The organism is Microbacterium sp. JC 701 (genome assembly GCF_021026215.1).
GTDB classification, from domain to species: domain Bacteria; phylum Actinomycetota; class Actinomycetes; order Actinomycetales; family Microbacteriaceae; genus Microbacterium; species Microbacterium algihabitans.
On record NZ_JAJNCV010000001.1, the window covers coordinates 395,647 to 451,269 of the forward strand.

A 55,623-nucleotide genomic window follows, 5' to 3' on the forward strand; every position below is an offset into this window, starting at 1 on the left:
TCGACAGGCTCAGGGACCTCCCTTCGACAGGCTCAGGGACCTCCCTTCGACAGGCTCAGGGACCTCCCTTCGACAGGCTCAGGGACCTCCCTTCGACAGGCTCAGGGACCTCCCTTCGACAAGCTCAGGGACCTCCCTTCGACAGGCTCAGGGACCTCCCTTCGACAGGCTGGGGGACCTCCCATCGGGGTGGCTGAGCTTGTCGAAGCCCGCCTCACGGCCCCACGTACTGGCCGCGGGGGCGCAGGCGCATCGCGGGCTCGGCGTACTCGGCGGCGATGTGTGCGGTCCACCCCGCGATCCGCCCGAGCACGAAGATCGTGCTCGCGGCGTCGTCGGGCAGGCGCGCGGCCGACACCAGGGCCGCCAGCGCGAGGTCGACGTTGGGCCGGAGCCCCGTGCGGTCGGTGACGACGGCCGAGAGGCGCTCGACGGCATCCATCGCCGAGGCCCCGTCGGGGAGCGCGGCGATCAGCGGGAACAGCGCGTCGGCTCGGTCGTCGCCGTCGCGGTAGAGCGGGTGGCCGAAGCCCGGGATGCCGCTGCCCTCGCGCAGCGTTTCCGCGAGGGCGCGCTCGGGTTCCTGTCCGCGCCGCACGCGGGTGAGCAGGCGGGCGGTGCGCGTCGCCGCCGAGATGTGCAGCGGGGAATCCGCCGCTCCGAGGGCCGCGCTGAGCGCGGCGTACGCGTCGGCGCGCGCCGAGGCCGCAACTCGCGCGGCGAACGTCGACACGGCAAGGTCGTGGTCCATGAGCAGTACGAGCGCGGCGTTGACGGCGCCCAGCGTCGCGGCATCCGCCGATCCCCTCCAGCCGCTGACGAGCGAGCGCGCGAGCTCGACGTCGGGGGTGCCTCCCAGGGCGACGGGGAGGCCGGTGATCAGCGTCCAGCCGATGCGGTGGGCGGTCGCCGCCGACGCGTCGTAACGCAGCGGGTCGTCGGCCGCGAAGCCCGTCACCGCGGCGCGGAGGCGGTCCATGGCCCCGGCGTGCAGGGGGAGGGCCTCGACCATCGCGCGGGCGCTACCGATCGCGGTATCCGGCGCATCCACCCGCTCCGCGCCCCACAACCACGCGACGGCCTCGGCGAACGGGGTGCCGATCAGGTCGCGGGCACGGCGACCGCCGTACAACAGCTCGCCGTCTTCGATGTCGGCGATCTGCGTCTGCACCACCCCCAGCGGCATGCCGGTCGTGGGGTGCGTCGGCGTGCGGGCGGGCGTGCGTCGGCGGGCGGCGGCGAAGGCCTCGATCTCGAGGGCGTCGAAACTCGAGCCGTGCGCGTCGCGCTCGCGGGTCAGCAGTCCGCGTGAAACGTAGGCGTAGACGGTCTCGGGTTTGACGCCGAGGCGGGCGGCGACCTGCGCGGCGGTCAGGCGGGGGAGGGTCATATTGATCCGATCAACGTTGACGCTGTGACCGTCAGGTTCGCACACTGAGCCCATGAGCGACCTGATCGATGTGCCCCGCGGCCTGAACGGCGTTGTCGCGGCCGAGACGACCATCAGCGACGTCAACGGCGAGGCGGGCTGGTACCACTACCGCGGTCACGCGGCCGTCGACCTTGCGCGGTCGCACTCGTTCGAAGACGTCTGGCATCTGCTGGTGGTCGGAGAGCTTCCGGATGCCACGGCCCGAGCCTCCTTCGCCGCCCGCGTGACCGCGGCGCAGGGCGATCCCCGCCTCCCCGAGCTGATCACCGCCGTCGCCGCGCGCACCGGCCAGCCGCTCGCGGCGCTACGCGCGGTGTGGACGCTCGCGGCATCCGCCCGCTCGTCGACGCCGCTGTACGACCTCGACCCCGCCGCCCGGCTCGACGAGGCGATCGCGTTCGCGGCCATGGCGCCGCTCGCCCTCGCCCCGGGCGACGCATCGACCGGGCGCGGGATCGTCGCGGACTACCTCGCGCGGGTCACCGGGCACGACCCCGACGAGCGGCACGTGCGCGCCCTGTCGGCCTACTTGATCGCGGCGATGGACCACGGCTTCAACGCCTCGACCTTCACGGCCCGGGTCATCGCGTCGACCGGGGCCGACATGGCGTCGTGCCTCACCGGCGCCCTCGGCGCCCTGTCGGGGCCGCTGCACGGGGGAGCCCCGGCCCGCGCGCTCGACGGCCTCGACCGTGCCGGCGACGACCCGGCGGAGTGGATCGCGGGGGAGCTGCAGGCCGGGCGGCGTCTGATGGGCTTCGGGCACGCGGTGTACCGCACGAGCGACCCGCGGTCCGAGCTGCTGCACGGCGTCGCCGAGCAGTTCGGCGGCCCGCGCGTCGCGCAGGCTCTCGCGTTCCAGGTCGAGGCGGAGCGGCAGCTCGCGGCACGGCATCCGGAACGCCCTCTACACGCCAACGTCGAGTTCTATGCGGCGGTGGTGATGGAAGAGTGCGGGATTCCGCGCGAGATGTTCACGCCCACCTTCGCGCTGGCCCGCACGATCGGCTGGAGCGCGCACGTGCTCGAGCAGGCGGCCGACCCGAAGATCATCCGCCCCGCCGCGCGGTACGTCGGGCGGCCGTTCGCGGGGTGATCCGGGGCCGTCGGCCGCCGCCCGGTGCCGTCGTGCGGATGCCGCGGGCGACGCGCCGCGAGAACGGGCGGGCGGGACGGCGTGTCGAGGTCGGGATCCGCAGGACGGCGGCGGGGACCGGCCGCCCGGACGATCGGTCGGATGCCGCGGACGAACGGTCGGGCGCCCGCTCCCGCGCCGGACCAACATCGGAGCATGACCACCACCGCCCCCGTTCCCACCCCCGTCGCGGGGGTCCCCGTGATGCGTTACGGCGGGCTCGTCGTCGTGATGCTGCTGAGCTTCCTGCTCGTCACGGCCGAGTTCCTCCCCAACGGCGTGCTGACCGAGATGGCCGCCGCCCTCGGCGTGACACCGGGGCAGGCGGGCCAGACCGTCACCGTCACCGCTCTCGCCGGACTCCTGTTCGCCCCGACCGTGGGGCTGTTGCTGCCGCGGCTCGATCGCCGCTCGCTCCTGGTCGCCGCGGCGGCGTCGGCCGCGATCTCGAGCCTCGTGGTGGCGATCGCCCCGAGCCTCCCCGCGATCCTGATCGCACGGTTCTTGCTGGGTGCCGCCATCAGCGCGTTCTGGTCCATGTCGATCACCGTCGCCGCGCGCCTGTCGAGCCCCGACCGCATCGGTCGGGCGATGATGTTCGGCTCGGCAGGCCTGTCGCTGGCCACGGTGGTGGGCGTGCCGATCGGAGTCGCCCTCAGCGAGGCGCTCGACTGGCGGCTCGCGTTCCTGCTCATCGCCGTCGCCACCGCTCTCGTCGGCGTCGCCGTGCGGATCGTGCTGCCGCCCGTGCCGCCGGCCGCCGCGTCGAGCCTGCGCATCCTGGGCGACACCCTGCGCCGCCCCGGCGTCTTGGGCGCAATGGCAGGTCACGTGCTCGTCGTGCTCGGCCACTTCCTCGCCTACACGTACGTGCGCCTCTCGCTCGAGCGCATCCCCGACGTCACCGCCGGCACGATCGTGCTGCTGCTCGCCCTCTTCGGTGTCGGCGGGTTCGTCGGTAACATCGCCGTCGGCATGGTCGTCGACCGAGCGTTCGCCCGCCTCGCGGTCATCGGGCCCCTGGCCATCGCGCTGGCGATCGCGGCGGTCGCCCTTCTGCCCGGAGCCTTCGCCGCGGTGGCCGCGGCCGTGCTGGTGTGGGGCTTCTTCTTCTCGTCGTGGCTGATCATCGTGAACACCTGGGTGGGGCACTTCATGCCCGACCGTCTGGAGGCGGGCGGAAGCCTCGTCGTCACCGGTTTCCAGCTGGCGATCACCATCGCGGCGGGGGCCGGCGGCATCCTCGTCGACGCCGCAGGGGTGTTCGCGGCGGATGCCATCGGCATCGCGCTCCTCATCATCGGGGCCGTGCTGTTCGGGCTCTCCCTGCGCTCGCGCCGACCCGCGCGCGTCTGAACAGAGGCGAGCGGCTCAGCGCACCTCCCCGCGGAGGCTGTCGATGGGCCGCTCGTCCCCTTGCGCGAAGGGGTCGTCGCCGCGACCGACGGGACCGCGTCAGACGGTCAGCGGTCGCCCGGCGGTACGCCAGGCCGAGGGGGCGACACCGGTGTGGCGGCGGAACGCGCGCCGGAAGCCTTCATCCGAGCCGTAGCCGAGCGATCGCGACGTCTCCGACACCGAGGTGCCGGCGTCGAGGAGCTCCTTAGCCCGGCGCATGCGCACCTCGGTCACGTATGAGGCGGGCGAGGTGCCGAACACCTCGCGGAAGCGCGCGGCGAACACCGACCGCGACATCGCACCGAGCGCTGCGAGCTGGTCGAGGGTCCACTCGTGCCCGGGATCGTCGGCGACGGCCGCGACCACGCGGGTGAGGAACGGATCGTCGCTGAGCGGCGGCCACGACGCCTCGCGCTGGGTCGAGGCCCACGTGCGTAGCGCCGACAGCAGCACGGTCGTGACCATGAGTCGGCAGATCGTCTCATCGCCCTGGCGACCGGTGCCCGGCTTCGGCAGACCCAGGTGGGCGGCGAGTCCGGCGGCGGCCGGTTCGGCACCGGCGAAACCGCCGACGAAGATCAGGGGTGGAAGAGCGCGCGTGTCGAGAGTGGGGACGACCTCGAGCGGCACCACCGTCACCTCGGCGCCCGACTGCGACGACACGGCGACGGCGTGGCAGCCGAGCGAGATCAGCGCGTCTCCGGCGAGGAGGGTGCGGCCCCCGTCGAGGGTGGCCGCCTCACCGGAGGCGGCATCGACGGTGCAGGCGGAACGCGCGCCGGTGCGTCCGGTGATCTCGCCTTCGCGCAGGTAGACGATCGCCGCCTCGCCGCGTTTCAGCGACAGGGTGCCGCCCGCGGCGAGCGATTGCCGCCAGGCGTGGCCCGGCCGCACGTCGATGCTCGACAGGGCACGTTCCAGAGCGGCATCCGGCGTCATGAGGGCGAGAACCGCCGCGCGACGGGCGGTATTCCGCTCAGCTCAGCAGCTCGAGTCCGCTGAAGAACCCGATCGAGATCGACAACAGCCCCGCGGCGACCCCCGCGATGAAGCCCGCCGCGGCGAGTTCGCGCGCCATGCGCGCATTCAGGCTCAGGATGCCGCAGACGAACGACACCAGCGCGAGCACCCACATGCCGATCTGGATCCACGCCACGTTCTCGAGGTGGGCGATCGCGCTCGCCGTCACGAGGAACAGATACCAGGCGATCACGATCACGCCGGTGACGAGCGCGATGATCGATACGACCCGCAGATCGCCCTTGGGTGTCGGCGGAGCAGGGGGCTCGTCGCGCGGCGGAACGTGGATCGCCGGTTCGAGCGAATCGGGGAGGTCCTCGTCTGCCATGTGCTGATCCTCCCAGGTCGCGGGCCGATTCAGCGGCGTCTTGACGGGCGCCTACGCGCGGACGACCTCGATGCCGGTGGCCGCGATAGCTTCGGCGGCGCTGTCGGGCAGTGCTGCGTCGGTGATCACCTCGGCCACCTCGGCGAGACGAAGGGCGCGGTATTTGGCGAACCGGCCGTATTTCGAGCTGTCGGCGACCAGCACTGCGCGCTCGGCGGCCTCGACCGCCGCCCGCTTCGCCTCGATCTTGGCCTCGACGGGAGTCGTGACTCCGTGGCCGAGGTCCCAGGAGCTCGACGAGATGAAGGCGAGGTCGAGCGAGAGCTCGGCGAGGGTGAGGCGGGTCAGGCGCCCGATCGTCGACAGGTTCGTGCGATCCACCCGGCCGCCGACCGAGATGAGGTCGGCCGAGGGGTGGTCGAGAAAGGTCTGCACGGTGGCGATGTCGTTCGTCACCACCGTGAGATCGCGCACATGCTCGAGGAACGGACGCATGGCCTGCGCCGTGGTGCCGGCGTCGAGGTAGATCGTCATGGTGTCGCGCACGCGGGTCGCCGCGGCGCGCGCGATGGCCGTCTTCTCGGCGATCTCGCTCGTGGCCTTCTCGGCGCGCGAGGGCTCGAGCACGAGCCGGCTGACGAGCTTCGCTCCACCGGTGGTGGCCTGCACGAGACCCTGCTCCTCGAGCACGGCGACGTCGCGGCGCACGGTCATCTGGCTCACGCCCACCAGATCGCTCAACTGGCGGAAGCTGAGGACGCGTTCGCGATGCAGGGCCTGGACGATGCTCTCCCGGCGCTGATCGGGGATCATCGGAGCGGCTTCGGTCATCGTCGTCCTTCGGTCCCGCTCAGCTTACTGAAGCGGTCGCGGTCCACGGGGTCCCCCAGCGGGCGGTGATCTCGGCCACTCGCTCCGGGGCGATGAGGCGTCGCTGTCGACCGTCCGTGAGCAGGGTGATGCGGCAGGCCTCTTCGAGCTCGATCGTGCTGTCGACCGCCGCCGCGGCCTCCGCTGCGCTCACGACGGCGCCGTGGTTGGCGAGCAGGGCGGCGCGGAAGGGCACGGGGCAGTCCGTGATCAGGGCTCCCATCGCGGGGTCGCCCGGGGGCACGAAGTCGAGCAGCGGCACCTGGCCCACGCGCATGAGCGAGTACGGCGTCAGCGGGGGAACGGCGGAGTGGGGCGCCCAGGGCTCGAGGCACGACACGGCCACGGTCGAGGGGGAGTGCACGTGCACGACGGCACGGTGCTCGGGATTGCGCGCGTACATCGCGACGTGCAGCGGCACCTCCTTCGAGGGGCGGGCGCCGCCGACGATCTCGCCGGCGAGGGTGAGGACGGCGATGTCCTCGGGGGTCAGGGCACCCAGGCGGGTTCCGGTGCCCGACATGAGCAGCCGGTCGCCGTCGCGCACGCTGACGTTGCCCGAGGTGCCGGGGCTGAGGCCAGCGTCGACCAGGGCGCGGCCGGCGGCGATGAGGTCATCGAGGGCGCTCATGCGATGGCCTCCCAGGCAGCGGTGAACAGATCGGTCCCGCCGAAGTTGCCGCTCTTGAGGACGAGGGCGACGGTGTCTCCGGATGCCGCCTGGCCGGCGCTCCAGCACACTCCGGGCGCGAGTTGTGGGCCGATCTCGAGACTCGAGACGCCCAGCGCCTGCACGACGGCACCGCTGGTCTCGCCTCCGGCGACGACGACCCGGTGGATGTCGCCCGTCGAGACCAGATCGGCCACGACGGCCGAGAGTACGTGCTCGACGGCGTCGGCGGTCGCGGAGGCGTCTCGGCGGATGTCGGCGAGCTCGGTGACCGAGCAGATGAGCGGCAACTCCGTCGGCGGGAGGTCCCGCACCCAGGCGACGAGGGCTGCGATCTCGGCGTCGGGGTCGGACGCCGCGGCATCCAGATCCACGCGCCGCATCGTGGCGCCCTGCCCGACGGCGGCGGCGATCTGCGCGCGCGTCGCCGCAGAGGCGGAGCCGCACACCACGAGCCTGCCTCGTCCGACGACCGGGAACAGCATGGCGGCGGCGTCGGCGGGGGCGTCGAGGTGCGCCGCGAGGGCCGCGCCTCCGGAAAGCACGCGCAGATGGCGAGATGCCGCGGCGATCACGGCGAGGTCGTCGTCGGTCTCGGCGTCGACGATCAGATATCCCGGCTCCGCTTCGTCGATCGCGGCGCGGAGGGCGTCGGTTCCCGCGCGCACGGTGTCGCGGCCGATCTCGGTCAGCGTCGCGGCGGTCTGTGGGGCGAGGATGTCGCGCAGGCGCGACTTCGTCATCGGCGTCAGCGGGTGGTGGCGCATCGAGGAGTGCTCGAGCAGCGTGCCATTCACGTACAGGCTCCCGTCGCGCACGGTGCGTCCGTTCGCGGGGAAGGACGGGACGACGATGGTGCGGTCGGCGCCGGCCATCGAGACAACCGCGTCGAGCACGGGGCCGATGTTGCCCTCGTCGGTGGAGTCGAACGTGGAGCAGTACTTCACGTAGAGGCGCTCGGCACCCGCGGCGACGAGGCGCGTGCCGGCCTCGAGCGAGTCGGCCACGGCCTGGGCGACGGGGGCGGTGCGCGATTTCAGAGCGACGACCACCGCATCGTGGTCGGCGGGGACGTCGTTGTCGCCGATGACGACAGCAGTGCGCAGTCCCCGCTCCCGCAGAGCGGTGGCGAGGTCGGTCGCTCCGGTGAAGTCGTCAGCGATGGCGCCGATGTGCATGGGGAACCTTTTCATCGAGAGTGGGCCGCAACCACGGCCCATCTCAGTGTATGTGAAGATTTGAGAAAATACTTTGACAATTTGTGAGACGGCGTTACAGTTGCGGAGCACCAGGTGCGCTCCCCGACGCACCCCACGACTTTCGACGACGTAAGAGGAACAACGGTGATCCACAGCTCGGCACAGCGCCGTCCGGCCCCCATCCGCATCGCGGTGACCGGCGCGAACGGAGGGTACGGCCGCACGCTGCTCGACCAGCTTCGTCGCCTCCCCGACATGGCGGCGGCCCAGCTCGTCGACCCCGACGTCGACGGCGTCCGCCGGATGCTCGCCGACCTCGGGATGACGGGTGACGATGTGGTGACGGCGACGGGTGCCGCGGAGGCCGCAGCCGCGGTCGACGCCGGGCGCACCGCCGTCGTCGCCGACGCCGCCCACGTCGCCTGGTCGCACGTCGACGTGCTCGTCGAGGCGACCGGTCGCATCGACGCCGGCTTCTCGTACGCAGACACCGCGCTCGACAACGGCACCCACGTCGTGATGGTCAGCAAAGAGGTCGAGACGATCGCGGGCGTCGCCCTCAGTGCCAAGGCGCGTGAGCGCGGCCTGCGGTACCTCCCCGGCGACGGAGATCAGCCCGCGAACTTGCTGCGCCTGGTCGACTGGGTGCTCGCGACCGGATTCGACATCGTCGCCCTCGGCAAGTCGGGCGAGTACGACCTCGTATTCGACCCTGCGACCGGGATCGTGAACCAGAACGGGGTCGAACAGCAGGCTCCCGCACTGGCCGGCCTGCTCGGCCGCGGTGACGACCTCAGCGCCACTCTCGCCGCCCGTGCCGAGGCCGTATCGGGCCTCAAGCGCGCGGCTGCGGCCGACTCCTGCGAGATGAACGTGGTGTCGCTGTACACCGGAGCGACCGCCGACGTCGAGACCATGCACTACCCCGTCGTACGTCCGGACGAGCTCGCCGACGTGTACGCCGAGCGCGCCGACGGTGGCATCCTGGGCACCACCGGGGTGATCGACGTTTTCTCGATGCTGCGCCTGCCCGGCGAGGCGAGCTTCGCCGGCGGGGTCTTCGCGATCGTCCGCACGGGTGACGACGTCACGTGGGAGACCCTCCGCGGGAAGGGTCATGTCGTGAGCCGAGACGGCCGCTACGCCTGCATCTACTGGCCGTACCACTTCATGGGCATCGAGACGCCGCTCACCATCGCCGCCGCGGTCGACGACACGGCCGCGATGCCCGAGCCGCGCCAGCACACGGTGCTCGCCGCCCGCGCGTCCACCGACCTCGCCGCCGGAACCCCGTTCCGCGTCGAGGGGCACCATCACGAGATCTCCGGTGTCGCTCCCGTGATCGTCGCCCCCGACGCGGGCGAGATCGCCCCCTATTACCTGCTCTCGGGCGCGCGTCTGCGCCGCGATGTCGCCGCCGGGGAGCTCGTGCACTTCGCCGATCTCGACGGTGTGCACGAGCCCGCGGCATCCGCCTACCTCTCCGGGCTCGCGCTCGGAGTCTGACCCCTCACCCCCGACCACCAGGAGATCGACGACGATGCACCGTGCCCAGACCATCCCCCTCGCCCCGCGCGGGGTGATCTCGTGAACGTGGAGATCATCGCCCTCATCGTGCTCGTCGCGGTGTTCGCCATCTCGGCCATCCGCAACGTGCACATGGGCGCCCTCGCCCTGGTGGCGGCCTGCGTGATCGGCGTGCTGCTCGTCGGCGAATCGCTCGACGACGTGCTCGGCGGCTTCCCCGTCGACGCCCTGCTGATCCTGCTCGGCATCACGTACCTCTTCGGTATCGCCCGCGCCGTCGGCACGATCGATTGGCTGGTCGACCGCTCGGTGCGCCTCATCGGAGACCGGGTCGCGCTCATCCCCTGGGCGATGTTCGCCGTCGGCACGCTGGTCGCGTGCCTCGGCACCTCGCACGCGGCGTTCACCCTCGTGCCGATCGCGATGAGCCTCGCGCACAAGCACCGCATCCACTCCACGATGATGGGCATCGCGATGAGTTCCGCGATCGTCGGTGGCGCCCTCGCGCCCACGAGCATCGTCGGCATCACCGTGCTCACGGTGGCCACCTCCGCGGGCATCCCCTACAACGCCGCTCTCATGTTCGGCCTCTCGGTCGGCATCAACACCGTCATCGTCGCCGTCGCGTTCCTCATGTTCGGTGGACGCGAGCTCATCGCCCGCGGTCGCGCCGCCAAGGCGGCATCCGGCGAACTCGGCACCGGAGGATCCGACGGCGTCGCCGGCACCGGCTTCAGCACTCGCCCCCGCAGCGGCGGCACGGCCCTGCTCGAGCAGACCGTGACCGAGAAGCTCACCGGCTACCAGCTGATGACGCTGGTCTCGATCCCCGTGCTCGTCATCGCGTTCTTCACGCTCACGCTGAACGACATCGACCTCAACCTCGGTGCCGTCGCGCTGACCCTCGCCGTGCTGCTCGCCTTCATCAACCCGAAGGCCGGTCGCGAGGGCCTTGCGAAGGTCGACTGGAACACGATCCTGCTGCTCGGCGGCATCATCACGTACGTCGGTGTGCTGACCCGACTCGGGGCGATCGATCAGCTGGGCGAGTTCGCGCGCTCGGTGAACGAGCCGCTCATCGCCGCGCTGGTGCTGTGCATCATCGCCGGTCTCGTCTCGGCCTTCGCCTCGACGATCGGCATCATCGGCGCCCTCGTGCCGCTCGCCGTTCCGTTGCTGCTGCCCGGCGGCGGTCTGGAGATGACCGGTTTCATCTACGCGCTCGCCATCTCGGCCTCGCTCGTCGACTGCGCGCCCTTCGGGACCACCGGTGCGACCATCGTCGCCTCGGCGCACGAGAGCGAACGCGCTCGCTTGTACAAGCACCTCACCATCTGGGGTCTGTCGATGGTCGTAATCGGACCCGTCATCACGATCGCGCTGTTCGTCGTGCCCTTCCTCGGCTGAGCGACGCTCCCGCAGGACGACGGCCCGGGTCACCTCACGGTGGTCCGGGCCGTTCCCCTTCCCGCCCGGCCTAGGCTCGATGCGATGAGAACCGTCGGAGTCGACCTCGCCGCGGCAGCGCCCGGAACCGCCCTCGCCGAGATCGTCTGGTCGGCCGGTGCGGCCCGGCTCGAGCGCCTCGAGATCGGCATGACGGATGCCGACATCGTGGCATCCGTCGCCTCGGGCGAGGGGTGGCTCGGCGTCGACTGCCCGCTGGGCTGGCCCGACGCGTTCGTCGACTTCGTCGGGGCGCACCACGCCGACGCGGAGCCGTCGCTCGGACCGGTCGAGGGCCATGCCGACTGGCGCCGGAAGCTCGTCTACCGCCACACCGACCACGTCGTGCGCGAGCGCATCGGCCGCTGGCCGCTGAGCGTGTCGACCGACCGGCTGGGCGTGACGGCGCTGCGCTGCGCGGGGCTGCTGCGGCGTCTCGCGGCGGTCGGCTTCCCGGTCGACCGGGCGGGGGAGGGGCGCCTGTTCGAGGTGTACCCCGGCGGATCGCTGCGCCGGTGGGGGTTCGACACCTCCGGTTACCGGGTGGATGCCGCGCGTCGCGCGATCCTTCTCCACGCGCTGCGCGAGCGCGCGCCCTGGCTTGACATCGGCGGGTTCGCCCCGCTCGCGATCGCGAAAGCCGATGCTTTCGACGCGCTCATCGCCGCTCTCGCCACCCGCGCGGGAGCGCTCGGGTCGTTCGAGAAGCCGGCATCCGACATGCTGTCCGTCGCGCGCCGCGAGGGCTGGGTCGTGTTGCCGGACGGGCCTCTCGAGGCGCTGCCCGGGGTGGAGTGAACGCGAGCGACAACAGCCTTCTCACGCGCGTCCGCGCCGAGCTCGCGCAGCGAACTCGTCCAAGGCGTCGAGGATCTCGGGCGATTGCCAGATGCGGTAGCGACTCCCCCCACCAACCTGGGTCAGCACCCCGACGGCAACGAGCTTGTTGATCGCCGTTCCTGCGGCCACGGTGCTGACGCCGAGGTCGGAGGCGATCGAGGCGGCGGTCACCACGGGCTTCGACGGCAGGAGTTCCATCAAGCGGCGCGTGGATGAGCCGGGCCGCGCCGTCACGCTCGTGTTCCATCTCTCGCGGATGCCGATGAGATCCGCGGCGAGGCGGCGCCCATTCGAGATCGCCGAGAAGCTGGCCTCGGTGATGGTGTGCACGATCGCGTTCACATCTCCGGCGCGGTAGTCCGTGAGGGCCTGGAAATAGACCCGAGGATCGCGCAGCAACCCCGCAGACACGGGGACGGTGAGATTACGGGTGAGTCCCCCGCGGTGGAGCATCGCATGAATCAGGGCGCGGCCCGTGCGGCCGTTGCCGTCGGGGAACGGGTGGATCGTCTCGAACTGTGCGTGCGCGATTGCGGCCTGCGCGAGCACGGGAACGTCGGTGCGGTCGACGAACTCCATCAGATCCCGCATCAATGCCGGTACCCGCTCGTGGTGAGGCGGAATGAAGTCGGCGTCGTGGGGCGATACCGCGCCCCCGCCGATCCACACCTGCTCATCGCGCCATTCTCCGGTGAACCTCGGGGCCGTATCCCGGATCAGCGCCGATTGCATGGCGATCACTGCGTCTTCGTCCAAGTCGGCGCTGACTGCGATCGCGGCATCCATCGCGCGCGTGTTCGCGACGATGAGGCGCGCGTTCTCGGATCGCGCCGCGCCGATCTCAGCGAGAGCCACCTGTCGAGCTCCCGCCGTCAGATTCTCCACCTCGGAGCTCGACGCGGACTCGGTCCGGAGGAGAATCGCCGGGAACGGTGCGACGAGCGCGGCGGCCTCGGCATCGAAGCGGGCGAGGGCGTGGCTTGCCTCATCGGCTGCGGCGAGCACCTCGGGGTCGAGCATGACTCTGATCTGCGCGATGAGCGGTGGAACGGCTGCGAAGTAGGGGCCGGCAGCGCGACGGAGCTGGTGGCGCGAGCCCACCTGCCCCTCTGAACGGTCCCACCGTCTCGGTTCATGCTCGATCGCCGGCCAGCCGTTGCCTTCATCCGTGCGCACGCGTCCATTTAAGCAAAGGAAAGACGCTTATCCTTTGCTTAGTCGCTCATCGAGGTGACAGCCGCCCTCGATCTTGTGCAGGCGCAGCCTGTGCGCTAACTTGCAACCAAATGGTTGAACAACAGAGTGACGCCGACATCGACCGGGTGTTCCACGCGCTCGCCGATGCCACGCGGCGCGACATCGTGCGGCGCACGCTCGTCTCCGAGCAATCGGTGACGCAGCTCGCGGCGGCCTACGCGATGTCGTTCGCCGCGGTGTCGAAGCACATCGCCGTGCTCGCCGAGGCGCGGCTGATCACCAAACGCGCGGAGGGGAGGGTGCGACTCGTGCGTGCCGATCCCGCCGCGCTCGCCCGGGCGCAAGAACTACTGCGGTCGTACGAAGACCTCTGGCGCGGCCGCATCGATCGGCTCGACGCCCTGCTGAGTGAGCCCGATCCCACCCCGAACGAGAGCTAGACGAAGGAGTCCGCCATGCCCGTCACATCCGTCGAGAGCGACGCCGAAGCGCTCACCATGACCCTGGTCGCCGATTTCGCCGCCGGCCCCGAGCGCCTCTGGCAGGTCTTCACCGACCCGCGTCAGCTCGAGCGCTTCTGGGGTCCTCCCAACTGGCCGGCGACCTTCGCCAGCTTCGACTTCGAGCGTGGAGGCCGCGCGCGCTACGCGATGGCCAGCCCGACCGGAGAGATCGCGCGGGGGAGCTGGGAGTTCATCGACATCGACGAGCCGCGCGGATTCGAGGTGGTCGATTCGTTCGTCGACGAGAACGGCGACGCGATCCCCGGCATGCCGGCGATGCGCATGACCTTCGCCTTCGAGCAGACGGATGCCGGCTCGCGCCTGACGAACGTGACGTACTTCGACTCGCTCGAGGGGCTCGAACAGGTGCTCGCCATGGGGGCCGTCGAGGGATCCACCCTCGCCATCAACCAGCTCGACGCCGTGCTGCAGGGGCTGCGGGAGTTCGCCCAGGGCACGGGGACGCAGCTCGAGATCCTCGATGACCAGCGCGTGCGCATCACCCGGCTGATCGAGGGTCCGCGCGAGCTCGTCTGGCGCGCGCACGTCGACCCCGACCTCATGCGGCAGTGGATGCTCGGCCCCGATGGCTGGCGCATGAGCGTGGCCGACGTCGACGTGTCGGTCGGCGGCGACTACCGCATCGCGTGGGAACCCGAACCGGGCACCGAGGGCGAGGGCTTCGGCTTCGATGGCACGACCCTGCTGGTCGACGAGCCGCGACGCATCGTGCAGACCGAGCACATGACCGGCACCGACTTCCCCTCGACGACGAACGACCTGTCGTTCTACGAGGAGGACGGCGCCACACTCGTCACCCTGCTGATCGCGTACCCCGACGCCGTCACCCGCGACACCGTGCTCGCCACCGGCATGGTCGACGGCATGGAGCAGAGCTTCGAGCGGATGGAGCGCGTCGTCTTGGCGTGAAGCGCGGCGGATGCCGTGGCCCGGGGTCGCGGCATCCGTCGCCGAAATGCCCGAGGCGTCGGGCTCAGGCCGCGGGAGCCGCGCGGCGCACGGCCTCGCGGATGCGCTTCTCGACCTCGGCCGTGACCTCGGCGATCGCGAACGACACCGGCCACATGGGTCCGTCGTCGAGCTGGGCGGTGTCGTCGAAGCTGACGGTGCCGTACCGCGTCTTGAACTTCGACGCCGGCTGGTAGAACACGACGACCTTGCCGTCCTTCGCGTAGGCGGGGAAACCGTAGTACGTCTTGGGCGTGAGGTGCGCGGCCTCTTCGAGCACGATCACGTGCAGGCGTTCGGCCATCGCGCGATCCACGCCCTCGAGCTTGTCGATCGCTTCGAGGCAGGCCTCGTTCTCCTTCTCGAGCTTCGCCGCGCCCTTCAGGCCCTTCGTGGCCTTGAGCTCTTCGGCGCGCTGCTTCATCGCCGCGCGTTCTTCGTCGCTGAATCCTGCTCCGCCGGTGGCCATGGCATCTGCCCTCTCGTACGTCTGACGGAAGGCTAGCGCGCCTCGAGCCGCGCGTATCCTCCGCGATCCGCGCATTCTCAGCCCGGATCGGCGGATGCCGACGGAGCTTGTGCGTATCGCTGACGTTGTGCGCCGCGTGCCCGCGCGTCGGCCGGGCGTATCCTCCACGATCCGCGCATTCTCAGCCCGGATCGGCGGATACCGACGGAGCTTGTGCGTTTCGCTGAGGTTGCGCCGCGCGTACCGCCGCGCTCAGGCCTGCCGCAGCCCCTCTTCGAGCGCGACCCACGCGAGCATCGCGCACTTCACGCGGGCCGTGTACTTCGACACCCCCGACAGCGCGGCGGCGTCGGCGAAGGTCTCCTCGTCGAGGGGGATCTTTCCGCGCGAGCGCAGCGCCTCACGGAACTGCGTGATCAGCGCCTCGATGTCGGTCTTCGCCATGCCCTCGGCGCCGCCGTCTTCCTGCAGCAGGGCGACCAGCATCGACGCAGACGACTGCGAGATCGAGCAGCCCGCGCCTTCCCAGGTGACGGATGCCACCCGGTCGCCCTCGACGTCGACGCGCAGGGTGATCTCGTCGCCGCAGATCGGGTTGCGCTGGTGCACGGTCGCGCTGTGCGCCCCGGGTTCGGCCAGACCGAAACCGCGACGGTTCTTCGCGTGGTCGAGGATGAGCTCCTGATAGAGCGACTCGAGCCCGCTCATGCCGCGGCCCCCACGCCGAAGAAGCCGCGCACGCCCGAGACGGCGTCGAGCAAGGTGTCGATCTCGGCCTCCGTGGTGTGGATCGCGGCGCTCGCTCGCACCGACGCCGTCATTCCGAACCGGCGGTGCAGGGGCTGCGCGCAGTGGTGTCCGACGCGCACGGCGACGCCGCGCGAGTCGAGGAACTGACCCACGTCGTGCGCGTGAACGCCCTGCACCTCGAAGGCCTGCAGGGCGACGCGCTCCGCGGCATCCGTGTCTCCGAGAAGACGGATGCCGTCGATCGAGCGCAGCCCCTCGCGCAGGCGCTTCTCGAGCGCGGCCTCGTGCGCGTGCGCGGCGTCGAGGTCGTGCTCGCCGAGCCAGCGCACGGCGGCGGCGAGGGCGACCGCCTGCGACACCGGCTGCGTGCCCGGCTCGAAGCGCTGCGGCGGGGGCAGGTACTCGGCCCGGTCGAGGGTGACGGTGGTGATCATCGACCCGCCCGTGGTGAACGGCGGCAGCGCCTCGAGCACCTCGTCGCGACCCCAGAGCGCCCCGATGCCGTAGGGCCCGTAGACCTTGTGGCCCGAGAAGACGGCGAGGTCGACCCCGGATGCCGGCAGGTCGAGGCGCAGATGAGGGGCCGACTGGCACGCGTCGAGCACGGTCAGCGCGCCGACGCCGCGAGCGAGGGTGACGAGCTTCGCGACGGGGTTCACGATGCCGAGCACGTTCGACACGTGCGGGAAGGCGACGACCTTGGTGCGCTCGCCGATGAGCTCGGCCGCGGCGTGCATGTCGAGCATGCCGTCTTCGAGCACGGGGATATGGCGCAGGCGGGCACCGGTGCGGGCGGCGAGCTCCTGCCAGGGGATGAGGTTGGCGTGGTGCTCGGCCTCGGTCACGACGATCTCGTCGCCTTCGCGCATCTGCAGGTCGCCGCGGTAGCCGAGCGACCCGGCGACGAGGTTGAGCCCGGCCGTCGCGCCGCTCGTCCATACGAGCTGCTCGGGCTCGGCGCCGACGAACTCGGCGACGGTGACGCGCGCGTCTTCGAAGAGCTCGGTGGCCTCTGCGGCGAGGGTGTGGGCGCCGCGGTGCACGGCGGAGTTCGCCTGCTCGAGGAACTCGCGTTCGGCCTCGAGCACGGCGCGCGGCTTCTGGCTGGTGGCGCCCGAGTCGAGGTAGACGAGGGGCCGACCGTCGATCTCGGTCTCGAGGATCGGGAAGTCGGCGCGCACGGCGGCGACGTCGAAGGGGAGGCTCACCCCTCCAGGCTACGTCGCGCCGGATGGGTGGGTGCCGTGCGGTCTCGCGGCCGAGCGAGTCGCCTCGATCGAGGCGACCCCCATAATCGACAGATGACCGCCACGCTCCCCTCCCTCGACGGCCGCAGATTCCGCATGGTCTCGTCGACCACGTCCGCCGTCGATCCCGAGGCCCCCAGCATCTTCGAGTACTTCGAGCGCGACGGGGCGATCTGGGGAGGGTACGAGGGAGACACCGTGACCTTCGGCAAGTTCGTGGGCACGCGCACCGCCGACAAGATCTGGGTGTCGTTCGTGCACGTGCTGGTCGCCGACGGCACCGTGGTCACCGGAGACGGCGAGAGCGATCTCGAGCTGACCGAGGCCGGCGGCATCCGCCTCGTCGAGCACTACGAGATGCACGGAGCGCCCCAGCTGAGCGTGTGCGAGGAGATCTCCGCCTGACTCAGCGGGGCGGCAGCGTGTCGCGGCCGGGGGTCGCGGGCGTCCACCGCGTCATGCCCAGCAGGGTGTTCGTGGCCGTGCGGTCGGGCAGATCGGCGGGCAGCAGGTAGGGGCGGCGGATGACCTCGTCGAGCACGACCACGCTGACCACCGTCCGCACCTCGGGCAGCTGTGCGATGACGCCCGTCGAGAACTCGTGCACGCCGCTGACGTCGACGGCGCGGATCAGCAGCATCGCGTCGTGCTCGCCGGTGGTGATCGCGCACCACTCCACGTCGGGCATCTCGACGACCCGGTCGCGGAACGAGGCCCAGGCCTGCGGCATGACCGTCACGAAGACCAGCGCCCCGATCGACAGTCCCGCGCGGGCATGGTCGACCTGCGCGCTGAAGCCCGTGATGACCCCCTCCTGCACGAGGGCCTCGACCCGCGTGTAGGCGTTGGCACGCGAGATCCCGACCTTCTCCGCGAGCGCGGCTATCGAGATGCGACCGTTATCTCGCAGGACCGCGAGGATTTTGTACGCCGTATCGTCCAATGGCGTGACACTTCGTCCAGAATCCCTCGTAGGTTCCGCGACGTTGCTGGACATTCTGCTCCCAGTGGTTCATTGGCTGGACGGACCGACGCTGCTAGGTAACATCGCTGGACACATCGTCGCATAAGGTGCGAATCTAAACCCGGCCGTCCACTGAGGTGGCGGCCGTTCCCGAATGTACTCCTCGGCTCCGGAGGCCTCTATGTCGTCACGTCGCACCACGTCGGTTCTCGCGATCGGAGCGGTGGCGCTCCTCGCGCTCGCCGGCTGCACCGGAGGCAACTCGGCGAACAACGGCAACTCGTCGGACAGCGCACAGTCGCTCGTCATCGACACCGCGTTCTCCATCGAGACGACCGACCCGGGCCACACCTACGACCCCACCGGCAACATGATCGCCAAGGCGATGTACGAGACCCTCGTCGATTTCGACGGCTCCGACGTGTCGACCCCCCAGCCCGGCCTCGCGTCCTGGACGCAGAACGACGCGGCGACGGAGTTCACCTTCACGCTCGAGGGCGACCGCGTCTTCTCGGACGGTTCGCCCATCGAGGCGAAGGACGTCGTGTTCAGCCTCCAGCGCATCCAGGGCATGGCCGAGGCGAAGCCGAACTTCCTGCTCGGCGGCATCACCATCGCCGAGGTCGACGACAAGACGATCTCGTTCACGTCCGCGACCCCGCTGCTGCAGTTGCCCGCGATCCTCGCGAACCCCGCGCTCGGCATCGTCAACTCCGACGTGGTGAAAGAGAACGGCGGCAACACCGACGGCTCCGACTCGGCGCAGAAGTACCTCGACGGCGCGTCCGCCGGTTCCGGCCCGTTCGTGCTCGACACCCTCGACCTGTCGTCGCAGGTCGTGCTCACCCGCAACGACGCCTACAACGGCGACGAGAAGTCGGACTTCTCGCGGGTCGTGGTGCGCAACGTCACCGAGAGTGCCACGCAGCTGGCCAACCTCAAGGGCGGCGACTCGATGGTCGCGATGGACCTCAACGGCGACCAGGTCTCGGGCCTCGGCGACGGTCTGACGGTCGACTCGGTCCCCTCGGGTCAGACGATCTTCCTCCTGCTGAACCAGTCGCCCGCCGTGGCCGGCGACCTCGCAAACGTCAAGCTCGCCGAGGCGATCCGCTACGCCCTCGACTACGACAAGCTGCTCGAGCTCGCCGGTGCCGGCGCCAAGCAGGCCACGGGCGTCATCCCGCTCGGATTCGAGGGAGCGCTCGAGTCGGGCGTCAGCCAGGACCTCGCCAAGAGCAAGGCGGCGCTCGCCGAGGCCGGCTACACCGGCCAGACCCTGCGCCTGCAGTTCCCGAACGACTACCCGGTCGGCGGCGTGGAGTTCACCCCTCTCGCCGAGCGCGTGCAGTCGCAGCTCAAGGACGCCGGCATCGCGGTCGAGCTCGCCCCCGCGCCCTTCGCCACCGAGCTCGACGCCTACGTCGGCGGCACCGAGGGCTTCGGCCTGTGGTTCTGGGGTCCCGACTACGCCGACTCCGCCAACTTCCTGCCCTTCGGCCCCGGCCTGAAGGTGGGTCTGCGTTCGGGCTGGACCGCTGAGGCGAACCCGACGATCGCGAAGATCGCCGCGGATGCCGCATCGGCCACCGACCCGACCGCTCGCACGGCCGCCTTCACCGACTTCGCCGAAGCCATGCAGACCGAGGGCCCGTTCGTGCCGCTCATCATCCCCGGCCGCAACATCGCCTCGGCGAACGCCGTCACGGGTGCCGTGTACAACTCGGTCTGGGAGATGGACATCGCCGAGATCACGCCGGCCGGCTGAGCGGTTCCCTCATGACGACAGTGCCCGTGCGCAGCGGGACGCGGCGACGCCGATCGCCCCTGGCCGGCTACCTCCTGCGTCGCGCGGGAACCTCCCTCATCCTGTTGGTGGGCGTGACCGTCGTCACGTTCGCGCTCACCAACCTGGTGCCGGGTGATCCCGTGTCGGCGGCGCTGGGTGAGGGAGCTTCGCAGAACCCCGCGACCCGCGAGGCGTTCATCGAGGCCCAAGGACTCGACCAGCCGCCGTTCGTCCAGTACTTCATCTACATGGGCAATCTGCTGCGCGGAGACCTCGGCACCTCGCTGGTGACCGGTCGCCCGGTCACCAGCGATCTCGCCACGGCGGTCCCGGCGACCATCGAGATCGCCATCGGGGCGATCATCCTCAGCATGGTGGTGAGCATCGTGCTGGGAACCCTCGCCGCCTACCGCCGCGGGCTCGTCTCCGACCAGGTGATCCGTGTGGTCACCCTGGTCGGGCTGAGCGTGCCGACGTTCTGGCTGGCTCTGGTGAGCTTCTACGTCTTCTTCCTCGAGCTGCGCATCGCGCCGGGGTCGGGCCGCATCTCGCCCGCCATCACTCCGCCTCCGCGCGTGACCGGTCTCTACACGGTCGACTACCTGCTCAACGGCGATGGGGTGGGGTTCATCGATGCCCTCGCTCACCTCGCCTTGCCGGTGATGGTGCTCTCGCTGGTCACGATCGGACTGCTCACCCGCTTCATCCGCACCTCGGTGCTCGAGGTGCTCGGGAGCGACTACGTGCGCGCCGCCCGCGCCAAGGGTCTGCCGGCGATGCGCATCATCGTCGACTACGTGCTTCGCGGTGCGTCGCTGCCCATCCTCACCGTCGTGGGCGTCGCGTTCGGGGCGCTGCTGTCGGGGACCGTGCTCGTCGAATCGGTGTTCGCGTGGCCGGGACTCGGCACCTACGCCTACAACTCGGCCGCGAACCTCGACCTGCCCGGCATCATGGGCGTCGGTCTCGTCGTCGGAGTCATCTACCTGCTCATCAACTTCATCGTCGACCTGCTGTACGGCGTGCTCGACCCCCGAGTGAGGATCGCATGAGCCACCTCGCCGCCGCGTCGAAGCGCGGGCGCTTCCGTTTCCGTTGGCCCCGTGCCTGGCGCACGCCCCTCGGCATCATCGGCACCGTCATCGCCGGCGCCTGGGTGATCGTCGCCTTCACCGCCCAGTGGTGGGTGCCCTTCGGCCCCAACGACCAGGTGCTCCCGCGCCTGCAGGAGCCGGGCATCGACACGCTGCTCGGCACCGACGGCAACGGGCGCGACATCTTCTCGCGCCTGATGACGGGCGCCACCGTCAGCCTCCCGCTCGCGCTCATGCTGGTGCTCGCCGCCCTGATCATCGGAACGGTGATCGGCGCCGTCGCCGGGTACTTCGGCGGGTGGATCGATGAGACGCTCATGCGCGTCACCGACCTGTTCATGGCCTTCCCGACCGTGATCCTGGCGATGGTGGTCGCCGCCTCGCTCGGACCGTCGCTGTTCAACGCCGTCATCGCCGCGATCGTGGTGTCGTGGCCGCAGTACTCCCGCGTCACCCGCAGCATCGTGCTGGGTCTGCGCGGACAGAACTACGTCATCGCCGGTCGACTGCTCGGCCACTCGCCGCTGCGCACGCTGGCCATCGACATCCTCCCCAACATCGCCGGCCCCGTGCTCGTTCTCGCGACCCTCGACATCGGCGCGGCGATCCTGCTGCTCTCGGGCCTGTCGTTCCTGGGCCTGGGCGCACAGCCGCCGACGGCGGAGTGGGGCTCGATGATCTCGGGCGCGATGCAGAACTTCGACGCGTGGTGGCTCGGGGTGTTCCCCGGACTGGCGATCCTCACTGTCGTGCTCGCGTTCAACTTCCTCGGCGATGCGATGCGCGACGTGCTCGACCCCACGGCCGAGATCACGCATGAGCGGCAGGCCGATCACCAGGCCTCGGCGGGGGTGCCCGCATGAGCACCCTCTCGATCCGCGATCTGACGATCGACATCGGTCGCCCGCTCGTTCGCGGCGTCTCTTTCGAACTCAAGCCGGGCCGTATCCACGGCCTGGCCGGAGAGTCGGGTTCGGGCAAGACCCTGACCTCGCTCGCCGTGCTCGGACTGCTTCCCCGCCAGGCGCGGACGGGTGGTTCGATCCTCCTCGCCGGCGAGGAGATCCTCGGGCTCGGCCGTCGCGCGCTCAACCGCATCCGGGGCAAGCGCATCGCGATGATCTTCCAAGACCCCTCGGCGTCGCTGCATCCACAGCTGCCGGTGGGTCGTCAGCTCACCGACCACCTGCGGGTGCACCTGGGCCTGAAGGGCAAAGCTGCGCGCGCGCGGGCCGAGGAACTGCTCGAGATCGTGCAGGTGCCGCGTGCGGCCGAGGCGCTGGGCCGCTACCCCCACCAGTTCTCGGGCGGCCAGCGTCAGCGCATCGCGATCGCCTGCGCCCTCGCCTGCGACCCCGAGGTGCTGCTCGCCGATGAGCCGACCACCGCCCTCGACGTGACGGTGCAGGCCGGCATCCTGCAGCTGCTGCGCGACCTCGCGACCGAGCGACGCCTCGCCGTGCTGCTGGTGACCCACGACCTGGGTGTGATGAGCGCGATCGCCGACGAGGTGGCCGTCATGAAGGACGGTCTCATCGTCGAGCGCGCCGATCGCGAGACCCTCTTCCGCGACCCGCAGCACGAGTACACGCGTGCTCTGCTGGCAGCTCTGCCGGGGTCGAAGATCGAGGCTCCCGACGCCGAGTGGGCGGATGCCGTGACGAAGGGCGAGATCGATGAGTGAGGCCGCCGTCCTCGACGCGCAGGGAGTCACCGTGCGCTACCCCGGCACACCGCCGGTGATCGCGGTCGACGAGGTGTCGCTGCGCGTCGCGCCCGGCGAGACCGTGGCGCTGGTGGGGGAGTCGGGCAGCGGCAAGTCGAGCTTCGCCCGCGCTGTCGTGGGGATCGAGAAGACCGCCGGCGGAACCGTTCTCTTCCAGGGCTCGCCGGTGGCACCGCTGGGTCTGCGTCGGCGCTCGAAGGCGCTGACGAGCATTCAGATGGTCTTCCAAGACCCCTCGACCTCGCTCAATCCGCGCCGGCGCGTGGGCGACCAGATCGCCGACGGCATCGCGACCGCCCGCGCCCGCGGGGCCGCCGGGTCGACGGTGGGCGAGTGGCTCGAACGGGTGGGCCTGCCGCCCGCCGTCGCCACGCGGTTCGCACACCAGTTCTCGGGCGGGCAGAAGCAGCGCCTCGCGATCGCGCGAGCACTCGCCGCGCGCCCCTCGCTGCTCGTCGCCGATGAGCCGATCTCGGCCCTCGACGCCTCGACGCAGACGAGCGTGGCGGCGCTGATGCGCGATCTGGTCGCCGAGGCCGGCGCGGGCATGCTGTTCATCTCGCACGACCTCGCCGTGGTGCGGCGCATCGCCGACCGGACCCACGTGATGTTCGGCGGCCGAGTGCTGGAGTCGGGGCCGACGGCGGAGGTATGGGCGGCTCCGCGGCATCCGTACACCCGAGCTCTTCTGGCCGCGATCCCCGAGCCCGACGGCGAAGGCCGGATTCCGATGGCGCCGTCGGTCGCAGATCGGGCGGTGTGGGCCGAGGTGCCCGCGGTCCTGCGATAGCAACCTGTTGCGGGGGAAGTACTTGCCAATGCGGAAAGTACATGCCATGGTGGAGGAGTCGAAAGGATCCGCCATGGACCACACGCCCACCGTCACTCCGACCGAGGCGCGAGCACTGCTCGACCACGCCGACCGCCTGAGCCACTCGGCGCACAACGCCACGCGGTGGCCGTACATCACCTTCATCGTCGCGTTGGGCGTGGCGACCTCGATGGGCACCTTCGCGATGGCCCTCGCCACCGGCGACGCCTTCGGTCTCGCCTACGTCAGCCTGCTCGCGGTGATGTTCGCGCTCATCATCTTCTTCGTCATCAGCATCCAGGGCCGTTCCGCCTTCGCCCGCGGCCGCCGCTGGACGACCTACATCGCCAGCTGGTTCGTCTCGTACGCGATCGCGCTCTCGGTCGTGATCTGGGCGCACGGCAACGTACTGCTCGCCGGACTCGCCTCGGGCCTCGTGCTTCTCGTGTCGTTCGTGTGCGCGGCCCGCGAGGCCCGGTCGTGACCATGGCCGCCTCGCACCCGCGGCATCGTCTCGACGAGCTGCTGCAGAACCCCGTGCGCTTCTCGATCGTCGCGGCCCTCGACCGCGCGGGCACGCTGAGCTTCAAAGAGGTGCGCGATGCGATCGAGGTGACCGACTCCGCCCTCAGCAAGCAGGTGTCGAGCCTCGAGGCGGCCGGATACCTGTCGGTCGGCAAGTCCTTCGCGGGCAAGATGCCGCGCACCTCGCTCACCCTCACCACCCAGGGTCGCGCCGCCTGGCGGAGCCACCTCGCGACCTTGCGCGAGATCGCGGGCGACGTGTCGTGAGCACGGCGCGGTGCCGGGCGCGCAATCTCGCGGTCGCCCCGACCGCCACGCCGCGGAGCCGCGAGACGGCATCTCGCTGACAACCCGGGGTCACCCTGCACCGGAGATGTCAGCGAGATGCCGTCTCGGCGCACGACCCCCCCGGCGCATCCTCCCCGCGAGTGAAGAGTGAGGAAAGCGTCCGCGGCCGTTCGCGAATCGTGAGGGCCGCGGATCCGCCGCCCGACGCGGCGTAGACCGGATGCCATGACCCTCACGGCCCTGCTCCCCACCCTTCGCGCCAGCATCCCGGCGCCCTTCGACGCGGCGGCGTGGCCCGCCGGCTCCGCGCCCACGCTCGACGACGTCACGGTGCGCGCGATGTCGGTCGGTCGATACGCCGACATCTGCGGCACGCCCTGCGTCTGCACGGGGCCCGCGGTGATCCCGGCCTCGGGTGGGGTGGCATCCGCCGTCCTGTCGACGACCGTCGTGGTGGCAACGGTGACGGATGCCGCGCCCGACAGCCTGCGCCTCGACGCCTGCGTCGCGGGACTCGAGGCGGTCTGGCGTGAGGCGCGGCTCATCGGACGCGTCTCGCACGCCTACGACGAACCCTTCGCCGTCGTCGACGCCCACGGGGAGGAGTCGTGCGGAACCGTCGTGCTGCCCGGCGACGTGCGCGTGGGCGACCGCATCGCCTTCCCGTGTCCCGGATGCCACACGGTCGGGGAACTGCGCTGATGCTGCTGCACTCGATCGTCCTCGCGTCGCGCTGCGCCCGGGTGCAGGCGGAATTCCTGGCGGCGGAGGTCGACGACGAGACGGGCGACGACGCGCTCGTCGACATGCGCTGAGGGTGAAGAAGCCGGCGTCGTCGGCCTAATCGGACGAGGTCCGTCGTATCGTCGCGCGTGGCAGGGGTGACGATGACGGGGACCGTGCCGAGCGTGCGGCGCTCCACTCGCCGCTCACCGAGCGAAAGGGCGCGCCGATATGTCCGAGAACCTCACCCACGAGCACCGCATCCCCTCGCGCCGGGCCGTCGTCGGCGCTGCCGCCCTCACCGTTCCCGCGGTGGTGCTGGCCGTGACCTCACCCGCGCATGCGGGGTCGGACCCGGGGTCGGTCACCCTGACGTTCAGCTCGACCCTCGTGCGCTCCGGCGAAGCCGTGAACGTCACCATCGTGCGCAAGGACGCGTCCGGTCAGCCGCTGGCGGGGCAGTCGGTGACGCTGAGCGGCACGAGCGGGGCATGGCAGTTCGCTGCGCGCAGCGGCACGACGGACGCGAACGGCGTCTTCCGCACGCAGGCCATCGCGACCGGCCACGCCGACGCCACGGCGACCGCCACGGCGACAGCGACCGGCAGCGGCGGCACGGCCACCGCCTCGACGACCGTGACCTTCGCCCGCCGGGTGCTGTCGGTGTCGGTCTCGCCGACCAGCGTGGCCCCGGGCGGCAAGGCGACGGTGACGGTCAAGGTCACCGACAACGCCGGGAAGAACTGGGCGGGCCAGTCGGTCTCGGCCTCGGCGTCGGGCGGGGCGACGCTGGCGGCGAGCTCGGGAACCACGAGCTACTACGGCGTCTGGACGACGCAGATCACCGCGCCGGCGGCATCCGGATCATCGACCATCACGGCGGCGTACCGCGACAGCGATCAGAACCTCACCGCGACGGCGACGTTGACGATCTCGTGAGTCGGTCGCGCACCTCGGCGAGGTGGCTGGGAAGCGCGCCGATTTCGTAGGTGCCTCGGTCGGTGTGCATATCGGTGATGCGCAGTTGCGGGTCGGCGAGGGACTGTCGGCACTGGGAGCCGCCCTCGATCTCTGACACCGGAGCCGAAGAGGTCAGCCCGCGCCCCCGAGAGTCGCGAGCCGACATGATGAGACCATGACCGACGCGAATCGCAGGGCCAAGCGGTGGGGCGGATTCGCGCTGGGGCTCGTCTTGATCGTGATCGGTGCGTCGCTGGCGTTCGCCGCCGGGGCGGTGATGACGGGCGTCGTCTTCTCCATCGGCGGGGCGGCCATCACGATCGGGCAGGCGATGTGGATCGCCCGCACCCGCCGCACACGGAAGTGAGCGCCGGTCACACGACCAGTCGGTAGCCCATCCCCTGCTCCGTCAGCAGGTGCACGGGGGTCGAGGGGTCGGCCTCGAGCTTCTTGCGCAGCTGCGACATGTACAGCCGCAGGTAGCCGGAGTCGGCCACCTGCTCACTGGCCCAGATCTCCTTCAGCAGCGTCTGACGCGTGACGAGCGAGCCGGGGTTGCGGGCGAGGAACTCCAGCATCCGCCACTCGGTGGGCGTGAGGTGCACGCGGGTGCTGCCGCGCAGCACGGCCTTGGCGGCCAGGTCGACCTCGACGTCGCCGAAGCGCACGACGGCGTCTCCGGCCGAGGGAACCGACCGCCGGGCGTGCACGCGCAGGCGCGCGAGCAGCTCGTCGATCTGGAACGGCTTCGTCACGAAGTCGTCGGCGCCGGCATCGAGCGCCTCGACCTTGTCGGCCGAACCCGTACGGCCCGAGACGACGATGATCGGGGCGGTCGTCCACCCGCGCAGGGCCTCGATCACCTGCACGCCGTCGAGGTGCGGCATGCCGAGATCGAGCAGCACGATGTCGGGGTGCGCTTGAGCGGCGAGGGTGATGGCGGCGGCGCCGTCGGCCGCGGCCACCACGTCGTAGCCGTGCGCGGCGAGCGTGATGCGCAGAGCGCGGACCAGCTGCGGGTCGTCGTCGGCGATGAGTACCTTCACGGCGTCCTCCTGGAGGTTCCGGATGCCATGGCCTCCGCGCCCGCGACGGGGAGCGCCACGACCATGGTGAGCCCGCCGCCGGGGGTGTCTTCGGGGGTGAGAGTGCCGCCCATGCCCTCGGCGAAACCGCGTGAGAGCGCGAGGCCGAGGCCGAGGCCGGCGGTGTTGTCGGTGTCGCCGAGGCGCTGGAACGGCGAGAACATGTCTTCACGGCGCTCGGCGGCGATGCCCGGCCCGTGGTCAATCACGCGGATCTCGGCCGTACCGCCGAGTCGGCTCGTGGCGATGCGCACGCGCTCGCCGTCGGGCGTGTAGCGCTGGGCGTTGGTCAGGACGTTGACGAGCACGCGCTGCAGCAGCACCGGGTCGGCGCTCAGCATCGGCAGGTCGGGGTCGAGGGCGAGCTCGACGTCATCGGGACCCAGGTCGAGCTCGTCGAGGGCCATGAGCACGACTCCCGCGGCATCCGTCGGCGTGAGCGAGACCGCGAGCACCCCCGCCTGCACCCGGCTCACGTCGAGCAGGTCGGTCACGAGCACCGAGAGGGTCGCGAGACTCTCGTCGGCGGTCTCGAGCAGTTCGCGGCGGTCGTCCTCGGAGAGGTGATCGCCGGCGGCGCGCAGGCCGCCGAGAGAGGCGACGGCCGCGGCGAGGGGACGACGCAGGTCGTGGCTGACGGCCGACAGCAGAGCACTGCGCACCTGATCGGTTTCGGCGAGAGCGCCGACTTCGGCCGCGGTCTCGGCCAGGTCGGTGCGCTCAAGGGCGGCCGCGAGCTGCGCCACGACGACGTCGAGCAGGCGGCGCTCCGAGGCGTCGAGGTCGCCGCCGTGCAGCTCGAGCGTCGCGCGGCCGTCGCCGACGGGGAGGGAGACCCGGCGATCGTCGCGCACGGGCTCACCGTCGGTGGCGAGCACCGACCCGTCGGCCGCGATCAGCCGTACCCCGGCCAGGCCGAACGCCTCGCGGGCACGGCTCACCAGCGCGGGCACGGCGCTCTCGCCGCGCAGCACGCTGCCGGCGACCGTGGCGATCATCTCGGCCTCGGCGCCCGCGCGGCGCGCGGTGCGGTCGCGGCGGGCCGCCTGGTCGACGACGATGCTGACGAGCATCGCGATGACGACGTAGAGCACGAGCGCGATCGCGTGCACGGGGTTGCTGATCGTGACCGTGTACAGCGGTTGGATGAAGAGGAAGTCGAGCGTCACCCCCGACAGCACGGCGGCGAACACCGCGGGCCAGATGCCGCCGATGAGGGCGACGATCACGACGAGCAACTGGTAGGCCAGCACGTCGGTGGTGATGGAGTCGTCGGAGCCGGTGGACAGCAGCAGGAGCGAGACCACCGGTCCGCCCACGAGGGCCGCGACGAAGCCGAGGATGCGACGTTTGACGCTCAGCGCCGGGCCGGCGAGGCGGGGGAGGGCGAACCGGCCGCCCGCGCGCGCGTGGCTGACGATGTGCACGTCGATGTCGCCCGACAGGCGGATGACGGTGGCACCGATGCCGGGACCGGTGAGGGCGGTGGCGAGTCGACCGCGGCGGCTCACGCCGATGACGAGCTGCGAGGCGTTGACCGAGCGGGCGAAGTCGACGAGAGCGGTCGCCGGGTCATCGCCGACCACCTGGTGATACGAGCCGCCGAGCGATTCGACGAGGGCGCGCTGCTCGGCGAGCGTGGCCGGAGCGCTGATGCGCAGGCCGTCCTGACTCGACACGTGCACGGCGAGCAGCTCGCCGCCGGCCGAGCGGGCAGCGATCCGGGCTCCGCGGCGGATGAGCGTCTCGCCCTCGGGGCCGCCGGTGAGCGCCACGACCACGCGCTCGCGCGCCTGCCACGAGCCCTCGATGCCGTGCTCGGTGCGATAGCGCTGCAGGGCCGAGTCGACCTCGTCGGCGAGCCACAGCAGGGCGAGCTCGCGCAGCGCCGTCAGGTTGCCGAGGCGGAAGTAGTTCGACAGGGCGGCGTCGATACGTTCGGCGGGATACACCGAACCTGCGGCGAGCCGATCGCGGAGAGACTGCGGCGCCAGGTCGACGACCTCGATCTGATCGGCGGAGCGGACCACGGCATCCGGAACCGTCTCCCGCTGCACGACCCCCGTGATCTTCTCGACCACGTCGTTCAGCGATTCGATGTGCTGCACGTTGACCGTCGTGATGACGTCGATGCCCGCGTCGAGAAGCTCTTCGACGTCGATCCAGCGCTTGTCGTTGCGCGAGCCGGGGACGTTGGTGTGCGCGAGTTCGTCGACGAGGGCGATCCGCGGATGACGCTCCAGGACGGCATCCAGATCCATCTCGTCGAGGGCGACCCCGCGGTGGGCGACGGCGCGGCGGGGGATGACCTCGAGGCCCTCGGCCTGGGCTGCGGTGGCGACGCGACCGTGGGTCTCGACGATCGCGATGACGACGTCGTGGCCCTCGTCGCGCAGGCGCCGGCCCTCTTCGAGCATCTCGTACGTCTTGCCGACGCCGGGCGCCATGCCGAGCAGCACGCGCAGGCGACCGCGCTTCACGAGGCGCTCCTCGGGACCGAGGTCCCTGCGCTCGCCGAGGTCCTTGAGCTGCCCCAGGTCCCTGAGCGAACCCCGGTCCCTGAGCTTGTCGAAGGGACCGCAACCCCCGCGGACGCTTCGACAGGCTCAGCGACCGCTCGCCGTTCCGCGATTCCCGCGGATGCTTCGACAGGCTCAGCGACCGCTCGCCGTTCCGCGATTCCCGCGGACGCTTCGACAGGCTCAGCGACCGCTCGCCGTTCCGCGACCCCCGCGGACGCTTCGACAGGCTCAGCGACCGCTCGCCGTTCCGCGACCCCCGCGGACGCTTCGACAGGCTCAGCGACCGCTCGCGTCCCAGCGACCGCTCGCCGCTCAGCGACCGCTCGCCGCTCGGACGCACGGCGCCGCCGCCGCGCGAGAGGCGCGACGGCGGCGGGTGACAGATGCATGTCCCTGATTCTCGTCTCTCAGAGGGCGTCGAGCGCGCGATTGAGTTCGACCACGTTCACGCGCGGGTCGCCGAGGTAGCCCAGGTCGCGCGAGATCGTGTGCTCGCTGACGAGGGATTCGACCTCGGATGCCGAGACGCCGCGGGCCTCCGCGACGCGCGCGACCTGGCGCTCGGCGTTGGCCACCGAGATGTCGGGGTCGAGTCCGGATGCCGAGGCGGTGAGGGCGTCGGCGGGGATCTGGCCCGACCCGTCGAGCTCGACCGAGGCGGCCTTGCGCTCCTCGATCGCGGCGATGAGGTCTTCGTTCTCGGGCCCCCAGTTCGATCCGCTCGAGACCGTCGAGTCGTAGCCGTCGCCCGCGGCCGAGGGGCGGGACTGGAAGTACTGCGGGAGGGCGTTGCCGTCGGCATCCGTGAAGGACTGCCCGATCAGCTGCGAGCCCGAGACCTGTCCGTCGGCGGCCGTGATGAGCGAACCGTTCGCCTGGAAGGGCAGGGCGACCTGGCCGACCGCGGTGATCAGCAGCATGTAGGCCACGCCGAGGAGCAGGGTGAAGACGGCCATCGCGCGGACGGCGACGCCGGTGGTACGCAGGGTGGTGCGCATGACGGGGCCTTTCAGAAGCCGGGGAGCAGGCTCACGACGAGGTCGATGAGCTTGATGCCGATGAAGGGGACGATGACGCCGCCGAGCCCGTAGACGAGCAGGTTGCGGCTGAGGATGCTCGACGCGCTCGCGGCGCGGTACTTCACACCGCGCAGGGCGAGGGGGATGAGCACGATGATGACGATCGCGTTGAAGATGATCGCGCTCGTGACGGCGGATGCCGGCGAGTGCAGGCCCATGATGTTCAGCGCCGCGAGGCCCGGGAACACGCCCATGAACATCGCCGGGATGATCGCGAAGTACTTCGCGATGTCGTTGGCGAGCGAGAACGTGGTCAGCGCGCCGCGCGTGATGAGCAGCTGCTTTCCGATGCGCACGATGTCGATGAGCTTGGTCGGGTCGGAATCGAGGTCGACCATGTTGCCGGCCTCCTTCGCGGCCGAGGTGCCCGTGTTCATCGCGACACCCACGTCGGCCTGCGCCAGGGCGGGGGCGTCGTTCGTGCCGTCACCGGTCATCGCGACGAGGTTGCCGCCCTCCTGCTCGCGCTGGATGAGGGCGAGCTTGTCTTCGGGCGTGGCCTCGGCGAGGAAGTCGTCGACGCCCGCCTCTGCGGCGATCGCCTTGGCGGTGAGGGGGTTGTCGCCCGTGATCATCACGGTGCGGATCCCCATCGCGCGCAGCTCGCCGAAGCGTTCGCGCAGGCCGTCCTTGACGACGTCCTTGAGGTGGATGACGCCGAGCACCTGGCCCGCACCCTTCGACAGGGTCGCGACCACCAGGGGCGTGCCGCCGGACTGGGCGATGGCATCCGTCTCGCTCATCAGCTGCGCGCGCAGCGCCGGGGCGACCGGGCTGCCCGAGGCCTCGAGCCACGCGAGCACGGCCGAGCTCGCACCCTTGCGCACCTGCGTGCCGTCGACGAGGTCGAGGCCGCTCATGCGGGTCTGGGCGGTGAAGGGAACGGGCTCCGCACCGCGGGGCATGTCGGCGACGATGCCCTGGGCGGCGGCCAGCTCGACCACCGAGACGCCCTCGGGCGTGGGGTCGGCCTGCGACGACAGCGAGGCGAACTCGGCGAGCTCGGGGCTGCCGATGCCCTTCATCGGCACGAAGGCCGACGCGCGACGGTTGCCGTAGGTGATGGTGCCGGTCTTGTCGAGCAGCAGGGTGGTGACATCGCCCGCCGCCTCGACCGCGCGGCCCGACATGGCCAGCACGTTGCGCTGCACGAGGCGGTCCATGCCGGCGATGCCGATCGCGCTGAGCAGAGCACCGATGGTCGTGGGGATCAGGCAGACCAGCAGCGCCACGAGCACGGGGATCGACACGGGGGAGGCCGCGTACGAGGCGATCGGGTTGAGCACGAGCACCACGACGACGAAGACGATCGACAGGCTCGCGAGCAGGATGTTCAGCGCGATCTCGTTGGGCGTGCGCTGACGCGACGCGCCCTCGACCAGGGCGATCATGCGATCGACGAAGGTCTCACCCGGCTTCGAGGTGATCTTCACCACGATGCGGTCGCTGAGCACGCGCGTACCGCCGGTGACGGCGCTGCGGTCGCCACCCGACTCGCGCACGACCGGGGCGGACTCGCCCGTGATGGCCGACTCGTCCACCGTCGCGATGCCCGACACGATGTCGCCGTCGCCGGGGATGAGCTCTCCGGTCTCGACCAGCACGATGTCGCCGAGGCCGAGGTCGCCCGAGGGGACGTCTTCGGTGGCGGCACGGGATGCCGAGGGATCGGCCTTCGCGTCGTACGAGACGACCCGGCGAGCCGAGGTCGTCGTGCGCGTCTTGCGCAGGGTCGCCGCCTGCGCCTTGCCGCGGCCCTCGGCCACCGACTCGGCGATGTTGGCGAAGAACACCGTGAGCCACAGCCAGACGGCGATGCCCCAGGTGAAGCCGAAGGGGAGGCTCTCGTCGCTCCCGCCGAGGAAGGGCTCGGCGATCGCGATGAGCGTCGTCAGGGCAGCGCCCACCCAGACGAGGAACATCACGGGGTTGCGCCACTGCGCGGCGGGATTGAGCTTCTTGGCCGCGCCCGGGAGGGCGGCCACGACCTGCGCGGTGCCGAATGCGCGGCGCGGGGCGGTGGGCGCGTGTTCGGCTGCGGGGGCCGGGGACCCTTCGACAGGCTCAGGGGCCATGTGAGTGGAAACGGACATCAGCGGGCAAGTCCTTCAGCGAGGGGTCCGAGGGTGAGGACCGGGAAATAGGTGAGAGCCGTCACGATCACGGCCACGCCGCCCAGAAGGCCGGCGAACTGCGGGCGGTGCGTCGGCAGGGTGCCGGCGGTCGAGGGCACGGCATCCTGAGCCGCGAGCGAACCGGCGAGGGCCAGCACGAACACGATCGGCAGGAACCGGCCGAGCAGCATCGCCACACCGAGCGCGGTGTTGAACCACGGGGTGTTGGCGGTGAGGCCCGCGAAGGCCGACCCGTTGTTGTTGGCGGCCGAGGTGAAGGCGTAGAGCACCTCGCTCAGTCCGTGGATGCCCGGGTTCCAGATCGAGGTGGCCTCGACGTCGGAGCGGATCGCCGGAATGCCGAAGCTCAACGCGGTCCCGGCGAGCACGAGGGTCGGGGTGACGAGGATGTACAGGCTCGCGAGCTTGATCTCCTTGGGGCCGATCTTCTTGCCCAGGTACTCGGGCGTGCGGCCGATCAGCAGCCCACCGACGAAGACCGCGATCACGGCGAGGATCAGCATGCCGTACAGGCCCGATCCGACACCGCCGGGGGCGATCTCGCCGAGCATCATATTGATCATCGGCATCATGCCACCGAGGGCCGTGTAGCTGTCGTGCATCGAGTTGACGGCACCGGTCGAGGTCAGCGTGCTGGTGGTGCCGAAGAGGGTCGAGCCGAAGATGCCGAAGCGCACCTCTTTGCCCTCCATCGCGCCACCCGCGAGCATCGGGGCCGTGCCGTTGCCGGCCATCTCGGCCCAGGTGAGAAGGGCGGCGGATGCCACGAAGATCGCACCCATCACGCCGAGGATCGTGTAGCCCTGACGGTCGTCGTTCACGATCCGTCCGAAGGCACGGGGGAGCGAGAACGGGATCACCAGCATGAGGAAGATCTCGAAGAGGTTCGTCCACGGCGTGGGGTTCTCGAAGGGGTGCGCGGAGTTCGTGTTGAAGATGCCGCCACCGTTGGTGCCGAGCAGCTTGATGGCCTCCTGCGAGGCGACCGGCCCGCCGGGGATCGACTGGGCGGCGCCCGCCACCGTGGTGGCATCCGTGAATCCCGAGAGGTTCTGGATGACGCCACCGGCGAGCAGCACGATCGCCGCGATGATCGCGAAGGGCAGCAGCAGACGGTAGGTGCCGCGCACGAGGTCGACCCAGAAGTTGCCGATCACGCCGCTGCGGCGGTACGCGAAGCCGCGTACGAGGGCCACGGCGACGGCGATGCCCACGGCGGCCGACACGAAGTTCTGTACCGTGAGGGCGGCGAACTGCACGGTGTAGCCGAGCGTGGCCTCACCCGAGTACGACTGCCAGTTGGTGTTCGTCACGAACGACACCGCCGTGTTGAACGACAGCGCCTCGCCGGGAGCGTCGAAGCCGAGCGAGAGCGGGAGCACCGCCTGCAGGCGCATGATCGCGTAGACGAACACGACGCTGACGAACGAGAACAGCAGCACCGAGCGCAGGTACGCCTGCCAGGTCTGGGCGCTGCGGGGGTCGACGCCGATCAGGCGGTAGGTGCCGCGCTCGACGGCGAGATCGCGCTCGCCGGTGTAGATGCGGGCGATGTAGTCGCCGACGGGGCGGTACGCCAGGCCGAGGGCGACGATGAGGGTGAGGCTGGTCAGGACGATCGACCAGATGGTTCCGGAATCCATGTCAGAACTTCTCCGGTCGAACGAGCGCGACCACGAGGTACACGACGGCGGCGACCGCGAGCACGGCGGCCAGGATCGAGAAGAAGATCACGAGCGGTCACCGCCTCGACCGGTGGTGCGGGCGGACGAGGGGCGGGCCTCGGGGCCCAGCTTCTCGACCCCCTTGGCGACGAGCGCGACCAGCGCGAACAGCGCGACGGTCACGGCGAGGAAGACGACATCGAGCACGACGACTCCAGATTCGGGTCTGTACCGCGGGCGAGCCGCGGGCGCCGCGGGGCGGCACGTCTGTCGATACAACTCCGCCGGGAGCCGGCATCCGGGGCTCCTAACGCTTTCCCTACGGCTCCCTGACGGACGCATACGGAGTGCTTACGGGGTGGCTGGGCGGGGTCCCCTGTCCGCGAGACTGCATCTCGCTGACATCCCCGTTGCAGGCTGACGCCAAGTTGTCAGCTGGATGCAGTCTCGCCGCCGCTGGCGCTCCGCCGCGGAGCTGACTGTGCTCGGGTGTCCGTTCGGGCGGTGGGCCGCCCAGCCGGGCCCGGCGTCGGCGAGACTGCACCTCGCTGACATCCCCGTTGCAGCCTGACGCGGAGTTGTCAGCGAGATGCAGTCTCGGCACCGCGTCGGGGCTGGCAGCTGCGCCGACCGCGCATGATGGAGGCATGCTCTCCTCCGACGGATCCGACGTGCGCGTGAGCGCGGCGCTCGTGATTCCGGCGGCAGAGCTGTCGTGGCGGTTCTCGCGCTCGTCGGGTCCGGGGGGTCAGGGCGTGAACACCGCCGACTCCCGGGTGGAGCTGATGTGGGATGCCGCGGCATCCGCCGTTCTGTCCCGCGTGCAGCGCGAGCGCGTGCTCAAGCGGCTCGGTGATCGGCTGGTCGACGGGGTGCTGACGATCGCGGCCTCGGAGCATCGCGCGCAGCTGCGCAATCGCGACGCCGCGCGGGCCCGGCTCGCGGCCCTCGTCGCCGACGCCGTGCGCCCGCCCGCCCCGCCGCGTCGCGCGACGAAGCCGACGCGCGGGTCGAAGGAGCGCCGGCTGCAGGCCAAGCAACGCCGCACCGACGTGAAGAAGATGCGCCGGCGTCCGACCGACTGACGCGGGCTCGTCCGTCCCCGTCATCCCGCGTGAGTGATCTGGACACTCAACGGGGCGACCGCGGCTCGGGAGTCAGCCCGTGGACCCATCCTCGGCACGGCGGCGGCGCACCTGCTCCTCGAGGTCGGCGAGGTGCATCTCGCGCTCGAGGTCGGCGATCTGCTGCTCGGTGGTGCGGCTCTCGCGCGGAGCCGGTGGGGGAGTGGGCTGCGCGTCCCTCTGCCAGCGCCGCGGGTCGCCGAACGACATCGGCGTCGACCGCTGCTCGTACTCGCGGCCGAGCGTGAACCACAGAATCGACCCGATGAGCGGCAGCAGCACGATGAAGAACACCCACACGAACTTCGGCATGTGCTTCACCTGGTCGTCACGACGCGTGATCGCATCGATCAGAGCGATCACCATCACGGCGAGGGTCAGAAGGGCGAGGACCGGCATGGCATCCACCCTGGCGGAGCAGGCGACGCGGCGTCCACTCTCCGGCCGTGTCGCGAAACGCCGAACGCCCCCGCCGCAGGGGCGAGGGCGTTCGTGACGAGCTCAGGATGCCGGCGGCTGCGGCACCTTCTTCGACTTGTGCGCCGGCACCTCGGCGACGGGCTGACCACCGCGCTGCTGGCCCGGCAGGGGACGCGACCGGCGGCCATAGATGAGCTCCGACGAGTCGAGCAGCCACGGCACCAGGGTGATCGAGACGCCGTGCACGAGCATGAGCTGGTGCGCGAGGCGGCGCGAGCGGCGGTTGTGCAGGATCGACTCCCACCAGTGGCCCACGATGAACTGCGGCAGGTAGACGGTGACCACGGCCGAGCCGTTGTTCGCGCGGTACTTCTTGATGAAGGCCGTCACGGGCGAGGTGTAGGTGCGGTACGGCGAGTCGATGATGACGAGCGGGATCGGGATGTCGTGCTCGGCCCACTCCTTCTGCAGCTTCGCCGAGTCCTCTTCGGTGATGGCGACGTGCACCGCGAGGGTCTTCTGGTGGTTCGCGGCCAGGGCGTAGTCGATCGCCTTCATGACGGGCTTCTGCAGGCGGTTCACCAGCACGATGGCGACGTCGCCCGATGAGCCGAAGTGCACGGTCTCGTCCATGCGGATCTCGTGCTCGACGTCGCGGTAATAGCGGTTCACGCCGATCATGAGCACCGCGAGGATCGGGATCGCGATGAACACCAGCCACGCGCCGTGGGTGAACTTGGTGATGGTCACGATGACGAGCACGAGCACCGTCATCGCCGCGCCCACGGAGTTGATCCACAGGCCCGAGATGGCCGAGCGGCGTTCGATCGCGGCGGACTGCTGCTTCGCGGCCTCGGGCGGTAGATCCTTCAGCCCCCGCAGCGCGCGGCGCCAGTGCCGGACCATGCCGATCTGACCGAGCGAGAACGACACGAACACGCCGATGATGTACAGCTGGATCAGCGTCGTGAGGTTGGCCTGGTAGACGATCAGCACGCCGATGGCGACGATGCCCAGGATGATCATGCCGTTCGAGTACACGAGGCGGTCGCCGCGGGTGTTCAGCGCCTTGGGCGCGTAGCCGTCGCGGGCGAGCACCGCGCCCAGCAGCGGGAAGCCGTTGAACGCGGTGTTGGCCGCGAGCAGCAGCACGCACGCGGTGGCGGCCTGGATGATGAAGAACGGGATGCTGCCCATGCCGAAGGTCGCGGCGGCGACCTGGGCCATGAGGCTCGGCTGCGGGTTGTTCGCGCAGTCGAACCCGATCAAGTTGCACGGGTCCTCGGCGTAGTGCACGCCCGAGATGAGCGCGAGTGCCGTCAGACCGGCGAAGAGGATGATGGCGATGCCGCCCATCATCGTCAGCGTGGTCTGGGCATTTCTGATCTTCGGCATGCGGAACGCGGGGACGCCGTTCGAGACGGCCTCGACTCCCGTCAGGGCCGAACAGCCGCTCGAGAACGCGCGCAACACGAGCAGGATCAGCGCGGCTTGCGTGAGCGATTCGGCCTGCACGGCGTACTGGGCGCTCTCGGCCACGGGGGCGTTGCCCAAGAGCGTGCGCCCGAGCCCGACGACGATCATCACGCCGACCGAGCCGATGAAGAGGTAGGTGGGGATCGCGAAGACGCCCGACGCCTCGCGCACTCCGCGGAGGTTGACGACCACGATGAGAATGACGAATCCGACGGCGATCTCGACGCGGAACGGATTCAATTCGGGCAATGCCGAAATGATGTTGTCGACTCCGGATGCCACCGACACGGCGACCGTGAGCACGTAGTCGACCAGCAGGGCCGCGGCCACCACGACACCCGGCACCTCGCCGAGGTTCTTGCTGGCGACCTCGTAGTCGCCACCGCCGGAGGGGTAGGCCTTGATCAGCTGCCGGTAGCTCAACACCACCACGACCAGCAGCGTCACGACCGCCACTGCGACCCAGGGGCTGAGGGTCAGCAGGGCGGTTCCTCCGATGAGCAGGATCATCAGGAGTTCCTGCGGGGCGTAGGCCACGGAGGAGAGTGCGTCGGAGGCGAAGATGGGCAACGCCATCTTCTTGGGGAGGAGCTGCTCGTCGAGTTTCTCGGAGGTGAGGGGCTCGCCGATCAGGATGCGTTTCGCGATCGGCGTCTCTTCGCCGTCAACGCGACTTTCGTCAGTCACGGCGCGCGACACTACGCGCACTCAGGGCGTTGCGCAATCTGACGCGCACATCGTTCAGCCCCTGGTCGCTGGAACGTGACCAACGAATGCAGCGGATGCCGTATTCCCGGCATCCGGAAATGTCTTCATCCGACGGTGATCCGTGCGATGAATGCGGCCACGGCGTCAGCGCCCGCGTGATCGCCGGCGGAGACCGTGACGACGGCGTCGTCGGCGAACACGACGAGCTGCCCGTATGCCCCGTGCAGGCGCCACGCGCCGCCCGGCCCTTCCCACCCGGCCAGGGCGTAGCGGCGGTACCCGTCGCCGGTGCTGCCGGTGTCGATCCAGCCCGAGTGCATGGCATCCACCGTCTCGGGTGAGACGAGGCGGCGACCGTTCCAGGCGCCCCGATCACGGATGAGCAGACCGATCCGCGCCATCTCCTCCGTCCGCAGCGCGAGCCCCTCGCCGCCGAGCACCCGCCCGTTCGGGCAGCGGCGCCACGAGAGGCCGTCGAGCCCGAGAGGGACGAATAGGCGCGGACGGAGGAACTCCTCGACGTCGCCGGTGCGCTGCGAGAGCACGTGCATCGCGGTGTAGGTGCTCGCATTGGAGTACTGGAACACGCGGCCGCGCGACGGACGCGACAAGAACTCGGCGGCGAGGTCGGGCCAGTCGGTCATCATCGTCTCGGAGTACGCGAAGTCCACGCCGCTCGACATCGTCAGCAGGTGCCTCAGCGTCACGTCCGAGACCGCCGGAACGAGACGGGCGACGGGCTCGTCGAGATCCACCAGCCCTTCGTCGGCGGCGAGGCCCGCGGCCAGCACCGCGACGGCCTTGGCGACGGAGTGGATCTCTTCGCGCACGTCGGGCGTCCAGCGATGCGTCGCCTCGTCGTCGCCGACGCGCACGTGCAGGCCGTGAGCGCCGAATCCGGTCTCGTCGATGCGGGCGACGATCTCGTCGCGGAGGGCGTCGGCGCGGGTCATGCAACCAGGCTAGGGCGCGCATCGATCGCACATAGGCTCGCGAAATGACCAACTTCGCCGTCTCGGGTGTGCTCGCTGTGTTCGCGGGAGCCTTGGTGGCGCTGCTGGCCTTCGTGCCGTTCGTCGCGATCAGCTACCGGCGCCGCGGCGGACTCACGATCTGGCGCACGCTCCTGTGGGCGGGCGCCGCGGTGTACTTCTGGGCGATCTGGACCTACACGCTGATCCCACTGCCCAGCTCGCAGGTCTACAGCTGCGCGGGCGTCAATCTGCAGCCCTTCGCTTTCGTCGACGACATCCGCGCCGCCGTCGCCGTGTCGGGCCGCTACCTGACCGATCCGGTCGTGCTGCAGGTGGCGTTGAACGTGATGCTGTTCGCCCCCCTCGGCTTCTTCCTGCGGGTGCTCGGCGGCCGCGGCATCGTCGTCGCGGGTCTCGCGGGACTGCTCGCATCGGGCCTCATCGAGACGACGCAGCTCACCGGAGTGTGGGGGATCTTCCCGTGCGCGTACCGGGTCTTCGACGTCGACGACCTGATCGCCAACACCAGCGGAGCCCTGCTCGGCTCGCTCCTCGCTTTCGCCGTGCCGGCGCAGCACCGGGGGGTCGAGAAGGCTCCGGATGCCGAGAAGCCCCGCCCCGTGACCCGCCGGCGGCGACTGCTCGGCATCGTCTGCGACGTCGTGGGCACCTGGCTCGTCGGCTTCGCCGTCGCGACGGTCCTGCAGGCGGCGCTCGTGCTGCTGGGCGGCGACGCGGTGTCGGAGTCGGCGCACGGCCTCGCCTCGATCGGCGGGACGCTCGCGGCGGCCGTCGTCTGGCTGATCGTGGTGCTCGGCACCGGACGCTCGATCGGCGATATCGCCACCCGGGTGCGTTTCACCGACGGGGTCCTGCCGACGTGGGCCGCGAGGCTGCTGCGCTTCGTCACCGGTGCGGGGGCGTACACGCTGCTCGCGGCACTCCCCGTGCCGTGGTCGTACACGGCCATCGTCCTCGCCCTCGTCACCGTCGCTCTGGTATTCGTCTGGCGCGACGGCCGCGGCCTCACGGGCTGGATCGGTCGGCGCCGCCTGGTCGACGACCGCGCGGGGGTGGTGAGCCCCTCGATGGACCAGGGCGAGTCGCGGGCCTGACGGCGGGTCGTCGGTCGCGGACATCGGTGAGCCTGTCCGTCGACCGCGGGGGAGCGGGACCCGCCCTCACCCGGCTAGGCGCTCCCGTACCGCGCGCCAGTGGGCGTAGGCCGCGTCGAAGCGCGGCCCCACCCCGGGGCGGGGTTCGACTTCCCGGAACGAGACCCCCAAGGTGGCTCGGGCCTCGTCGAGGCTGTCGCTGACCCCTGCGCCGATCATCGCCAGCGCCGCAGCGCCGAGAAGGGTGACATCGGGGTCGCTCGCGACGAGCAGGCGCCGTCCGAACACGTCGGCGCGCAGTTGTACAACCGACTCGGCGCGGGAGGAGCCACCGGCGAACACCACTGGCAGGTCGCGCGACGGGTCGAGCAGGTCGAGACCTTCGCGCACGGTGAAAGCCGCGCCCTCCTGGGTCGCGCGAAGCAGGGCGGCAGCGCCGTGCTCGGACGTGCGGCCGATGATCGCTCCCCGAGAGTCCGGCCGCCACCGGGGAAAGCGCTCTCCGGTCATGCACGGCAGGATGACCAGTCCGCCGACGCCGGGTTCGACCGCGGCCAGGACGTCGTCTTCGACCGACCCGACGAGGGTGCGCCAGTCCGCGACCGCGCCGCCCGTGAGGCCTGTCGGGCCGCCGGCTGTCCAGAGCCCCGGCACCATCGCCGGGTTGACGACCGCTCCCAGGGGAGCATCGTCGACGGATGAGATCAAGCGGGCGAGCACGTCGGTGGTGCCGGCGACATCTCCGATGACATCGGTGGAAGCGCCCAACAGCAGACCGAGACCGACGGAGCCGTCGGGACCACCCGCGACGACGGGCAGGCCGTGGGGGAGACCGCACCGGTCGGCGGCCGCAGGGAGCAGGGTCGCCACGACCTCGTACGGCGACGCCTGACGTGGCCACCACTGCTCCGGCAGCCCGAGGCGGCGGAGAGCCGCGGTGTTCCAGGTCGAGGTGCGCACCTGGGAGGCGAGCGTGTAGGCCGCGTCGACCGTGTCGGTGACCGTGACGCCGCACAGGCGCGCGAGGAGGAAGTCCTTCGGGCTGAGAAGGGCGGCGACCTGAGAGGCTGCGCCGGCGCGCTGCAGATGCAGTCCGAGGGCCAGCGCTCCGCCCGTGGGCACAGGTCGGCCGGCGACGGTGAGAATGTCGCGGAGGAGGTCGTCGGCGATCGGCACGTCGGTGCCGCGACCGTCGGCCCAGCCGCCGCCAGGGGCGACGACGGCGAAGTCCTCGTCCACCGCGACGGTGCCGATGTGCGCCGAGATCCCGAGCGCATGCACGCGGGCATCTGTGACCGCGTCGAGCCGCGACAGCGCCGCTTCGACGTCGGTCAGCAGCGCGTCGGCGTCGAAGGTCTCCCCGCCGACGTGCGAGGTTCGGGCGACGCGCTCCGATCGCAGCACCGCTCCCGTGGCACTGACGAGAGCGGCGCGCACGGCGGAGGTGCCGACGTCGACGGCGACGACGGCGTCACGGAGGCTCATTCGGCGTCTATCCGCAGCAGCAGAGGGAACTCGGGCAGGGTCCAGCCGTAGGTGAATTCCACCGGGTTCCCCGTCCGCGAGAAGGTGGTGCGCAGCCCGTGCAGAACGGCGCCGCCGGGGGCGACGTCGAGGAGTCGGGCTTCATCGGGCTCCAGGATGGCGGCCGTCATCGACTGGTCGGCCCACTGCAACTCGACCCCGTAGCGCTCCGAAAGGGTCCGATAGAGCGACCCTTCGGCGAGTGGCTCGCGAACCAGCCCCGGTGCGACGGCGTAGGGCACCCACGCATCCTGCAGGGCCGCCGCGACGCCGTCGACCCGCCGCACCCGGGTGAGGCGGTTGACGGTGTCGCCGGGGTCGAGGCGAAGGGCGTCGGCGACCTCATCGGGTGCCGACGCGAGCTCCGCGCGCACGACCTCGCTTGCGAGATGGTCGCCCGACGACGCCAATTCGTCGGCGAACGATCGCAGGCGGCTCAGACGACGCCCGCGGCGGGGGTGCTCCCGCACGAACGTGCCGCTGCCCTGTTTGCGGATGACCAGGTCGTCGGACCCGAGCAGTTCGAGCGCCTGCCTGACGGTCATGCGACTGACGCCGTACTGCTTGGCGAGATCGTTCTCGCTGGCGATCTGCGCGGCTGGCTGCAGCGCTCCCGACTGGATCTGCGCCACGATGTCGTCGTAGATCACCCGGTACATCGGAGCCCGCTGCGGCATCAGATCGCCCCTTCCGCCCGGAGTCGAGCCACCTCATTCTCATCGAAGCCGAGGATGTCGCGATACACGTGATCGTTGTCCTCGCCGACGCTGGGCGGCGCCTTGCGAACGACCGGAGGCGTCTTCTCCATGTGGATGGGGTTCCCCGGCATTCGGATGGTGCCGTGCACCGGGTGCTCCGCCTCGACGATCATGTCGCGCGCGGCGATCTGCGGCGACGCCGCGACCTCTCGAACGCTCGCGACCTTGGCGTAAGGCACACCCACGGCATCCAGCCGAGCGGAGATGTCGTCACGCTCGAGGCCTCCCGACCACTGCTGGATGATCGCCTCGAGGGTCTCCTGGTCGGCCATGCGGCCCTCGACGGTGGCGTAGCGTTCGTCGGCGGCGAGGTCGTCGCGATCCATCGCTCGGCAGAGCTTGGGGAACAGCGACGCGGTACCGGCCTGGATGTAGATCGGACCGTCGGCCGCCTCGTACACGTTCACGGGCGCCGTCAGCAGGTCGCGCGAGCCCGAGCGGGGCATCTCCATACCCAGCATGAGCTCGGCGATGAGCCGCGTCCCGAGCGCCGAGAACATCGTGTCGAAGCTGGCGATGTCGACGAGCTGACCCTCGCCGGTGCGGTCGCGGTGCATGAGCGCCGCCATCGCACCGATCGCACCCTGATAACCGGTGGTGTAGTCGGCGATGTACGTGCCCGAGAGCGTGGGTTTGCCGTCGGGCTCGCCGGTCATGCTCATCAGCCCCGAAGACGCTTGCGAGATGGCGTCGAAGAGCGCCCTCTCGGAGTCCGGCCCGGTCTGACCGAACCCCGAGATCGACACCAGGATGATGTCGGGGTTGAGCTCTTTCATCCGCTCGTACCCGATGCCCATCTTGTCGATGGTGCCGGGGCGGAAGTTCTCGACGACCACGTCGGCCCATCGCACCAGGTCTTCGAGGATTCCCAGGGCCTTCGGATGACGGGTGTCGAGCGTCGCCGCCTGCTTGTTGCGGTGGTAGAGGAACATGTAGATGCTCTCGCCCTGCCAGTAGGGGCCGTGATGGCGCGAGTCCTCGCCGGAGGGACGCTCGACCTTGACCACCTCGGCCCCGAAGTCGGCGAGGATCTGCGCGCACAGCGGACCCGCGATGAACCGCGAGAGATCGAGCACCTTGACTCCGGAGAGGGGCCCGGATGCCGATGGGGTGGTCGTTGCGTCCGTGTGCTGCGTCATGAGAACTCCTTCGTTCGTCGGGCGGGATCAGGCGTTGTGCGGCACGAACGCGGGATACGTCCAGGCGTTCGCTTCGCGGTCGAGCACGACGTCGACGACGACCGGTCGCCCGGAGGCGTACCCGTCGCGCACCGCGTCGACGAGGGCGTCGACGTCCGTGACGCGCACCGCCTCGAGCCCCATGCCGCGGGCCACCTGGGCGAAGTCGACGTCGTGGAAGTCGACCCCGATCGTGCGGCCGTCGAAGTGCAGCACCTGCTCCTGTCGGATGTTGCCATAGCTGGAGTCGTTCAGCACGACGATCACGACCGGACCGCCCGCTCGGGCGAGTGTCTCGAGCTCACCCAGGCTCATCCCGAGCGATCCATCACCGATGAGGGCGAGGACGGGGCGGGTCGGATCGTCGACCACCGAGGCGATCGCGGCGGGGAGGGCGAAGCCCATGTTCCCGAAGCCGACGGGCTTGATGTAGCGGTAGGGCTCGTCCATCTCCCAGAGGAACGACCACACGCCGGGGTTGCCGGCATCCGGGATCAGCACCGCGTCGCGCGGAGTGACTTCGCGCAGGGCGCGCACGACGACGGCGGGCGAGACGGTACCGGCGTTCTGCGGCTCGAGGTCGCGCGAGAGTTCCCACCAGTCGCGCTCCGCCTGCTGCAACTCGGCGATCCATGACTGACGCGAGGCGCGGGCCGAGGCGGCCTCCTGAGCTGTGGCGTCGACGAGATCGCGCGCGAAGGCGGCGAGATCGCCGACCACTCCCGTCGTCACCTCGGCGTAATAGCGCCCGATCATGGTCGGGTCGATGTCGACCTGAACGACCTCGGGGAGGCGACGACGCCAGCGGGTCGTGGAGACCGCGTTCAGGCTGTTGCCGAGCGCGAGCACGAGATCGGCGTCGTCGATCACGCGGGTCGTCAGGTTGGTTCCCATGCGGCTGAGTGCGCCGAAGACGAGCGGGTGCGTGGTGGGCACCGCGCCCATGCCGTTGAAGGTGGTGACGACGGGGATGCCGAGAGCGTCGGCGAGTTCGAGCACCGCTTCGCCGGCCCGGCCGCGATTCGCACCGTTGCCCACCCAGATGACGGGCTTCTCGGCCGTGAGGACGCGGGCGGCGACCGCCGCGATCTCCTCGCCCGCGGCCACGGGCCGGGTGCCCACCCACGAGCGCGCGGGGTGGACGGTGGGGATCTCGGGTACCTCGGCGACGGGCTGCTCGATCGTGTCGCGGGCGAAGTCGAGGTGCACGGGGCCCGGGTTGCCGGTCATTGCGTTGATGTAGGCCTCTTCCATCACCTGCTTGATGCTCGAGGCGTGGGCGATGAGGCGTCCGAATTTGACGAACGGTCGGAAGATTTCGACGTGGTCGGCGTTCTGCGCGTCGTCCTTGTGGATGTTCTCGCCGTTGTTGTTGCAGGTGATGATGATCGCGGGACTGGAGTCGCGGAACGCGCCACCGACACCCGTCAGCAGGTTGGTGGCGCCCGGGCCGGTCGTCGAGATGGCGACGGCGGGTCGGCCGGTGAGGCGCCCGTACGCGTCGGCCATGACGGCCGCCGCGTTCTCGTGCCGCGTGTGCACGAATTCGATCGAGGGGGTGTCGATGATGGCATCCGTGATAGCGAGCGTCTGACCGCCCACCACGCCGAACACCTTCGTCACGCCGAGGGATTCGAGCATCTTCACGACCAGCTGTCCGCCGGTGATGTTGTTCGTCATGGTCTCTCTCTCATTTCCGGTTCGTATCGGGAAGCGGGGCACTTGCCCATCCCGCGGCGCTCAGGGCTCCATCGGCCCTGCGCACCCACACCTGCATCTCGACGCGGTCCTCGCCGACGTCCGTCACCACACCCGCGATGCGAATCGACTCGTGCACGTCGACGGTCTTCAAGAACTTCACGCGCAGCCACCCGCCCGCGAAGAACGCGGCTCCGAAGCTGCGGCTGAGAAGCTCGGCGATCGCGCCGAACTGCTGCTGTCCTTGCACGATCGGAACGCGCAGCCCGCCCGCGCGAGCGAGGTCGAGGTCGTTGTGGATGTTGCGGACGTACTCGCCGATGCGTGAGAACACCGCGGCCTGCTCGGTGGTGAAGCTCTTGTCGAGGGGGCCGAGCACCTGACCGACCGCGGGGCGTGCGGCGTCGAAGGCCGGCGCGTCTGCGGCGACATCTCCGGTGACCCGCTCGTCGGCTTCGGCGGGCGAAGCACTGCCGCGCCCCGCCACGTCTCCGGGCCGCGTGCGGAGGATCTCGACGCCCCGATGACGCAGGATGTTGCGCCCGTCGGCGCCCGTGGCGGTTGCTTCCATGACCACGTACCCCTGACCGCGACGCTCGTACGCCTCGGTATAGGTCCCGGCAAGAGTCACCTCTTCGTCGAGGAAGGCGGGCGAGTCGAACCACAGCTGCTCTTCGGTGTGCAGACCCACGACGCGGCTGGCCGCATAGACCGTGGTGAACAGCTGGACGAGGTCGTTGCCCAACAGCGACGCGTGGCCGATGCGTCGGCCGTCGAACGGGCTCGCCTCCAGGTGCCAGGGGTGGTGGTCGTCTTGCGTGAACGCGAACCGCTTGATCTTGTGATCGTCGACGACGACAGTGGCGGGCCCCAGCTTTTCGGGGATCGAGAGGTTCTCGAACTCGGGTTCCTTGAGCCCTGCCTCGAGGTCGTCGACGTCACGGGCGCGCGTCGGATCGGTCAGGTCGCGATCGCCGGCCGTCATCGCTCTTCTCCCACCTTCGTCATGTCGGTGCGGTTGGTCTCGGGGGCGAGCCACGCGCACACGCCGCCGATGATCAGGCAGACCACGGTGATGGCGGCGATCGGCCACGGGTCGCCGCCGGTGGCGGCGAAGATGGCGGTGGATGCCAAGGGCCACAGGCCGATGAGCACCGACGGCAGCTGCGCGGCGAGCGAGACGCCCGTGTACCGCACTTTCGTGCCGAACAGCTCGCTGAAGAATGCCGGCTCCACGCCGTACACCGCGCCGACGCCGATGGCGTACGCGACGGCATACACGACGTACATGAGCACGATGTTGTCGGCATCGAGGATCCAGAAGAACGGGAAGGACACCAGCGCGCCCACGACGGAGCCGAGGATGAAGACGGCACGTCTTCCGATCCGGTCGCTCAGCTTTCCGAAGAAGTAGTACGTGTAGATGGCGATGGCCGCAGCGATCGTCGATGCCCACAGGATGTCGGTGCGGCCGATCTCGGTGTAGTTGGTGGCGAAGGTCAGGCCGATGGTCAGGATGATGTAGCCGAAGACGGCTTCGCCGAGGCGCATTCCCATCGCCAGAAGCAACGGCCTCTTGAACCGGCGGAACAGCTCAGCCAGCGGCATCCGCTCCTTGGGGGCGTCGGCCGCGGACTTCGCTTCGAGAGCATCTTGCGCCGCCTGGAAGGTCGGGGTCTCGGTGAGCTTGAACCGGATGAACAGGCCGACGCCGATGAGTATTGCGCTCAGCAGGAACGGAACTCGCCAGCCCCAGGTGAGCAGTTGCTCGTCGGGCAGCGTGGACACCAGCGCGAAGATCGTGGTCGACATGACGAGTCCCACGGCATTGCCGATCTGCGGGAAGCTGCCGTAGGCGCCACGCTTGCCCTCGGGGGCGTACTCGACGGCGACGAGCGACGCCCCACCCCACTCACCGCCCACGCCGAAGCCCTGGATGAGGCGCAACGTCACGAGCAGGATCGGAGCGAGGATGCCGATCTGGTCCGTCGTAGGCAGCAGGCCGATCAGGAAGGTCGCGGTCCCCATCATGATCAGCGTGGTGACCAGCGCGGCCTTGCGGCCGAACTTGTCGCCGAAGTGGCCGAACACGATGCCGCCGAGCGGGCGTGCGAAGAATCCGACGCCGAAGACAGCGAAGGCGGCCAATGTGCCGAAGATGGGGTCGCCGTCGCTGGGGAAGAACAGGCGGCCGAAGACGAGCGCCGATGCCGTCCCGAAGATGAAGTAGTCGTACCACTCGACGGCGGTGCCGACGAGGCTCGCGACGGCTGCCCGCCGGGCGAGACGCGTGCGGTCGGCCTGGTCGACGGGACCGGCCGGTGCGCGTTGTTCGGTCATGCTGACTCCCTTGTCATGCTGTGTCGTTCGTGTCGTCGCGGGGTGGATGCCGCGACGTTCTTCTCAGAGCAGTGCGGTCGGACGCACGGGGTCGTCCGAGATGACGGCCGATGCCCACCCGAGTGCGGTGCGGGTGCCGTCGGCCTTGTCGATCCACACCTCGACCTCGAGGCGGCCGTCGCTCTCGCCGACGACGGCCCCGGTGGTGTGGAGCTCGTCGCCCACGAAGGCGGGCGAGACGAAGCGCAGGTCGAGCTCGCCCGTGGTGAGCCACGAAGCCCCGAAGACGTCGACGAGGTTCGCCACGATGTGCCCGGTCTGCTGCTGGGCCTGGACGATGGTTCGCGGCAGCTCGGCGGCGGCGGCCTTGTCGGGGCTCGTGTGCACGTTGGCGAAGCCGCGGCCAGCCCACGAGAACACCGACATCTGGTCTTGGGTGAAGCGAGTCGTGCGCCGCGGCAGAGCGGCGCGTTCGGGAAGTCCGTGCGCGGCCACCGTGACGGGGTCGACCGTCTCGTCGGTCGTGCCGATGACCGTGCGCGGGCGGGCGCTTCCGGTGGACCGCCCCTGGCCCACCACGTCGCCCGCGACGGTGCGCATGATCTCGCGACCGCGGTGTTCGACCAGCACTCGGCCGTCCTCCCCGCGAGCCACGGCTTCGAGAGTCACGTAGCCCTGCCCGCGGCGCTCGTACTTCTCGGTGTACGCACCCTCGACTGTCACGGTTTCGCCGACGCGGACGGGGGAGACGAATCGCAGGTGCTCGTGGGTGTGCAACCCCTGGGCGGTGTTTCCGTCGTACTTGTCGTAGAAGAGGAAGAGCAGCTCGTTCGCGAGCACGAGGGGGTGGCCGACCGGGCCGCCGAACGGCGAGTCGCGGAAGTACCAGTCGCCGAAGTCGTCCTGCGCGAAGGCGTAGTCGAGCACGAAGCGACGATCGACTGTCTGGCTGACGGGCCCGAGCGGCTCGGGCACCTCGACGAGCTCGTAACGAGCCTCTTTCAACGTCATCGTCCGCTCCTTCGCGTCCTCGTTGACGTCTAGTTGTCTAGACGACTAGACAGACAATGCCAGGGCTGCGCGGCGAAGTCAACACCTCCCCGCGCTCGTGGCGTGCACGAGCGACGATGACGTGGTCCGCGTTCATCGCGTGCTTCACCAGCGGCGCGACATCCCTCGCGCCGTCGAGGACTGAGGCGCTCGTCAGCGGCCGCGGAACTCCTCCGCGAGCACTCCCATCAGCACCTCGTCGTGGAACCGCCCGCCGTGGAAGGCCACCTGCCGACGCACGCCTTCGCGCACGAACCCGGCCTTCTCGTAGGCACGGATCGCGCGATCGTTGAACGCCCACACGCGTAGTTCGACCTTGCGCACCCCGAGCTCGTCGAACGCGTAGCGCAGCATCGTGCGCGTGGCATCCGTTCCATATCCCCGACCGACGGCGTCGGGACCGATCACGATCGCGAACGTGGCGACGCGTGCGGGCAGGGTGGCGCCCCAGAGGGTCGCGTGTCCGATGAGGTTCCCGGTCTCGTCGTCGATGCTGAAGCCCGCTCCGCCGGGGGAGTCGTTGCGGCTCCAGATCTGGAACATCTCGCGCACCGCCGCCTCCGGACGAACCGTCACGCTGTTCTGCTGCAGCGCAGCGCTGTCGCTGCGCCGCCACCAATCGACGAGCGGGTCGAGGTCGGCATCCGTGAGGCCTCGCAGCCGCACGCGCTCACCGTGCAGCAGGGCGGAGCCGTAGGCGAGGGCGGAGTCGGTGTCGTGGATCGCGTCATCGGCCATGATCCGACGCTACCGAACACGCCCCGGGCCGCTACCGTTGCGGCATGAACGAGCCGCTGTCGGCCGCAGACGCCCGCATCCTGGCGCTGGAGTCCGACGTCGTGCGCGGACACGCGCTCAAGCTCCTCGTGCTCGAGCCGGGCCGAGCCCTCGACCTCGAGGCCCTGCGCGCGAGCGTCGCCGAACGGCTTCCCGCCTTCCCCCGCGGGCGGCAGGTGGTCGTCGACGACCGCGGCGTTCCGTCGTGGGCGGATGCCGACGACCTCGACCTCGCGCACCACGTGCGGCAGCGCGCGGCGGCGGATCCGACCGAGCTGCGCGCCGTCGTCGGACACCTCATGTCGGAGCCGCTCGACCGCTCGCGCCCCCTGTGGAGCATCGACCTCATCGGCCCGCTCACCGACGGCCGCGAAGCCCTCGCGGTACGCCTGCACCACGCAGTTGCCGACGGGCTGACGGCCGTGCGCTTCCTCGAGAGCATCGTCTTCGAACCGCACGATGCGCCCGCCCACGACGTCGGCGTGCGCGACCCCGAGGCGCGGCCGACCCGCTGGAGCGAATGGGAGCGGATGCCGCAGACCCTCGCCCGCGAGCTCGGTCACCCCGGTTCCCGATCGCCGTTCGACCGGCCGATCACCGCGCGCCGCGCGCTCGCCTTCGTCGACGTGCCACTCGCCGAGGCCCGGGCCGTCGGCGCCTCCCGCGCCGATCACGCGACCGTCAACGACGTGCTCCTCGCCGTCATCGGGGGCGCGTTGCGCCGGCGCCTCCTGCACCACGGGCACACCCCGCGGCTCAACGCCCAGGTGCCGGTGAGCCTGCACGAGCGGGGGGAGGATGCCGCGGCATCCGGAAACCGCGACTCCTTCATCGACCTCGACCTGCACCTGCACGAGCCCGACGACCTGCGGCGCCTCGACCTGCTCAGCGCGCAGACCCGCGAACGCAAGCGCGGGCACGACGCCCGGTCGCTCGACGAGCTCTTCCACGCGCTCGCCGCGGCCGGTCCGGTGGGGGTCCTCGCACGCGGGCTCGCCGACGACCCGCGGGAGTTCGCGCTCGCGATCTCGAACGTGCCCGGACCCCGCGTCGCGGTCGCCGTCGCCGGGCGACGGGTGCGCACGTCTACACCTCGTCGGAGCCGGGCCCGCGCCATGCGCTGCGCGTCGCGGCGATCTCGAACGACCGCTGGCTCGGCGTGGGTTTCTGCGTCGATCCGCTCGCGGTGCCCGACGTCGAACTGCTGGCCGACGCCGCGCACGACGCGTGGGAAGCGCTGCGGGCCGGCTCGGCCTGATCTGCGGGCCCTGCTCGCGCGCACGGTGGCGGGGATCGTGACCGACACGCCGTCTCCGGATGCCGTGGCTCGGCGTGCCGCCGAGATCCTCCGCCGTTGTGCCCGGCCGCGGCCCGCCCTCGACCTGTCTCGACGACGGACCACCACCGCCGGACCGGCGCCGCGCGCCGAATAGGCTGGACGAGAAGGAGTCCCATGTCGTCGAGAGCAGGGCGCGCTCAGCGCGCGGGTCGCGGTGTCGCCGCGGCCGCTGTCGCGACCTTCCTCGCCACCGTCTCGCACAGCGCGGTCGACTCCGCTCTGCCGTCCGCGATCAACATCGCCGTCGCCCTCTTCCTCGCCACGCCGGTGTGCGTGCTGCTGGCCGGGCGGGCGATGTCGTGGTGGCGCCTGTCGGCGGCTGTCGCGCTCAGCCAGGCGTTGTTCCACGGAATCCTGATCCTTGATCTGCGCGGTGACGGCGCCACCGTGAGCGGGGGCCACCACGGCACGGCCGCCGTCGTCATCGATACGGCCGCATCCACGCATGCCGTCGCACTCCACTCGATGCACTCGCCGTGGATGTGGGCGGCGCACGCCTTCGCCGCCGTCGTGACGATCCTGGCGCTCGGCCGGGGGGAGCGCGCCGCGCAGGCGATCGCCCGCTTCTTCATCGCCGCTCTGCTGGTTCTGCGTCCGTTCCGCGGCATCGCCGCGCACACGGATGCCGTGCGCACCGCGCCCGAGCCGCTGCTGCTGCCGCGGGCGATGACGGTGCTGTCGCCGATGAGGCACCGGGGTCCGCCGCTCGCGGCCTGACCTCGACCCCTCATCTCGCGCGTGAAACGCCTCTTCGGTGTGCGCACTTGCAGAAAGCAGCAACCATGTCTCGCAAGACCACCCTTCGCCGTACCATCCTGGGCCTGACCGCCGGCGCCGCTCTCGCCGTCGCCGTGCCGCTGGCGGCCTCGGCGCACGTCACCGTCAACCCGAACACCGCCACTCCCGGCAGCTACGCCACCGTCAACTTCCGCGTCCCCACCGAGTCCGAGACGGCGTCCACCGTCAAGGTCGAGGTGACCCTGCCCACCGACACCCCGCTCAGCGCGGTTCTCGTCGAGCCCGTTCCGGGCTGGACCGCGACCGTCGAGAAGGGGGCGCTCCCCGCCCCCGTCGAGGTCGACGGCAACACCATCACCGATGCGCCGCTGAAGATCGTGTGGCAGGCCGACCCGGGGGTGGGGATCGGACAGGACCAGTTCCAGATGTTCTCGGCCGTGCTCGGACCCGTGCCCGACACCGGGCACATCCTGCTCCCCGCCGAGCAGACCTACTCCGACGGAGAGGTCGTCGACTGGGCGGCGACGCCCGACCAGGTCGCGGCCGACGACTCGCTGGAGCCGGCGCCCGTGCTTTACATCACCGACACCCCGCCCACGGCCGAGCACAGCCACGGCACGACCGCAACCGGCTCGACCGACCACACCGCCGATGACATGACCGCGGCCGCCGCCTCGAGCGACGACTCGTCGGGCGTGGCCCTCGGCCTCAGCATCGCCGCCCTCGTGGTCGCGGCCGTCGGCGCCGTCTTCGGTGCCCTCGCCTTCGCGCGCCGGTCGAAGCGCGCCTGATCATGGGCTCCCGGAACACGCTGCGTCGGGTTCTGGCCGGGGCGGTGGTCGTCGCAGCCGCGATGACCGCCGCCCTCGGCGGGGCCACCGCGGCCTCGGCGCACGACAGCCTCGTGTCGTCGTCGCCGGCCGAGGGCGAGAGCGTGTCGTCGCTGTCGGAGGTCTCGCTCGACTTCAGCGCCAACCTGCTCGGCTACGACGGCGGCAACATCGTCATCGTGCTCGGCCCCGACGGCCGGCACTACGAGAGCGAGTGCGCCGCCCTCGCGGGACCGAATCTCACCACCGCGGTGTCCCTCGGCGACCCCGGCGACTACTCGATCGAGTGGCGTGCCGTCTCGTCCGACGGCCACCCCGTCTCGGGCGTCATCCCCTTCACCTACACCGGCGCCAGCACCTCGGCCGGATCCGACACCTCGGCGTGCGCGAGCGCCGCCGGCGCGACCGCGGCTCCGGTCGAATCCGCCCCGGCCTCCGACGGCGGCGCCCCGTCGGGCCTGGTCATCGGACTCCTCGCCGGTGGCGGGGTGCTCGTGCTGGTGGTCGTGCTGATCGTCATCATCGTTCGCACGCGCCCGCGCGAGGACTGACCCGCGGGCCGCCGACGGCCGCCGTCCTGCGGATCGGGCGTGCGGCGCGCCGGGTTCGCGGCATCCGGGACCGGCGTGTCGCCCTCCGGGTCCGCACGACGGCGCGACCTCGGCCCCGCGGGGTGTCGGACGCGGGCGCCGGATGCCGATCGGCCCGGCCGTTCGTCGACGGCCGCCGTCCTGCGGATCGGGCGTGCGGCGCGCCGGGTTCGCGGCATCCGGGACCGGCGTGTCGCCCTCCGGGTCCGCACGACGGCATGACCTCGGCCCCGCGGGGTGTCGGACGCGGCGCCGGATGTCGATCGGCCCGGCCGTTCGTCGACGTCCGCCGTCCTGCGGATCGGGCGTGCGGCGCGCCGGGGTCACGGCATCCGGGACCGGCGTGTCGCCCTCCGGGTCCGCACGACCGCGCGACCCCGGCCCGCGGCGCGACCCCGGCCCGCGGCGCGCGCCCGGCCCGCCGCGGGTCCGCAGACCTACAGGCTCGAGCCCGACACCGAGAACGTGTCGCAGGCGTTCACGCCGCCCTGCCGGCCGGTGTCGAACCACCGCTGGCGCTGCTCGCTCGAACCGTGGGTCCAGCTCTCGGGGTTGACGACCCCGCCCGACTCCGCCTGGATGTGGTCGTCGCCGACGGCCGCGGCCGCCGCGAGGGCGTCGGTGATCTGCTGGTCGGTCGGGGGCTCGAGGTAGGGCGTGCCGGTCTCGTCGACCTGTTCGCCCGCGTTCGCCACCCACGCGCCGGCGAAGCAGTCGGCCTGCAGCTCCGTGCGCACGCCGTTGCTGTCGGGACCCGTTCCGTTGTTCGGGTGCTGGTCCATCACGCCGATGAGGTTCTGCACGTGGTGGCCGTATTCGTGGGCGAGCACGTACAGCTGGGCGAGGGGACCCGCGGTGGTGTCGTACTGCTCGCGCAGGATCGCGAAGAAGGTGGGGTCGACGTACACCGTCTCATCGGGCGGGCAGTAGAACGGCCCGGTCGCGTTCGAGGCCGTGCCGCACGTGGTCGAGGTCGAACCGTCGACGATGATCAGCTGCGGAGCCCGGTACCCCTCGAGGGTGTTCCCCCAGAACTGGTCGAGGTTGAGAGATGCGGCCGCGAGTCGGCAGTCGTCGTTGCTGTTGGCATCCGCGCCCGTATCGCAGCTGGCGACGCGTTCGCCGCCGCTCTGCGGGGCCGCCGGGGCTCCGCCTCCGCCGAGCAGACCGGTGAGATCGGTGCCGGTGAACAGCGAGATCAGCAGCACCACGATGCCGCCGACGCCGACGGCTCCACCGCCGACCGCGGCCACGGTGCCGCCGCGTCGCTTGGCGGTGTTGTTGCCGACGCGGGCGTTGTCGTTGAAGGTCACGGGCGTGACGCTACCCGCGGCGCGGCCCGAGAACAGGGGGCTGGACGCGGCGTGAAATCGCTGGGCGCGCAGACGCGGGGCGGTTTCCGCAACCCCCCGGTGCGACGGATCCGCGCGCGTACCGTCGGCCCCGAGGAGCAGCGCGGCCCCGGCGTCCGCTCCTCGCGAAGACACATCGGAGAACGCCATGCCCCTGACACGTCGGACCTTCCTCGCCGGATCGGGAGCGCTCGCGCTGCCGTTCCTCCTCGCCAGCTGCGGGTTCGTGCAGACCGCCCCCGCCGAGAAACGTCAAGGCACCCTCACCTTCACCACGTGGGGGACGGATGCCGAGCTCGCGGGTTTCCGCGCCGCGATCGCCGCGTTCGAAGCGGCCAACGAGGGCTCGACCGTCGAGCTCAACGCCGTTCCCTACGAGCAGATGTTCACCAACATCGACGCGCAGCTGCAGGCGGGCAACCCGCCCGACATCTTCCGCGTGCCCTATTACACGTTCGGCGCGTACGCCGGTCGCGGCCAGCTGCTCGACCTGAAGCCGCTGCTGTCGGCCGACCACCAGGGGCAGTTCACCCCGCAGGCGTGGGCGGCGGTGCAGAACGGCGACGGCACCTTCGGCCTGCCGCACCACACCGACACCTCGGCGATCCTCGTCAACCTCGACCTGTTCCGTCAGGCCGGGATCGACGCGTCCGAGATCCCGACCTCGCCCGAGAACGCGTGGACCTGGGATCAGCTCGACGCCCTCGGCGGGCGACTGCGCGCCGGCCTCCCGGCCGACCGCTGGCCGTGGGCATACAACTGGCAGGGCAACGGCGTCACCCGCTGGCTGAGCCTGCTCTTCCAGTCCGACGGCGCGTTCCTGGAGTCCGACCAGAAGACCCCGGCGATCGACTCCGACGCGGCGCGTCAGGCCGTGGAGTTCTCGAGCTCGTTCTTCACCAAGAACTACGTGCCCGCGAACAACACGATCGCCTCCTCGAGCTACGCGGCCGAGTCGTGGTTCTCGCAGTCGGTGGCGATGGTGTGGTCGGGGGCTTTCCAGATCCCGGATGCCGACACCACGGCCGACTTCGAATGGACGGCGACCTACGCGCCCCGCAACGTCCGTGCGGGCAGCGACTTCGGCGGCAACGCGCTCGTGGCGACCGCCAACACGCAGCAGCCCGAGCTGGCGGCGGCGTTCCTGGAGTTCGTGACGGATGCCGCTCCCATGCGCGACTTCTGCCGCGCGGCATCCCTTCTGCCCACCCGCGGCGACCTGCTCAACGACCAGCTCGAGTTCGCGGTGCGGCCCGAGCTCGCGCCG

General features: G+C 70.6%; 55 protein-coding genes (1 of these 55 only partly in view). 25 read left to right on the plus strand and 30 right to left on the minus strand.

From position 1 onward, the window contains the following. Positions 1-214: 214 nt before the first annotated feature. The gene (locus tag LPW41_RS01950; RefSeq protein ID WP_230703969.1) at positions 215-1,390 is read right to left on the minus strand and encodes a citrate synthase; all 1,176 of its coding nucleotides are present in this window, start codon (positions 1,388-1,390) and stop codon (positions 215-217) included. A gap of 52 nt (positions 1,391-1,442) precedes the next feature. On the opposite strand from LPW41_RS01950, the gene LPW41_RS01955 reads away from it, so the two are divergent. Next, complete coding sequence (locus LPW41_RS01955) at positions 1,443-2,528, plus strand: citrate/2-methylcitrate synthase (RefSeq protein WP_230703970.1); 1,086 nt, start codon at positions 1,443-1,445, stop codon at positions 2,526-2,528. A 195-nt stretch (positions 2,529-2,723) separates the two neighbouring features. Next, complete coding sequence (locus LPW41_RS01960) at positions 2,724-3,923, plus strand: MFS transporter (protein WP_230703971.1); 1,200 nt, start codon at positions 2,724-2,726, stop codon at positions 3,921-3,923. A 99-nt stretch (positions 3,924-4,022) separates the two neighbouring features. On the opposite strand, the gene LPW41_RS01965 is transcribed toward LPW41_RS01960, so the two are convergent. Genes LPW41_RS01965 through otnK form a run of 5 tightly spaced genes read right to left on the minus strand, consistent with a single transcriptional unit; the run spans position 4,023 to position 8,031 of the window. Then, a complete protein-coding gene (locus tag LPW41_RS01965) occupies positions 4,023-4,904 on the minus strand; it encodes a helix-turn-helix transcriptional regulator (RefSeq protein ID WP_230703972.1) in 882 nt (293 codons plus the stop codon). Positions 4,905-4,941: 37 nt separating this feature from the next. Beyond that, complete coding sequence (locus LPW41_RS01970; RefSeq protein WP_144830680.1) at positions 4,942-5,313, minus strand: hypothetical protein; 372 nt, start codon at positions 5,311-5,313, stop codon at positions 4,942-4,944. A 51-nt stretch (positions 5,314-5,364) separates the two neighbouring features. Beyond that, positions 5,365-6,144, minus strand: coding sequence for a DeoR/GlpR family DNA-binding transcription regulator (locus LPW41_RS01975; RefSeq protein WP_144830676.1), 780 nt, complete (start codon positions 6,142-6,144; stop codon positions 5,365-5,367). Between the two features lie 19 nt (positions 6,145-6,163). Then, positions 6,164-6,814, minus strand: a complete 651-nt coding sequence (locus LPW41_RS01980) for a class II aldolase/adducin family protein (protein ID WP_144830673.1) — start codon at positions 6,812-6,814, stop codon at positions 6,164-6,166. Continuing rightward, positions 6,811-8,031 carry a 3-oxo-tetronate kinase gene (gene otnK, locus LPW41_RS01985; protein ID WP_230703973.1) on the minus strand — a complete coding sequence of 407 codons (1,221 nt, stop codon included), beginning with the start codon at positions 8,029-8,031 and terminating at the stop codon, positions 6,811-6,813. The genes LPW41_RS01980 and otnK overlap by 4 nt, the downstream gene beginning before the upstream one ends. 165 nt (positions 8,032-8,196) lie before the next feature. Between otnK and LPW41_RS01990 the strand changes: the two genes are divergently transcribed. From LPW41_RS01990 to LPW41_RS02000, 3 genes are all read left to right on the plus strand, one after another. Beyond that, complete coding sequence (locus tag LPW41_RS01990; RefSeq protein WP_230703974.1) at positions 8,197-9,558, plus strand: homoserine dehydrogenase; 1,362 nt, start codon at positions 8,197-8,199, stop codon at positions 9,556-9,558. 81 nt (positions 9,559-9,639) lie between these two features. Beyond that, complete coding sequence (locus LPW41_RS01995) at positions 9,640-10,986, plus strand: SLC13 family permease (RefSeq protein ID WP_144830668.1); 1,347 nt, start codon at positions 9,640-9,642, stop codon at positions 10,984-10,986. 84 nt (positions 10,987-11,070) lie between these two features. Next, the gene (locus LPW41_RS02000) at positions 11,071-11,823 is read left to right on the plus strand and encodes a DUF429 domain-containing protein (RefSeq protein ID WP_230703975.1); all 753 of its coding nucleotides are present in this window, start codon (positions 11,071-11,073) and stop codon (positions 11,821-11,823) included. 21 nt (positions 11,824-11,844) lie between these two features. On the opposite strand, the gene LPW41_RS02005 is transcribed toward LPW41_RS02000, so the two are convergent. Then, on the minus strand, positions 11,845-12,651 hold the full coding sequence (locus LPW41_RS02005) for a Fic family protein (RefSeq protein ID WP_230703976.1): 807 nt from the start codon (positions 12,649-12,651) through the stop codon (positions 11,845-11,847). 500 nt (positions 12,652-13,151) lie between these two features. Here LPW41_RS02005 and LPW41_RS02010 point away from each other — a divergent pair, with 500 nt between their 5' ends. Both LPW41_RS02010 and LPW41_RS02015 read left to right on the plus strand, forming a co-directional pair. Beyond that, positions 13,152-13,502: a helix-turn-helix transcriptional regulator gene (locus tag LPW41_RS02010; protein WP_144830659.1), complete on the plus strand. Its 351-nt coding sequence runs from the start codon at positions 13,152-13,154 to the stop codon at positions 13,500-13,502. Between the two features lie 15 nt (positions 13,503-13,517). Next, entirely contained in the window at positions 13,518-14,495 is a 978-nt protein-coding gene (locus tag LPW41_RS02015) for an SRPBCC family protein (RefSeq protein WP_144830656.1), read from the plus strand. 64 nt (positions 14,496-14,559) lie between these two features. Here the strand turns inward: LPW41_RS02015 and LPW41_RS02020 are convergent, their stop codons facing one another. From LPW41_RS02020 to LPW41_RS02030, 3 genes are all read right to left on the minus strand, one after another. After that, positions 14,560-15,003: a hypothetical protein gene (locus tag LPW41_RS02020; RefSeq protein ID WP_154096949.1), complete on the minus strand. Its 444-nt coding sequence runs from the start codon at positions 15,001-15,003 to the stop codon at positions 14,560-14,562. A gap of 252 nt (positions 15,004-15,255) precedes the next feature. Next, positions 15,256-15,711 (minus strand): Fe-S cluster assembly sulfur transfer protein SufU, encoded by a 456-nt coding sequence (gene sufU / locus LPW41_RS02025; RefSeq protein ID WP_230703977.1) that lies wholly within the window; start codon positions 15,709-15,711, stop codon positions 15,256-15,258. After that, positions 15,708-16,961 (minus strand): aminotransferase class V-fold PLP-dependent enzyme, encoded by a 1,254-nt coding sequence (locus LPW41_RS02030; RefSeq protein WP_230703978.1) that lies wholly within the window; start codon positions 16,959-16,961, stop codon positions 15,708-15,710. Before LPW41_RS02030 ends, sufU begins: the two co-directional genes overlap by 4 nt. 93 nt (positions 16,962-17,054) lie before the next feature. On the opposite strand from LPW41_RS02030, the gene LPW41_RS02035 reads away from it, so the two are divergent. Further along, a complete protein-coding gene (locus LPW41_RS02035) occupies positions 17,055-17,405 on the plus strand; it encodes a hypothetical protein (RefSeq protein WP_230703979.1) in 351 nt (116 codons plus the stop codon). Position 17,406: 1 nt separating this feature from the next. On the opposite strand, the gene LPW41_RS02040 is transcribed toward LPW41_RS02035, so the two are convergent. Further along, the gene (locus LPW41_RS02040; RefSeq protein ID WP_144830646.1) at positions 17,407-17,943 is read right to left on the minus strand and encodes an Lrp/AsnC family transcriptional regulator; all 537 of its coding nucleotides are present in this window, start codon (positions 17,941-17,943) and stop codon (positions 17,407-17,409) included. 202 nt (positions 17,944-18,145) lie between these two features. Here LPW41_RS02040 and LPW41_RS02045 point away from each other — a divergent pair, with 202 nt between their 5' ends. The 10 genes from LPW41_RS02045 to LPW41_RS02090 all read left to right on the plus strand — a co-directional run bounded on the left by LPW41_RS02045 (position 18,146) and on the right by LPW41_RS02090 (position 26,247). Continuing rightward, complete coding sequence (locus tag LPW41_RS02045; RefSeq protein WP_144830643.1) at positions 18,146-19,732, plus strand: ABC transporter substrate-binding protein; 1,587 nt, start codon at positions 18,146-18,148, stop codon at positions 19,730-19,732. Positions 19,733-19,743: 11 nt separating this feature from the next. Next, positions 19,744-20,805: an ABC transporter permease gene (locus LPW41_RS02050; protein ID WP_230703980.1), complete on the plus strand. Its 1,062-nt coding sequence runs from the start codon at positions 19,744-19,746 to the stop codon at positions 20,803-20,805. Next, positions 20,802-21,710: an ABC transporter permease gene (locus LPW41_RS02055; RefSeq protein WP_154096946.1), complete on the plus strand. Its 909-nt coding sequence runs from the start codon at positions 20,802-20,804 to the stop codon at positions 21,708-21,710. The genes LPW41_RS02050 and LPW41_RS02055 overlap by 4 nt, the downstream gene beginning before the upstream one ends. Further along, on the plus strand, positions 21,707-22,531 hold the full coding sequence (locus tag LPW41_RS02060) for an ABC transporter ATP-binding protein (protein WP_230703981.1): 825 nt from the start codon (positions 21,707-21,709) through the stop codon (positions 22,529-22,531). Before LPW41_RS02055 ends, LPW41_RS02060 begins: the two co-directional genes overlap by 4 nt. Next, positions 22,524-23,363 carry an ABC transporter ATP-binding protein gene (locus LPW41_RS02065; protein ID WP_230703982.1) on the plus strand — a complete coding sequence of 280 codons (840 nt, stop codon included), beginning with the start codon at positions 22,524-22,526 and terminating at the stop codon, positions 23,361-23,363. Before LPW41_RS02060 ends, LPW41_RS02065 begins: the two co-directional genes overlap by 8 nt. A gap of 73 nt (positions 23,364-23,436) precedes the next feature. Next, positions 23,437-23,868 (plus strand): chemotaxis protein CheY, encoded by a 432-nt coding sequence (locus LPW41_RS02070; RefSeq protein ID WP_144830628.1) that lies wholly within the window; start codon positions 23,437-23,439, stop codon positions 23,866-23,868. Between the two features lie 2 nt (positions 23,869-23,870). Beyond that, positions 23,871-24,176, plus strand: coding sequence for a transcriptional regulator (locus tag LPW41_RS02075; RefSeq protein ID WP_186325471.1), 306 nt, complete (start codon positions 23,871-23,873; stop codon positions 24,174-24,176). A 246-nt stretch (positions 24,177-24,422) separates the two neighbouring features. Then, on the plus strand, positions 24,423-24,899 hold the full coding sequence (locus LPW41_RS02080) for a hypothetical protein (RefSeq protein ID WP_144830622.1): 477 nt from the start codon (positions 24,423-24,425) through the stop codon (positions 24,897-24,899). A gap of 252 nt (positions 24,900-25,151) precedes the next feature. Further along, the gene (locus tag LPW41_RS02085) at positions 25,152-25,859 is read left to right on the plus strand and encodes an Ig-like domain-containing protein (RefSeq protein ID WP_154096942.1); all 708 of its coding nucleotides are present in this window, start codon (positions 25,152-25,154) and stop codon (positions 25,857-25,859) included. 196 nt (positions 25,860-26,055) lie between these two features. Next, complete coding sequence (locus LPW41_RS02090; RefSeq protein ID WP_144830616.1) at positions 26,056-26,247, plus strand: hypothetical protein; 192 nt, start codon at positions 26,056-26,058, stop codon at positions 26,245-26,247. 7 nt (positions 26,248-26,254) lie between these two features. Here LPW41_RS02090 and LPW41_RS02095 read toward each other — a convergent pair whose 3' ends face one another. The 7 genes from LPW41_RS02095 to LPW41_RS02125 form a co-directional block, all read right to left on the minus strand. Then, the gene (locus LPW41_RS02095) at positions 26,255-26,926 is read right to left on the minus strand and encodes a response regulator (protein ID WP_144830614.1); all 672 of its coding nucleotides are present in this window, start codon (positions 26,924-26,926) and stop codon (positions 26,255-26,257) included. Continuing rightward, a complete protein-coding gene (locus LPW41_RS02100) occupies positions 26,923-29,445 on the minus strand; it encodes an ATP-binding protein (protein WP_230703983.1) in 2,523 nt (840 codons plus the stop codon). The genes LPW41_RS02095 and LPW41_RS02100 overlap by 4 nt, the downstream gene beginning before the upstream one ends. A 449-nt stretch (positions 29,446-29,894) precedes the next feature. After that, positions 29,895-30,485: a K(+)-transporting ATPase subunit C gene (gene kdpC, locus LPW41_RS02105; protein ID WP_154096941.1), complete on the minus strand. Its 591-nt coding sequence runs from the start codon at positions 30,483-30,485 to the stop codon at positions 29,895-29,897. An 11-nt stretch (positions 30,486-30,496) separates the two neighbouring features. Continuing rightward, a complete protein-coding gene (kdpB, locus tag LPW41_RS02110; protein ID WP_230703984.1) occupies positions 30,497-32,659 on the minus strand; it encodes a potassium-transporting ATPase subunit KdpB in 2,163 nt (720 codons plus the stop codon). Beyond that, complete coding sequence (gene kdpA, locus LPW41_RS02115) at positions 32,659-34,344, minus strand: potassium-transporting ATPase subunit KdpA (RefSeq protein WP_230703985.1); 1,686 nt, start codon at positions 34,342-34,344, stop codon at positions 32,659-32,661. The genes kdpB and kdpA overlap by 1 nt, the downstream gene beginning before the upstream one ends. Before the next feature lies 1 nt (position 34,345). Then, the gene (gene kdpF, locus LPW41_RS02120) at positions 34,346-34,435 is read right to left on the minus strand and encodes a K(+)-transporting ATPase subunit F (RefSeq protein WP_074696280.1); all 90 of its coding nucleotides are present in this window, start codon (positions 34,433-34,435) and stop codon (positions 34,346-34,348) included. Continuing rightward, a complete protein-coding gene (locus LPW41_RS02125) occupies positions 34,432-34,572 on the minus strand; it encodes a hypothetical protein (protein ID WP_230703986.1) in 141 nt (46 codons plus the stop codon). The genes kdpF and LPW41_RS02125 overlap by 4 nt, the downstream gene beginning before the upstream one ends. Positions 34,573-35,012: 440 nt before the next feature. Between LPW41_RS02125 and arfB the strand changes: the two genes are divergently transcribed. After that, complete coding sequence (arfB, locus tag LPW41_RS02130) at positions 35,013-35,450, plus strand: alternative ribosome rescue aminoacyl-tRNA hydrolase ArfB (RefSeq protein ID WP_230703987.1); 438 nt, start codon at positions 35,013-35,015, stop codon at positions 35,448-35,450. 72 nt (positions 35,451-35,522) lie between these two features. On the opposite strand, the gene LPW41_RS02135 is transcribed toward arfB, so the two are convergent. The 3 genes from LPW41_RS02135 to LPW41_RS02145 all read right to left on the minus strand — a co-directional run bounded on the left by LPW41_RS02135 (position 35,523) and on the right by LPW41_RS02145 (position 39,046). Then, a complete protein-coding gene (locus LPW41_RS02135; RefSeq protein WP_230703988.1) occupies positions 35,523-35,888 on the minus strand; it encodes a PLD nuclease N-terminal domain-containing protein in 366 nt (121 codons plus the stop codon). Between the two features lie 102 nt (positions 35,889-35,990). After that, complete coding sequence (locus LPW41_RS02140) at positions 35,991-38,084, minus strand: APC family permease (RefSeq protein WP_230703989.1); 2,094 nt, start codon at positions 38,082-38,084, stop codon at positions 35,991-35,993. Between the two features lie 113 nt (positions 38,085-38,197). Next, positions 38,198-39,046 (minus strand): serine hydrolase, encoded by an 849-nt coding sequence (locus LPW41_RS02145; protein WP_230703990.1) that lies wholly within the window; start codon positions 39,044-39,046, stop codon positions 38,198-38,200. A 44-nt stretch (positions 39,047-39,090) separates the two neighbouring features. On the opposite strand from LPW41_RS02145, the gene LPW41_RS02150 reads away from it, so the two are divergent. After that, positions 39,091-40,182, plus strand: coding sequence for a VanZ family protein (locus LPW41_RS02150; RefSeq protein ID WP_230703991.1), 1,092 nt, complete (start codon positions 39,091-39,093; stop codon positions 40,180-40,182). A gap of 66 nt (positions 40,183-40,248) precedes the next feature. Here LPW41_RS02150 and LPW41_RS02155 read toward each other — a convergent pair whose 3' ends face one another. The 8 genes from LPW41_RS02155 to LPW41_RS02190 all read right to left on the minus strand — a co-directional run bounded on the left by LPW41_RS02155 (position 40,249) and on the right by LPW41_RS02190 (position 49,468). Continuing rightward, the gene (locus LPW41_RS02155; RefSeq protein ID WP_230703992.1) at positions 40,249-41,667 is read right to left on the minus strand and encodes an FGGY-family carbohydrate kinase; all 1,419 of its coding nucleotides are present in this window, start codon (positions 41,665-41,667) and stop codon (positions 40,249-40,251) included. Beyond that, the gene (locus LPW41_RS02160) at positions 41,664-42,383 is read right to left on the minus strand and encodes a GntR family transcriptional regulator (protein WP_222123900.1); all 720 of its coding nucleotides are present in this window, start codon (positions 42,381-42,383) and stop codon (positions 41,664-41,666) included. The genes LPW41_RS02155 and LPW41_RS02160 overlap by 4 nt, the downstream gene beginning before the upstream one ends. Continuing rightward, the gene (locus tag LPW41_RS02165; RefSeq protein ID WP_144830580.1) at positions 42,383-43,603 is read right to left on the minus strand and encodes a CaiB/BaiF CoA-transferase family protein; all 1,221 of its coding nucleotides are present in this window, start codon (positions 43,601-43,603) and stop codon (positions 42,383-42,385) included. The genes LPW41_RS02160 and LPW41_RS02165 overlap by 1 nt, the downstream gene beginning before the upstream one ends. A gap of 27 nt (positions 43,604-43,630) precedes the next feature. After that, a complete protein-coding gene (locus tag LPW41_RS02170) occupies positions 43,631-45,322 on the minus strand; it encodes a thiamine pyrophosphate-binding protein (RefSeq protein WP_144830577.1) in 1,692 nt (563 codons plus the stop codon). Between the two features lie 10 nt (positions 45,323-45,332). Next, positions 45,333-46,325, minus strand: a complete 993-nt coding sequence (locus LPW41_RS02175) for a MaoC/PaaZ C-terminal domain-containing protein (RefSeq protein WP_230703993.1) — start codon at positions 46,323-46,325, stop codon at positions 45,333-45,335. Continuing rightward, positions 46,322-47,680: an MFS transporter gene (locus LPW41_RS02180; RefSeq protein ID WP_230703994.1), complete on the minus strand. Its 1,359-nt coding sequence runs from the start codon at positions 47,678-47,680 to the stop codon at positions 46,322-46,324. Before LPW41_RS02180 ends, LPW41_RS02175 begins: the two co-directional genes overlap by 4 nt. 63 nt (positions 47,681-47,743) lie before the next feature. Then, positions 47,744-48,691 (minus strand): MaoC family dehydratase, encoded by a 948-nt coding sequence (locus LPW41_RS02185; RefSeq protein ID WP_144830568.1) that lies wholly within the window; start codon positions 48,689-48,691, stop codon positions 47,744-47,746. A gap of 192 nt (positions 48,692-48,883) precedes the next feature. Beyond that, positions 48,884-49,468, minus strand: a complete 585-nt coding sequence (locus LPW41_RS02190; protein ID WP_230703995.1) for a GNAT family N-acetyltransferase — start codon at positions 49,466-49,468, stop codon at positions 48,884-48,886. Between the two features lie 44 nt (positions 49,469-49,512). Between LPW41_RS02190 and LPW41_RS02195 the strand changes: the two genes are divergently transcribed. From LPW41_RS02195 to LPW41_RS02210, 4 genes are all read left to right on the plus strand, one after another. Next, a complete protein-coding gene (locus LPW41_RS02195) occupies positions 49,513-50,940 on the plus strand; it encodes a wax ester/triacylglycerol synthase domain-containing protein (protein WP_230703996.1) in 1,428 nt (475 codons plus the stop codon). 20 nt (positions 50,941-50,960) lie between these two features. After that, positions 50,961-51,563: a hypothetical protein gene (locus LPW41_RS02200; protein WP_230703997.1), complete on the plus strand. Its 603-nt coding sequence runs from the start codon at positions 50,961-50,963 to the stop codon at positions 51,561-51,563. Positions 51,564-51,628: 65 nt separating this feature from the next. Next, on the plus strand, positions 51,629-52,375 hold the full coding sequence (locus tag LPW41_RS02205; protein WP_230703998.1) for a YcnI family protein: 747 nt from the start codon (positions 51,629-51,631) through the stop codon (positions 52,373-52,375). A 2-nt stretch (positions 52,376-52,377) separates the two neighbouring features. Then, positions 52,378-52,965 (plus strand): copper resistance CopC family protein, encoded by a 588-nt coding sequence (locus LPW41_RS02210; RefSeq protein ID WP_230703999.1) that lies wholly within the window; start codon positions 52,378-52,380, stop codon positions 52,963-52,965. 476 nt (positions 52,966-53,441) lie between these two features. On the opposite strand, the gene LPW41_RS02215 is transcribed toward LPW41_RS02210, so the two are convergent. Further along, positions 53,442-54,317, minus strand: a complete 876-nt coding sequence (locus LPW41_RS02215) for a neutral zinc metallopeptidase (RefSeq protein ID WP_144830549.1) — start codon at positions 54,315-54,317, stop codon at positions 53,442-53,444. Positions 54,318-54,504: 187 nt separating this feature from the next. On the opposite strand from LPW41_RS02215, the gene LPW41_RS02220 reads away from it, so the two are divergent. After that, positions 54,505-55,623, plus strand: the 5' portion of a protein-coding gene (locus LPW41_RS02220; protein WP_230704000.1) for a sugar ABC transporter substrate-binding protein. 183 nt of this gene lie beyond the right edge of the window; the window shows 1,119 of its 1,302 coding nt (coding positions 1-1,119); the start codon lies at positions 54,505-54,507; the stop codon falls past the right edge of the window.

Coding starts and splice junctions, on each gene's coding strand:
- LPW41_RS02205 (WP_230703998.1), top strand. CDS start 51,629: ATGTCTCGCAAGACCACCCTTCGCCGTACCATCCTGGGCCTGACCGCC.
- LPW41_RS02150 (WP_230703991.1), top strand. CDS start 39,091: ATGACCAACTTCGCCGTCTCGGGTGTGCTCGCTGTGTTCGCGGGAGCC.
- LPW41_RS02060 (WP_230703981.1), top strand. CDS start 21,707: ATGAGCACCCTCTCGATCCGCGATCTGACGATCGACATCGGTCGCCCG.
- LPW41_RS02070 (WP_144830628.1), top strand. CDS start 23,437: ATGGACCACACGCCCACCGTCACTCCGACCGAGGCGCGAGCACTGCTC.
- LPW41_RS02160 (WP_222123900.1), bottom strand. CDS start 42,383: ATGCCGCAGCGGGCTCCGATGTACCGGGTGATCTACGACGACATCGTG.
- LPW41_RS02180 (WP_230703994.1), bottom strand. CDS start 47,680: ATGACCGAACAACGCGCACCGGCCGGTCCCGTCGACCAGGCCGACCGC.
- LPW41_RS01980 (WP_144830673.1), bottom strand. CDS start 6,814: ATGAGCGCCCTCGATGACCTCATCGCCGCCGGCCGCGCCCTGGTCGAC.
- kdpC (WP_154096941.1), bottom strand. CDS start 30,485: ATGCGCACCACCCTGCGTACCACCGGCGTCGCCGTCCGCGCGATGGCC.
- LPW41_RS02135 (WP_230703988.1), bottom strand. CDS start 35,888: ATGCCGGTCCTCGCCCTTCTGACCCTCGCCGTGATGGTGATCGCTCTG.
- LPW41_RS01955 (WP_230703970.1), top strand. CDS start 1,443: ATGAGCGACCTGATCGATGTGCCCCGCGGCCTGAACGGCGTTGTCGCG.
- LPW41_RS01965 (WP_230703972.1), bottom strand. CDS start 4,904: ATGACGCCGGATGCCGCTCTGGAACGTGCCCTGTCGAGCATCGACGTG.
- LPW41_RS02170 (WP_144830577.1), bottom strand. CDS start 45,322: ATGACGAACAACATCACCGGCGGACAGCTGGTCGTGAAGATGCTCGAA.
- LPW41_RS02085 (WP_154096942.1), top strand. CDS start 25,152: ATGTCCGAGAACCTCACCCACGAGCACCGCATCCCCTCGCGCCGGGCC.
- LPW41_RS02005 (WP_230703976.1), bottom strand. CDS start 12,651: ATGGATGCCGCGATCGCAGTCAGCGCCGACTTGGACGAAGACGCAGTG.
- LPW41_RS02155 (WP_230703992.1), bottom strand. CDS start 41,667: ATGAGCCTCCGTGACGCCGTCGTCGCCGTCGACGTCGGCACCTCCGCC.
- otnK (WP_230703973.1), bottom strand. CDS start 8,031: ATGCACATCGGCGCCATCGCTGACGACTTCACCGGAGCGACCGACCTC.
- LPW41_RS02035 (WP_230703979.1), top strand. CDS start 17,055: ATGACCGCCACGCTCCCCTCCCTCGACGGCCGCAGATTCCGCATGGTC.
- LPW41_RS02165 (WP_144830580.1), bottom strand. CDS start 43,603: ATGACGCAGCACACGGACGCAACGACCACCCCATCGGCATCCGGGCCC.
- LPW41_RS02075 (WP_186325471.1), top strand. CDS start 23,871: ATGGCCGCCTCGCACCCGCGGCATCGTCTCGACGAGCTGCTGCAGAAC.
- kdpA (WP_230703985.1), bottom strand. CDS start 34,344: ATGGATTCCGGAACCATCTGGTCGATCGTCCTGACCAGCCTCACCCTC.
- LPW41_RS02185 (WP_144830568.1), bottom strand. CDS start 48,691: ATGACGTTGAAAGAGGCTCGTTACGAGCTCGTCGAGGTGCCCGAGCCG.
- LPW41_RS02080 (WP_144830622.1), top strand. CDS start 24,423: ATGACCCTCACGGCCCTGCTCCCCACCCTTCGCGCCAGCATCCCGGCG.
- LPW41_RS02010 (WP_144830659.1), top strand. CDS start 13,152: ATGGTTGAACAACAGAGTGACGCCGACATCGACCGGGTGTTCCACGCG.
- LPW41_RS01960 (WP_230703971.1), top strand. CDS start 2,724: ATGACCACCACCGCCCCCGTTCCCACCCCCGTCGCGGGGGTCCCCGTG.
- LPW41_RS02175 (WP_230703993.1), bottom strand. CDS start 46,325: ATGACGGCCGGCGATCGCGACCTGACCGATCCGACGCGCGCCCGTGAC.
- LPW41_RS02065 (WP_230703982.1), top strand. CDS start 22,524: ATGAGTGAGGCCGCCGTCCTCGACGCGCAGGGAGTCACCGTGCGCTAC.
- LPW41_RS02190 (WP_230703995.1), bottom strand. CDS start 49,468: ATGGCCGATGACGCGATCCACGACACCGACTCCGCCCTCGCCTACGGC.
- arfB (WP_230703987.1), top strand. CDS start 35,013: ATGCTCTCCTCCGACGGATCCGACGTGCGCGTGAGCGCGGCGCTCGTG.
- LPW41_RS02045 (WP_144830643.1), top strand. CDS start 18,146: ATGTCGTCACGTCGCACCACGTCGGTTCTCGCGATCGGAGCGGTGGCG.
- LPW41_RS02000 (WP_230703975.1), top strand. CDS start 11,071: ATGAGAACCGTCGGAGTCGACCTCGCCGCGGCAGCGCCCGGAACCGCC.
- LPW41_RS02055 (WP_154096946.1), top strand. CDS start 20,802: ATGAGCCACCTCGCCGCCGCGTCGAAGCGCGGGCGCTTCCGTTTCCGT.
- LPW41_RS02200 (WP_230703997.1), top strand. CDS start 50,961: ATGTCGTCGAGAGCAGGGCGCGCTCAGCGCGCGGGTCGCGGTGTCGCC.
- LPW41_RS01975 (WP_144830676.1), bottom strand. CDS start 6,144: ATGACCGAAGCCGCTCCGATGATCCCCGATCAGCGCCGGGAGAGCATC.
- LPW41_RS02090 (WP_144830616.1), top strand. CDS start 26,056: ATGACCGACGCGAATCGCAGGGCCAAGCGGTGGGGCGGATTCGCGCTG.
- LPW41_RS02195 (WP_230703996.1), top strand. CDS start 49,513: ATGAACGAGCCGCTGTCGGCCGCAGACGCCCGCATCCTGGCGCTGGAG.
- LPW41_RS02145 (WP_230703990.1), bottom strand. CDS start 39,046: ATGACCCGCGCCGACGCCCTCCGCGACGAGATCGTCGCCCGCATCGAC.
- sufU (WP_230703977.1), bottom strand. CDS start 15,711: ATGAGCGGGCTCGAGTCGCTCTATCAGGAGCTCATCCTCGACCACGCG.
- LPW41_RS02020 (WP_154096949.1), bottom strand. CDS start 15,003: ATGGCCACCGGCGGAGCAGGATTCAGCGACGAAGAACGCGCGGCGATG.
- LPW41_RS01970 (WP_144830680.1), bottom strand. CDS start 5,313: ATGGCAGACGAGGACCTCCCCGATTCGCTCGAACCGGCGATCCACGTT.
- LPW41_RS02015 (WP_144830656.1), top strand. CDS start 13,518: ATGCCCGTCACATCCGTCGAGAGCGACGCCGAAGCGCTCACCATGACC.
- LPW41_RS02050 (WP_230703980.1), top strand. CDS start 19,744: ATGACGACAGTGCCCGTGCGCAGCGGGACGCGGCGACGCCGATCGCCC.
- LPW41_RS02210 (WP_230703999.1), top strand. CDS start 52,378: ATGGGCTCCCGGAACACGCTGCGTCGGGTTCTGGCCGGGGCGGTGGTC.
- LPW41_RS01950 (WP_230703969.1), bottom strand. CDS start 1,390: ATGACCCTCCCCCGCCTGACCGCCGCGCAGGTCGCCGCCCGCCTCGGC.
- kdpB (WP_230703984.1), bottom strand. CDS start 32,659: ATGTCCGTTTCCACTCACATGGCCCCTGAGCCTGTCGAAGGGTCCCCG.